60 protein-coding genes (1 of these 60 cut by a window edge) are annotated in these 52251 nt (G+C 73.5%); 27 read left to right on the top strand and 33 right to left on the bottom strand.

Annotation, left to right across the window (positions count from 1 at the left end):
* The 7 genes from ACZ514_RS16225 to ACZ514_RS16195 form a co-directional block, all read left to right on the top strand.
* Positions 1-32: the 3' portion of a DNA primase gene (locus ACZ514_RS16225; RefSeq protein ID WP_469124999.1), read on the top strand. The gene continues 493 nt to the left of window position 1, outside the view; 32 of the gene's 525 nt are visible here — the last part of the coding sequence; its start codon lies off the left edge, out of view; the stop codon is at positions 30-32.
* Positions 25-990: an SRPBCC family protein gene (locus ACZ514_RS16220; protein ID WP_469124998.1), complete on the top strand. Its 966-nt coding sequence runs from the start codon at positions 25-27 to the stop codon at positions 988-990. Before ACZ514_RS16225 ends, ACZ514_RS16220 begins: the two co-directional genes overlap by 8 nt.
* On the top strand, positions 987-1304 hold the full coding sequence (locus tag ACZ514_RS16215) for a gas vesicle protein (protein WP_468164910.1): 318 nt from the start codon (positions 987-989) through the stop codon (positions 1302-1304). The genes ACZ514_RS16220 and ACZ514_RS16215 overlap by 4 nt, the downstream gene beginning before the upstream one ends.
* A complete protein-coding gene (locus ACZ514_RS16210; RefSeq protein ID WP_469124997.1) occupies positions 1301-2137 on the top strand; it encodes a GvpL/GvpF family gas vesicle protein in 837 nt (278 codons plus the stop codon). Before ACZ514_RS16215 ends, ACZ514_RS16210 begins: the two co-directional genes overlap by 4 nt.
* Positions 2134-2316, top strand: coding sequence for a gas vesicle protein (locus ACZ514_RS16205; protein ID WP_468164914.1), 183 nt, complete (start codon positions 2134-2136; stop codon positions 2314-2316). The genes ACZ514_RS16210 and ACZ514_RS16205 overlap by 4 nt, the downstream gene beginning before the upstream one ends.
* Positions 2313-2585 carry a gas vesicle protein K gene (locus ACZ514_RS16200; RefSeq protein WP_468164916.1) on the top strand — a complete coding sequence of 91 codons (273 nt, stop codon included), beginning with the start codon at positions 2313-2315 and terminating at the stop codon, positions 2583-2585. The genes ACZ514_RS16205 and ACZ514_RS16200 overlap by 4 nt, the downstream gene beginning before the upstream one ends.
* A 272-nt stretch (positions 2586-2857) precedes the next feature.
* On the top strand, positions 2858-3244 hold the full coding sequence (locus tag ACZ514_RS16195) for a C40 family peptidase (protein WP_468165365.1): 387 nt from the start codon (positions 2858-2860) through the stop codon (positions 3242-3244).
* Positions 3245-3493: 249 nt separating this feature from the next.
* Here ACZ514_RS16195 and ACZ514_RS16190 read toward each other — a convergent pair whose 3' ends face one another.
* Both ACZ514_RS16190 and ACZ514_RS16185 read right to left on the bottom strand, forming a co-directional pair.
* Positions 3494-4150 carry a response regulator gene (locus ACZ514_RS16190; RefSeq protein WP_469124996.1) on the bottom strand — a complete coding sequence of 219 codons (657 nt, stop codon included), beginning with the start codon at positions 4148-4150 and terminating at the stop codon, positions 3494-3496.
* A gap of 49 nt (positions 4151-4199) precedes the next feature.
* Positions 4200-5408, bottom strand: a complete 1209-nt coding sequence (locus tag ACZ514_RS16185) for a sensor histidine kinase (RefSeq protein WP_469124995.1) — start codon at positions 5406-5408, stop codon at positions 4200-4202.
* 174 nt (positions 5409-5582) lie between these two features.
* On the opposite strand from ACZ514_RS16185, the gene ACZ514_RS16180 reads away from it, so the two are divergent.
* Both ACZ514_RS16180 and fabV read left to right on the top strand, forming a co-directional pair.
* Entirely contained in the window at positions 5583-6338 is a 756-nt protein-coding gene (locus tag ACZ514_RS16180) for a DUF4232 domain-containing protein (RefSeq protein ID WP_469124994.1), read from the top strand.
* Between the two features lie 254 nt (positions 6339-6592).
* Entirely contained in the window at positions 6593-7807 is a 1215-nt protein-coding gene (fabV, locus tag ACZ514_RS16175) for an enoyl-[acyl-carrier-protein] reductase FabV (RefSeq protein WP_469124993.1), read from the top strand.
* A gap of 7 nt (positions 7808-7814) precedes the next feature.
* Here fabV and ACZ514_RS16170 read toward each other — a convergent pair whose 3' ends face one another.
* Together ACZ514_RS16170 and ACZ514_RS16165 are read right to left on the bottom strand one after the other, a co-directional pair.
* On the bottom strand, positions 7815-7991 hold the full coding sequence (locus ACZ514_RS16170) for a hypothetical protein (protein WP_468164926.1): 177 nt from the start codon (positions 7989-7991) through the stop codon (positions 7815-7817).
* 82 nt (positions 7992-8073) lie between these two features.
* Positions 8074-9063, bottom strand: a complete 990-nt coding sequence (locus ACZ514_RS16165; protein ID WP_469124992.1) for a tetratricopeptide repeat protein — start codon at positions 9061-9063, stop codon at positions 8074-8076.
* A gap of 138 nt (positions 9064-9201) precedes the next feature.
* Here ACZ514_RS16165 and ACZ514_RS16160 point away from each other — a divergent pair, with 138 nt between their 5' ends.
* A complete protein-coding gene (locus tag ACZ514_RS16160; protein WP_468164930.1) occupies positions 9202-9768 on the top strand; it encodes an EF-hand domain-containing protein in 567 nt (188 codons plus the stop codon).
* A gap of 116 nt (positions 9769-9884) precedes the next feature.
* Here the strand turns inward: ACZ514_RS16160 and ACZ514_RS16155 are convergent, their stop codons facing one another.
* Both ACZ514_RS16155 and ACZ514_RS16150 read right to left on the bottom strand, forming a co-directional pair.
* Entirely contained in the window at positions 9885-10322 is a 438-nt protein-coding gene (locus ACZ514_RS16155) for a subtilase-type protease inhibitor (RefSeq protein ID WP_468164932.1), read from the bottom strand.
* 473 nt (positions 10323-10795) lie between these two features.
* The gene (locus tag ACZ514_RS16150) at positions 10796-12145 is read right to left on the bottom strand and encodes a YhgE/Pip family protein (RefSeq protein WP_468699288.1); all 1350 of its coding nucleotides are present in this window, start codon (positions 12143-12145) and stop codon (positions 10796-10798) included.
* Between the two features lie 141 nt (positions 12146-12286).
* On the opposite strand from ACZ514_RS16150, the gene ACZ514_RS16145 reads away from it, so the two are divergent.
* Positions 12287-12958, top strand: a complete 672-nt coding sequence (locus ACZ514_RS16145; protein ID WP_469124991.1) for a MerR family transcriptional regulator — start codon at positions 12287-12289, stop codon at positions 12956-12958.
* Positions 12959-12985: 27 nt separating this feature from the next.
* On the opposite strand, the gene ACZ514_RS16140 is transcribed toward ACZ514_RS16145, so the two are convergent.
* Together ACZ514_RS16140 and ACZ514_RS16135 are read right to left on the bottom strand one after the other, a co-directional pair.
* Positions 12986-13384, bottom strand: coding sequence for a nuclear transport factor 2 family protein (locus tag ACZ514_RS16140; RefSeq protein WP_468164938.1), 399 nt, complete (start codon positions 13382-13384; stop codon positions 12986-12988).
* Positions 13385-13481: 97 nt separating this feature from the next.
* On the bottom strand, positions 13482-13835 hold the full coding sequence (locus tag ACZ514_RS16135) for a hypothetical protein (protein WP_468164940.1): 354 nt from the start codon (positions 13833-13835) through the stop codon (positions 13482-13484).
* A gap of 351 nt (positions 13836-14186) precedes the next feature.
* On the opposite strand from ACZ514_RS16135, the gene rox reads away from it, so the two are divergent.
* The gene (gene rox / locus ACZ514_RS16130) at positions 14187-15614 is read left to right on the top strand and encodes a rifampin monooxygenase (protein ID WP_469124990.1); all 1428 of its coding nucleotides are present in this window, start codon (positions 14187-14189) and stop codon (positions 15612-15614) included.
* Between the two features lie 274 nt (positions 15615-15888).
* Here the strand turns inward: rox and ACZ514_RS16125 are convergent, their stop codons facing one another.
* Positions 15889-16371 carry a hypothetical protein gene (locus ACZ514_RS16125; RefSeq protein ID WP_469125021.1) on the bottom strand — a complete coding sequence of 161 codons (483 nt, stop codon included), beginning with the start codon at positions 16369-16371 and terminating at the stop codon, positions 15889-15891.
* Between the two features lie 155 nt (positions 16372-16526).
* Here ACZ514_RS16125 and ACZ514_RS16120 point away from each other — a divergent pair, with 155 nt between their 5' ends.
* On the top strand, positions 16527-17498 hold the full coding sequence (locus ACZ514_RS16120) for an LLM class flavin-dependent oxidoreductase (protein ID WP_468164944.1): 972 nt from the start codon (positions 16527-16529) through the stop codon (positions 17496-17498).
* Between the two features lie 67 nt (positions 17499-17565).
* On the opposite strand, the gene ACZ514_RS16115 is transcribed toward ACZ514_RS16120, so the two are convergent.
* The 11 genes from ACZ514_RS16115 to ACZ514_RS16065 all read right to left on the bottom strand — a co-directional run bounded on the left by ACZ514_RS16115 (position 17566) and on the right by ACZ514_RS16065 (position 29508).
* Positions 17566-18570, bottom strand: coding sequence for a BtrH N-terminal domain-containing protein (locus ACZ514_RS16115; RefSeq protein ID WP_468164946.1), 1005 nt, complete (start codon positions 18568-18570; stop codon positions 17566-17568).
* A gap of 64 nt (positions 18571-18634) precedes the next feature.
* Positions 18635-20245, bottom strand: a complete 1611-nt coding sequence (locus ACZ514_RS16110) for an alpha/beta hydrolase (protein WP_469124989.1) — start codon at positions 20243-20245, stop codon at positions 18635-18637.
* Positions 20246-20403: 158 nt separating this feature from the next.
* Positions 20404-21150, bottom strand: coding sequence for a DUF6766 family protein (locus ACZ514_RS16105; protein ID WP_469124988.1), 747 nt, complete (start codon positions 21148-21150; stop codon positions 20404-20406).
* A gap of 81 nt (positions 21151-21231) precedes the next feature.
* Positions 21232-21681, bottom strand: a complete 450-nt coding sequence (locus tag ACZ514_RS16100; protein ID WP_469124987.1) for a hypothetical protein — start codon at positions 21679-21681, stop codon at positions 21232-21234.
* A 207-nt stretch (positions 21682-21888) separates the two neighbouring features.
* Entirely contained in the window at positions 21889-22296 is a 408-nt protein-coding gene (locus ACZ514_RS16095; protein ID WP_468164956.1) for a YciI family protein, read from the bottom strand.
* A gap of 154 nt (positions 22297-22450) precedes the next feature.
* A complete protein-coding gene (locus ACZ514_RS16090) occupies positions 22451-23671 on the bottom strand; it encodes a cytochrome P450 family protein (RefSeq protein ID WP_468699342.1) in 1221 nt (406 codons plus the stop codon).
* Positions 23672-23770: 99 nt separating this feature from the next.
* Positions 23771-24298, bottom strand: coding sequence for a DoxX family protein (locus tag ACZ514_RS16085; RefSeq protein WP_469124986.1), 528 nt, complete (start codon positions 24296-24298; stop codon positions 23771-23773).
* Positions 24299-24609: 311 nt separating this feature from the next.
* Positions 24610-26058 (bottom strand): amino acid permease, encoded by a 1449-nt coding sequence (locus ACZ514_RS16080; RefSeq protein WP_469124985.1) that lies wholly within the window; start codon positions 26056-26058, stop codon positions 24610-24612.
* Positions 26059-26207: 149 nt separating this feature from the next.
* Positions 26208-27113 carry an RNA polymerase sigma factor SigJ gene (gene sigJ / locus ACZ514_RS16075; RefSeq protein ID WP_468164962.1) on the bottom strand — a complete coding sequence of 302 codons (906 nt, stop codon included), beginning with the start codon at positions 27111-27113 and terminating at the stop codon, positions 26208-26210.
* A 223-nt stretch (positions 27114-27336) separates the two neighbouring features.
* Positions 27337-28434, bottom strand: a complete 1098-nt coding sequence (locus ACZ514_RS16070) for a serine hydrolase domain-containing protein (RefSeq protein WP_468165371.1) — start codon at positions 28432-28434, stop codon at positions 27337-27339.
* Positions 28435-28611: 177 nt separating this feature from the next.
* Positions 28612-29508: an alpha/beta hydrolase gene (locus tag ACZ514_RS16065; protein ID WP_469124984.1), complete on the bottom strand. Its 897-nt coding sequence runs from the start codon at positions 29506-29508 to the stop codon at positions 28612-28614.
* A gap of 118 nt (positions 29509-29626) precedes the next feature.
* On the opposite strand from ACZ514_RS16065, the gene ACZ514_RS16060 reads away from it, so the two are divergent.
* From ACZ514_RS16060 to ACZ514_RS16050, 3 genes are all read left to right on the top strand, one after another.
* Positions 29627-30670 carry a helix-turn-helix domain-containing protein gene (locus ACZ514_RS16060; RefSeq protein WP_468699282.1) on the top strand — a complete coding sequence of 348 codons (1044 nt, stop codon included), beginning with the start codon at positions 29627-29629 and terminating at the stop codon, positions 30668-30670.
* A gap of 694 nt (positions 30671-31364) precedes the next feature.
* Positions 31365-32207 carry a class I SAM-dependent methyltransferase gene (locus tag ACZ514_RS16055; RefSeq protein ID WP_469124983.1) on the top strand — a complete coding sequence of 281 codons (843 nt, stop codon included), beginning with the start codon at positions 31365-31367 and terminating at the stop codon, positions 32205-32207.
* A 590-nt stretch (positions 32208-32797) separates the two neighbouring features.
* Complete coding sequence (locus ACZ514_RS16050; protein WP_468164970.1) at positions 32798-33040, top strand: protealysin inhibitor emfourin; 243 nt, start codon at positions 32798-32800, stop codon at positions 33038-33040.
* 12 nt (positions 33041-33052) lie between these two features.
* Here ACZ514_RS16050 and ACZ514_RS16045 read toward each other — a convergent pair whose 3' ends face one another.
* Positions 33053-33289, bottom strand: a complete 237-nt coding sequence (locus tag ACZ514_RS16045; RefSeq protein WP_468164972.1) for a hypothetical protein — start codon at positions 33287-33289, stop codon at positions 33053-33055.
* A gap of 153 nt (positions 33290-33442) precedes the next feature.
* Positions 33443-34264: a DUF1206 domain-containing protein gene (locus ACZ514_RS16040; RefSeq protein WP_469124982.1), complete on the bottom strand. Its 822-nt coding sequence runs from the start codon at positions 34262-34264 to the stop codon at positions 33443-33445.
* A 181-nt stretch (positions 34265-34445) separates the two neighbouring features.
* Here ACZ514_RS16040 and ACZ514_RS16035 point away from each other — a divergent pair, with 181 nt between their 5' ends.
* Positions 34446-35099, top strand: a complete 654-nt coding sequence (locus ACZ514_RS16035) for a DUF7691 family protein (protein ID WP_468164976.1) — start codon at positions 34446-34448, stop codon at positions 35097-35099.
* Positions 35100-35158: 59 nt separating this feature from the next.
* Here ACZ514_RS16035 and ACZ514_RS16030 read toward each other — a convergent pair whose 3' ends face one another.
* The 3 genes from ACZ514_RS16030 to ACZ514_RS16020 form a co-directional block, all read right to left on the bottom strand.
* Complete coding sequence (locus ACZ514_RS16030) at positions 35159-35707, bottom strand: GNAT family N-acetyltransferase (RefSeq protein ID WP_468164978.1); 549 nt, start codon at positions 35705-35707, stop codon at positions 35159-35161.
* Between the two features lie 129 nt (positions 35708-35836).
* Complete coding sequence (locus tag ACZ514_RS16025) at positions 35837-36247, bottom strand: VOC family protein (protein ID WP_469124981.1); 411 nt, start codon at positions 36245-36247, stop codon at positions 35837-35839.
* Between the two features lie 78 nt (positions 36248-36325).
* Positions 36326-37393 (bottom strand): mechanosensitive ion channel family protein, encoded by a 1068-nt coding sequence (locus ACZ514_RS16020; protein WP_469124980.1) that lies wholly within the window; start codon positions 37391-37393, stop codon positions 36326-36328.
* Between the two features lie 196 nt (positions 37394-37589).
* On the opposite strand from ACZ514_RS16020, the gene ACZ514_RS16015 reads away from it, so the two are divergent.
* From ACZ514_RS16015 to ACZ514_RS16005, 3 genes are all read left to right on the top strand, one after another.
* The gene (locus tag ACZ514_RS16015) at positions 37590-38039 is read left to right on the top strand and encodes an SRPBCC family protein (protein WP_388937970.1); all 450 of its coding nucleotides are present in this window, start codon (positions 37590-37592) and stop codon (positions 38037-38039) included.
* Between the two features lie 385 nt (positions 38040-38424).
* Complete coding sequence (locus tag ACZ514_RS16010; protein ID WP_468164984.1) at positions 38425-38661, top strand: chaplin; 237 nt, start codon at positions 38425-38427, stop codon at positions 38659-38661.
* Between the two features lie 244 nt (positions 38662-38905).
* On the top strand, positions 38906-39967 hold the full coding sequence (locus ACZ514_RS16005; RefSeq protein WP_469124979.1) for a DUF7847 domain-containing protein: 1062 nt from the start codon (positions 38906-38908) through the stop codon (positions 39965-39967).
* Positions 39968-40023: 56 nt separating this feature from the next.
* On the opposite strand, the gene ACZ514_RS16000 is transcribed toward ACZ514_RS16005, so the two are convergent.
* Both ACZ514_RS16000 and ACZ514_RS15995 read right to left on the bottom strand, forming a co-directional pair.
* Entirely contained in the window at positions 40024-40803 is a 780-nt protein-coding gene (locus ACZ514_RS16000) for a CAP domain-containing protein (protein WP_469124978.1), read from the bottom strand.
* A gap of 484 nt (positions 40804-41287) precedes the next feature.
* Positions 41288-41869 (bottom strand): hypothetical protein, encoded by a 582-nt coding sequence (locus ACZ514_RS15995; protein WP_469124977.1) that lies wholly within the window; start codon positions 41867-41869, stop codon positions 41288-41290.
* 252 nt (positions 41870-42121) lie between these two features.
* On the opposite strand from ACZ514_RS15995, the gene ACZ514_RS15990 reads away from it, so the two are divergent.
* Complete coding sequence (locus ACZ514_RS15990; RefSeq protein ID WP_468699274.1) at positions 42122-42307, top strand: hypothetical protein; 186 nt, start codon at positions 42122-42124, stop codon at positions 42305-42307.
* A gap of 51 nt (positions 42308-42358) precedes the next feature.
* Here the strand turns inward: ACZ514_RS15990 and ACZ514_RS15985 are convergent, their stop codons facing one another.
* The 3 genes from ACZ514_RS15985 to ACZ514_RS15975 all read right to left on the bottom strand — a co-directional run bounded on the left by ACZ514_RS15985 (position 42359) and on the right by ACZ514_RS15975 (position 43733).
* Entirely contained in the window at positions 42359-42541 is a 183-nt protein-coding gene (locus ACZ514_RS15985; RefSeq protein ID WP_468164994.1) for a hypothetical protein, read from the bottom strand.
* 97 nt (positions 42542-42638) lie between these two features.
* Positions 42639-42761 carry a hypothetical protein gene (locus tag ACZ514_RS15980; protein ID WP_467895751.1) on the bottom strand — a complete coding sequence of 41 codons (123 nt, stop codon included), beginning with the start codon at positions 42759-42761 and terminating at the stop codon, positions 42639-42641.
* A gap of 123 nt (positions 42762-42884) precedes the next feature.
* Positions 42885-43733 (bottom strand): helix-turn-helix domain-containing protein, encoded by an 849-nt coding sequence (locus ACZ514_RS15975; RefSeq protein WP_469124976.1) that lies wholly within the window; start codon positions 43731-43733, stop codon positions 42885-42887.
* A gap of 228 nt (positions 43734-43961) precedes the next feature.
* On the opposite strand from ACZ514_RS15975, the gene ACZ514_RS15970 reads away from it, so the two are divergent.
* Positions 43962-44816, top strand: coding sequence for a GNAT family N-acetyltransferase (locus ACZ514_RS15970; RefSeq protein ID WP_468164998.1), 855 nt, complete (start codon positions 43962-43964; stop codon positions 44814-44816).
* A gap of 38 nt (positions 44817-44854) precedes the next feature.
* Here ACZ514_RS15970 and ACZ514_RS15965 read toward each other — a convergent pair whose 3' ends face one another.
* On the bottom strand, positions 44855-45838 hold the full coding sequence (locus ACZ514_RS15965; RefSeq protein ID WP_469124975.1) for an aldo/keto reductase: 984 nt from the start codon (positions 45836-45838) through the stop codon (positions 44855-44857).
* Positions 45839-45963: 125 nt separating this feature from the next.
* Here ACZ514_RS15965 and ACZ514_RS15960 point away from each other — a divergent pair, with 125 nt between their 5' ends.
* Complete coding sequence (locus ACZ514_RS15960) at positions 45964-46551, top strand: TetR/AcrR family transcriptional regulator (RefSeq protein WP_469124974.1); 588 nt, start codon at positions 45964-45966, stop codon at positions 46549-46551.
* A 36-nt stretch (positions 46552-46587) separates the two neighbouring features.
* Here ACZ514_RS15960 and ACZ514_RS15955 read toward each other — a convergent pair whose 3' ends face one another.
* Positions 46588-47445 (bottom strand): helix-turn-helix domain-containing protein, encoded by an 858-nt coding sequence (locus ACZ514_RS15955; protein ID WP_468699267.1) that lies wholly within the window; start codon positions 47443-47445, stop codon positions 46588-46590.
* A 102-nt stretch (positions 47446-47547) separates the two neighbouring features.
* On the opposite strand from ACZ514_RS15955, the gene ACZ514_RS15950 reads away from it, so the two are divergent.
* Entirely contained in the window at positions 47548-48483 is a 936-nt protein-coding gene (locus tag ACZ514_RS15950) for an MBL fold metallo-hydrolase (protein WP_469124973.1), read from the top strand.
* 347 nt (positions 48484-48830) lie between these two features.
* On the opposite strand, the gene ACZ514_RS15945 is transcribed toward ACZ514_RS15950, so the two are convergent.
* Complete coding sequence (locus ACZ514_RS15945; protein ID WP_468165011.1) at positions 48831-49409, bottom strand: TetR/AcrR family transcriptional regulator; 579 nt, start codon at positions 49407-49409, stop codon at positions 48831-48833.
* A 90-nt stretch (positions 49410-49499) separates the two neighbouring features.
* On the opposite strand from ACZ514_RS15945, the gene ACZ514_RS15940 reads away from it, so the two are divergent.
* The 3 genes from ACZ514_RS15940 to argG all read left to right on the top strand — a co-directional run bounded on the left by ACZ514_RS15940 (position 49500) and on the right by argG (position 52140).
* Positions 49500-49946, top strand: coding sequence for an anthrone oxygenase family protein (locus ACZ514_RS15940; RefSeq protein WP_469124972.1), 447 nt, complete (start codon positions 49500-49502; stop codon positions 49944-49946).
* A gap of 93 nt (positions 49947-50039) precedes the next feature.
* Positions 50040-50678, top strand: coding sequence for an RNA 2',3'-cyclic phosphodiesterase (gene thpR / locus ACZ514_RS15935; protein ID WP_469124971.1), 639 nt, complete (start codon positions 50040-50042; stop codon positions 50676-50678).
* A 7-nt stretch (positions 50679-50685) separates the two neighbouring features.
* The gene (gene argG, locus ACZ514_RS15930; RefSeq protein ID WP_468165017.1) at positions 50686-52140 is read left to right on the top strand and encodes an argininosuccinate synthase; all 1455 of its coding nucleotides are present in this window, start codon (positions 50686-50688) and stop codon (positions 52138-52140) included.
* Positions 52141-52251: the final 111 nt, after the last annotated feature.

Genomic DNA, 52251 nt, shown 5'->3' with positions numbered 1-52251 from the left:
CCGGCGGCGGTGAGGGGGGCGACGATGGCTGAGCCGCGTTCCGGCCTCCTCGGCCGGCTCGGGGAGAGCCCCGCCGCCGACCGGGTCAGGCTGGAGCTGGAGGCCTACCTGATGGCCCGCGCCGAACGGCTCCTGGCCGGCGCCGGCGCGAGCCTCGGACGCTCGGTGGCGCGCCTGGAGGACGTGGCGTCGGGCAAGGGCCCGGGGCTCGGATCCCTCGTGCCGCGCCGCCGCCCCGGACACCGGGGCGGCGGCGGGCGCGGTGGCGGGCGCGGTGGCGGGCCCGCCGTGGTCCTGGAGTCGGTCGACGTCGGCGTGGACGTCGAGGAGGCCTACGACCGGTGGACCCGCTACCGCGGCTTCCGGGAATCCCCCGGGGACACGGCCGGGGACACCGCCGGCGACGGGACCACCGGGGCCTTCCGGTCCCGTACGGCCCGTGTCACCGAGCGGACCCCCGGCGAGCGCATCGCGTGGACCTCTGAAGGCACCCGGGGCACGACCCGGTGCGTGGTCACCTTCCACGCCCTCGCCGACGGGCTCACCCGGGTCCTGCTGGCCGTCGAGCACCACCCCCGGGGCCTGTTGGAGAGGGCGGCCGGCCTGTGCGGGGCCCCGGGCCGCCGGGCCCGCGGGGATCTGAAGGACTACGCGCGGTTCCTCGCCTTCGAGGGCGGGGAGCCGGACGGCCGGAACGGCCGGACCGAGGACGACGGGGCCTTCGCGCCCCACGAGGAGGAGGACGCCGTGGAACCGGGCGAGGACGCAGCGGACCGCGAGGACGGGGCGTACGCCGCTCCGGAGGAACCGTCCGACGGCGACTACGCCTTCGTGGACGGCGAGTTCGAGGACGACGACGAGTACGAGGAGTACGAGGAGGAGTACGAGCCGGATGACGAGGACGAGGCCTACGACGAGGAGGCCGAGCCCGCGGAAACCGGGCCCGCGCCGGCACGCGCGGGCCGCCGCGAGGAGGCCCGCCGGTCATGACGATGCCCTCCGGCCTGCCGGGTACGTACGACGGCGGGTCCAGCGCCAACCTCGCCGACATCCTCGAACGGGTCCTGGACAAGGGGGTGGTCATCGCCGGCGACATCCGGATCAACCTCCTCGACATCGAACTGCTCACCATCAAGCTGCGTCTCGTCGTGGCCTCGGTGGAGCGGGCCAAGGAGATGGGGATCGACTGGTGGGAGCAGGATCCCGCCCTGTCCTCCGCGGCACGCGGGCGCGAGCTCGGACGGGAGAACGAGGAGCTGCGCCGGCGCGTGGCGGAGCTGGAAGGGCGTCAGGAGCGGGCATGAGCGAGCCGGAACTCTTCTACGTGTACACCGTCGTCGGGTCGGGGCCGGGAGTTCGCGACTCCTTGGCCTCCTGCGGCCCGGACGGCTCCGGTCTCGGGGTGGTGGACGACGGCGTGCTGGCCGCGGTGGTCTCCGCGGTCGACCCCGCCGAGTTCGGCGAGGCCCCGCTGCGCCGGCGGCTGGAGGACCTGGACTGGCTGTCGGCGCTGGCCCGGCGGCACCACCGGGTGGTCGCCGGCGTCGGCCGCTCCCTCACCACGGTGCCGCTGAGGCTGGCCACCGTGTGCCGCGGGGAGGAGGGGGTGCGCAGGCTCCTGGCCGAGGGGCGGGAGCGGCTCGCGAGCGCCCTGGAACGGCTGGCGGACACGGAGGAGTGGGGTGTGAAGCTGTACGCGGCGGACTCCCCCGCGCTGACGACGGCCGGGCCGGCCCGCTCCTCCGCCGAGGGCGGTCCCGACGGGTCGGCGGATCCGTCCGACGGCGTACCGCGAACCGGACGGGGCTATCTCAAGCGGCGCCTCGTCGACCGCCGGCGCCGCGAGGAACGCGCGGGCCTGGCCGCCGGAACGGCCGAACAGGTGCACCGGCGGCTGGCCGGGCGGGCGAACGACGCGGTCCTGCACCCCCCTCAGCAGGCCGGGCTCTCCGGGGTGCGGGACGCCAACGTGCTGAACGCCGCGTACCTGGTCCCCCGAGAGGCCCGGCAGGCCTTCCTCGACGCCGTGCCCGGCCCAGCGGACCTCCCGTCCGGGATCCGCGGCGAGGTCACGGGGCCCTGGGTCCCCTACTCCTTCACCCTGACGGCCGCCGAACGGCGCGGGGAGGAGCGGTGACCGGCGAGCAGGTCGCGCTCGTGGACATCCTCGACCGGCTGCTGGCCGGCGGGGTGGTCCTGGCCGGCGACATCACCCTGGGCATCGCCGGCATCGATCTCGTCCGCGTCGACCTCAAAGCCCTCATCAGCTCGGTGAACGACGCCGTGCCCTCCCCCTGGAAGCAGGTGAGCCCGTGAGCACGCCCAGGCGAGTGGAACTCGACCCCGATACCGTCGAGCGCGAACTGGGCCGCCTCGTGCTGACCGTGATCGAGCTCCTGCGGCAGCTGATGGAGCGTCAGGCGTTGCGGCGCGTCGAGGCCGGTGACCTCACCGAGGACCAGGAGGAACGGCTCGGGCAGACCCTCATGCTCCTCGAGGACCGCATGGACCTCCTGCGGACCCGCTTCGGACTGGCTCCCGAGGACCTCAACATCGACCTCGGTCCTCTGGGCTCACTCCTGTGAGACGAACGGGGGAATAGTAGGACCATGTTTATGCATATCATCTCCGCGTCTTTTGCTTAACCGAGACATTCCACGTCGTGTCCGGCCCTTCGGGGGCGGACAGGTCGTGCAAAATGGGCGGTCGTCGGGAGCCAATACGCAGTCACCGAGAACAGTGCCGTCACGGCCCTGTCCTGTATCTGAATGCGGAGGTATCACGATTGCCGAAAACAAAAGATTGCTGGAAGAGCCATCGCTCCCCCGTTTTCCTCCTCGCGATCTCCGTGGCCGCGATGTTCGCGCCCGCCAGCCCGGCTCAAGCCGCTTCCCTCTACGGCATAAAGGCCGTCAAAATCGCAGCTTCCAAAGAAGGCTCCCCCTACGTGTACGGCGCCACCGGCCCGAGGGAATTCGACTGCTCGGGCCTCACCCTCTACGCGTTCCGGAAGGCCGGCCGACGCCTTCCCCGCACCGCCGAAGCCCAGTACGAGAACACGCTCCACATCCCGCGCACCCAGCGCGCCCCCGGCGACCTCGTTTTCTTCCCCTATGGGGGAACCATCGGCCACGTCGGCATCTACGCGGGCCACAACAAGATCTGGCACGCCCCCAAGCCCGGCACCCGCGTCCGGCTCGAACGGATCTGGACCGGCAAGGTCCGCTACGCCCGGGCCAATTGAACGCGGCACCCGGCCCGTACCGCCGCCTGAGCCCGAGACCGACTCGAAGAGCGCGTTTCCGGCCGAGAACGATACGGCGGGCAGGCATATCCGACGCGACGGAATGCCCTCCCCCACCCTTTTCCGCGATAGGTCACCGACACCGGACCGCTGTGCGGCTTTTCCCTTCCCGACGACTGCGTTCTCCGTACCCGGCGCCCCTTCGCCCCGGTGCCGCGAGAACGGGGAGAACGCGCACCGGAAACGGTGTCACGGCGTGACGAGACCCGCCTCGTAGGCGAAGACGACGGCCTGGGCGCGGCTGGTGAGGGCCAGTTTGTTCATGCACCGGTGGACGTGCGTCTTGATGGTCGCCGGGCTGAGTACGAGGTGCCCTGCGATGTCGGTGTTGGACAGGCCCCTGCCGACCAGGGACAGGATCTCGATCTCGCGCGGGGTCAGGGCGTCGAGTCCGGGGCGCGGGCGGCCGCCGCGTCCCGGACCGGCCCCGCAGGCCTTCACGAGTTCGGTGAGGGCGGCGGGGCTCAGCAGCACGTCTCCGGCGTGGACCGTGTGGATGGCCGCCAAGAGCCGTTGCGGCGGCGTGTTCTTGAGGAGGTACCCGCTGGCTCCGGCGCTGAGCGCCTCGTAGACGTACTCGTCCAGGTCGAAGGTGGTGAGCATGATCACCCGAGGGCTCGGCACGGAGGTCTGGCCGACGAGGGCGCGGGTCGCCGCGATGCCTCCCATGCCGGGCATGCGGACGTCCATGAGGACGACGTCCGGACGGAATTCGGCGGACAGCCTCACCGCCTCCTCACCGCTGTCGGCCTCGGCGACGACCTCGATGCCGGGGGCCGCCCGGAGCAGCGCGGCGAGCCCGGAGCGGACGAGGACCTGGTCATCCGTCACGAGGACCTTCGGCATGATGGACGCACTCCCCCGGACGACGGCTCTCCTCGCGGCCGACCGGCCGTCAGCCCTCCGGTACCGGCATGACGAGATCGACTTCGAATCCCCCTTGTGAGCGGGCCCCGGCCGTGACGGTGCCCCCGTAGAGTGTCGCCCGTTCCCTCATGCCCAGCAAGCCGTGACCCGGGCCGTCCCGTTCCTCGGGCCGGGGCCGGGCGGGCCCGTCGTCGGTGACGCGGACGCGGAGGGAGCCGCGGCCGCGCGAGAGGGACACGGTGGCCGTGGCGGTGGGCGCGTGCTTGAGCACGTTGGTCAGCGCTTCCTGGACGACGCGGTAGACGCACATGTCCAGGCCGGCGGGCAGCGGTTCGGCGAGTCCTCCGGTGATCCGGACGGGAACGCCCGCCGCCCGGACCCGCTCGGCGAGTTCCTCCAGACGTGCCAGCCCCGGGGCCGGCCCGTCCGCGTCGGGAAGGGCGCCGGTGCGGTCGTACGCCGTGTGCTGGACGCCGTGCCTCAGGACGGCGAGCATCCGGCGCATCTCCTCACCGGCGTCACGGGCACTGCCGGAGATGACTCCGACGGCCTGGTGCGCGGTCGCGGGGTCCGTGGTGAAGACGTAGTCGGCCAGTCCCGCCTGGATCGAGATGACGGAGACGTGGTGGGCGATGACGTCGTGGAGTTCGCGGGCGATCCGCATGCACTCGTCGGAGACGGCCCGGCGCGTCCGCTCCTCCTGCTCGCGGCGCAGCTGCTCCGTCAGCGCGGCCAGCCGGCGCCCCCGTTCGGCGAAGCGCCGTGACACGTCACCGGTCACCCAGGTGACGGCGGCCGTCGCCGTGACGAACGCGACGCTGAGCACGCCGATGCCCGGCTCGGCCAGCCTGGTCCCCCACAGCAGGACCAGCCACGTCGTGACGGTGCAGGGGACGGACACGGTACGCGGACGGTGCGCGGCGACGGTGTAGTTGGCCAGGGCCAGGCCGCACACCGCGACCGGGTGGTAGTAGGCGAGGGTGAAGTAGGCCAGTACGACGGCGGCGGTGGCGGCGAGAATCAGGAGGGGCGCGCGGCGGCGTACGGCGAGCGGCAGGTAGACGGCCGCGAGCAGGGCGTAGGCCAGGGCGTCGGGGGTGCGCCAGTAGTGGTTCGGGTCGGGCCAGTTGTGGAGCATCGAGGCCGATATCGCCAGCGATCCGAACGCGTAGACCGTGTCGGCCACCTGTGGGAGCACCGCGCGTACGGTCGCCCACCGCCCTCCCCGAAATGCCATGGCGAGAGCCTAGACGGCCTGGTACGGACACTCGTACAACCAGGGTGGTACATCGTCTACCCCCCTGGTGGCAGCGGATGATCACCCCCTGGTTGGCCGCGCCCCGGGCCGCTCGTCCGCCAAGCTTTCGGGAGGTCGTCCGCAGGCGCGTGAAGGCACTATCGGGGGTTCACCATGGGAGCTGCTCGCAGCAGATCGAAGCGTTGCGTCATCGGGGTCGCGGCGGTCGCCGCGCTCTTGTGGTCCACGGCCTGCCAGGCGGGCGGCGGCGCCGGCCGGGGGCAGGGAACCGCCGCTCCGTCCGGTTCGCCGGGCGCGTCCGGTTCCCCCGCTCCGGGCGGGACTTCCGGCTCGCCGAGTGCGCCAGCCACCCCCTCCGCCCCGGCCGGCACGCCCACCCGTCAGCAGGGCTCGCCGACGCCCGGCGGCTCCGGCGGACCGGGGACCGGGAGCGGACCGGGGACCGGGAGCGGTTCGGGGGACGGGAAGGGCACGGCCGCGGCCTGCACCGACGCGAACGTCTCGATCACCGGGGCGTTCGAGCGGCAGGACAGCGAGCAGAACCTGTTCCTGACGGCGGTCAACACCGGCGGCACGCCGTGCACGCTCTACTTCTACCCGATCGTGCGCTTCGGTTCCGCCGACGAGGTCCCGCCTCCGCCGATGGAGTCCCCGGCCCGCGCGCCCGCCACCGTCAAGCCGGGCGAGAAGGCGTACGCGGGCGTGCGGCTCTTCCGGGCCGGTGAGCAGACCGGCACCGTGACGTCGCTGACCGTCGCGTTCCACAGCCGTACTCCCCATGACGAGGTGGGCCGGCCGGCCGGTATCGCGCTCACCCACGGGTTCCTGAACGTCGACTCCAAGCCCATGGTCACGTTCTGGAACCTCGACGCCGCAGCGGTCAAGAACTTCACGTTCAAGGCCCGCTGACGGCCGGCGCCCGGCACGCGCCCCGCGGGACGGGGGTTCACGGGGCGCGTGCCGGGCGGCCTTCGCACTGGCCGGGGAACCTCCCGCGGTGACGCCGCGGGAGCGCGGCGCGTGGTGGGAACACTCCAAGATCGACTCGTGATCGTTGTCCACCGGCACGGCTCCGGACCTGCGGGACGCTGCCGCAGACTTTCGGGGTGCGGCGGCCGGTTGACCGCCGCACCCCCCTCCCGGCCGGCCCGAGGACTGCCTTCGTGAACGAGCGCGTTCTGACCCCCCGCAACCGCGGGTTCCTGTTCCTGGACTCCCACCCGGCGGGCTGCCGCCAGGTGGTGACCGACATGTGGCGGGCGTGCCCCGCTCCCGCCGCCGTGCCGCGCGGCCCCGGGCCCGTGGCGCTCGTCATCGGTGCCTCCGCCGGGTACGGCCTCGCCGCCACTCTCGCCGGGCTCAAGCGGGCCGGCATCCGCGGGATCGCGGTCTCCTTCGAGAAGGCGTCCACCGAGCGGCGTACCGCCACGGCCGGCTGGTACCGCACCGCCGCCACCGCCGGCCTCGCCCGCACCGCCGGGCGCGACCTGGTCTTCCTCAACGGTGACGCGTTCTCGGACGCGGTGAAGGACCGGGTCGCCGACCTCATCGAGCAGCGCTTCGGCGGCAGCCTCGACTACCTGGTGTACTCGGTGGCGGCGCCCCGCCGCACCGACCCCGACACCGGTGCCGCCTACGCCTCGGTCCTCAAGCCGATCGGCGGGCCGCACCGCACCAAGACCCTGGTCTTCGACGACCGGGGCGCTCCCGAGGTCCGCGAGATCGAGACCGGTCCGGCCGGGGGCGACGACGTCGAGCAGACCGTGGCCGTGATGGGCGGTGCGGACTGGGAACGCTGGGTCGACCGCCTCGCGGGCCGGGGTCTGCTGGCCGGAGGTTTCACCACCGCCGCGCTGTCGTACATCGGTTCGCCGCTGACGGCGGCGGTCTACCGGCAGGGCACCATCGGCGCGGCCAAGGCCCACCTCGAGGCCACGGCCCGCGCCCTGGACGAGCGCCTCGGCAAGGCGGTGGGCGGCCGGGCCGTGACCTCCGTCAACGGGGCCGCCGTCACGCAGTCGTCGACCGCGATCCCCGGCATCGCCCTGTACACCGGCCTGCTGCGCGGTGTCCTCGGCGAGGGCCTGGTGCCGCCGGTCCGTCAGCTCTCCGCCCTGTGGGACCAGCTGACCGGGGCGGCCCCGAGCGTTCCGGACGAGGAGGGCCGGATCCGGCTGGACGCCTGGGAGCTCGCCGACGACGTCCAGGCGGCCGTCGCGGAGCGGTGGGAGGCCGCGACGACCGCCACCATCGCGGGTCTCGCCGACCTCGACTGGTTCCGTGCCGAGGTCCGGCGCCTGTACGGGTTCTCCGTCCCGGGCGTCGACTACGCCGCGCCGGTGGCCACGGACGTCCCGTGGCCCGCTCCCGCGTCCTGACCCCGGGTCAGTCACCCCCTCCGCCGCCGCCTCCGCAGGACGATCCGCACGAGGATCCGCCACCGCAGGAGTCACCGCCGCCGTCGCCCCACCGGGCCCTGCGCCGCCGCGGGCGCTTGCGCCCCCACAGCACCTGGAAGGACACCACGAAGATCACCACTGCCATGGTCAGGACGACTTCCATGCGTTCCCTCGTTCCTCCGCGTTCCGCTGGTGCGGGCACGATGCCCTGACCAGGGGCGCGCCCAATCCGGAATTGAGCGAACTCAGAGGTTCGGCCGGCAGGTGCGGCGGGCCTCGGCGACGAGCCCCCGAGGCAGGTCCGGCCCCGCGCACGCGTACTCGACCAGCAGGTTCCGGTACGCCGGGTTCGGGAGCTCCGGCGCCAGAGCGATCAGGTCCCCCAGATCGTCGGACGAGCCGGCAAGGCGTGCGGCGTAGGCGGCACGAGCCGCGCGCAGGGTGACGTGGTGAGGTTCGTGTTCCAGGCCCTGCTCGACGAGGCTCACGGCCGCGGCGAAGTCGCCCTGCTCCGCACGCAGGTCCGCGAGGTCCAGGAAGAGGGACCAGTTGGCGGCGTCCATGAGCAGAGCGGCTTCGAAGGCGGCGGCGGCCCGGTCCAGGTCGCCCATCGCCCGGCAGGTGGCCGCTCGTGCGACCGCCGTCCACATGACCCGGCCGACGGCATCGGCGCGGTCGCAGAGGGCGAGGGCCAGGTCGTACCGGCCGCAGGCCCGGGGCAGCCGGGCCATGGCGGCCAGCGACTCCGGCACGGGGTCCCGTCCGGACACCACGTCGAGGGCGCGGAACCAGGGCGCGAACCGCGCCCGCATCCCGTCGGAGTCCAGGTCGTGGCCGTGGTCCAACGTCCGCAGACACGCCTCGGCCAGGGCCGGGGCACCCACCGCGCCGAGGAAGCGCGCGTCGCCGAACCAGGGCGCGGCGCCCCATGCCACGTCGGGCCGCACCCCCGTGACCGAACCGAGGGCCATCGCCGCGTCGTCCATGTCCCCTTCGAGGAACGAGAAGTACGCCTGCGCCGGCACGGACCTCGAGGAGCCGTTCCCTTCGAGGGACTCCTTCAGATCCGGGCCCCGCTCCCGCCACAACGCGGCGAGGGCCGCATAGGGCTCCGGAGCCGCCGGTGCCGAGGCCATCACCCCCGCCAAAAGCTCCACCGCGGCCACCGGGCTTCCGCCACAGTGCGCCATCACACCGGCGAGACCGACTCCCGCCGCCACTGACTGATTCGACATCGCCGGAGAATACCCCTGGCCGGAGCCCCGCCTGCGGCCAGGGCGTGTTCTTACGCGTACCCGGTCGTTGGCCTGGGGGCGGGACACACGCAGGTGCCCCGCCCTTTCGCACGGATGGGTTCCGGAGGAGCGGTGATGGTGAGTCAGGATTTTCTGACGGCGAAGATCGAGCAGGGTTTCGACCAGCTCGACGCGAACGGTGACGGGGTGCTCACCGAGGACGATCACAGGGAGATGGGCCGCCGGGTGGCCGCCTCCCTCGGCAACGGGGAGGGGTCTGCGGCCGAGGAACGGATCGTCGCCGCCTACCTGGACATCTGGCGGGAGGTGCACCTGCCGTTCGTCCCGGTCGGCGGCGAGGGGATCACCAAGGACCAGTTCGTCACGTCGACCCGGACGCTGGCGGAGAATCCGGAGGCGGCGGCGGCCGCGCTGGGCGGGATCGCCCGGACCTACCTGGACATCGCCGACATCGATCGCGACGGCCGGATCAGCCCCGAGGAGTTCTTCGCGTTCCAGCGTGGACACTTCCCCGGCTTCACCCGGGAGCAAGCGGCCGAGGCGTTCGCCCACCTCGATGCCGACGGTGACGGGGCGCTGTCCGCCACCGAGTTCACCGGTGCGGTCATCGAGTACTGGACCAGTCCCCGCACCGACGCCGTCGGGAACTGGTGGATGGGGCGTCCGCGGCCGCCCCGGTCCTGAGCCGTCCGGCCCCGCAGGGGCCCGGGGCCGACCGTGGCCGGGCCCCTGCGGGTACCACGCGGCCGGTCACCCGGATGCCGCCCGGGCGGCCGTGACGGGACGGCCGGAGCGGGGCATCAGAACGCGAAGACGGCATTGCCGTTGAGGGTGGCGTTCATCGTGCAGGTGTTGGAGAAGGTGTGCTTCCAGGTGACGCGGCTGCCCTGCCAGACGCCCTCCGCGGTGACGGTGACCGGTGCGTAGTGCATCGGGCAGGCACGGTTGGCGTCGGGGGCGGCGAGCAGGCGGTCGAAGGTGCCGCCGGTGGAGTTGAGGGCGCTGCACGCGGCCTTGGGGTCGGGGTGGGTGCCCTGCGCCGACGGCATACAGCTGAGGGTGGCGGCGCGCAGGACGGTTCCGGCGTTGGCGTCGTCGCCCTGGGTGACGGAGAAGACCAGCGCGGACGGCGCGTACAGGCTGGTGGGCTTGGCCTCCGCCATACCGGTGGCACCCGCCAGGCAGAGGAGGGCGGCGGACGAGACGGCTGCGAAGCGGTAGCGCACGACAGGACTCACTTTCGATCCGAAGGTCTAGCTCGACAATCACTTTCGTTGTCGGGCTCTGTTGCGGTCGAGTCTGTCGGTTGTGAAGGTGACATGCATATCGACGGCCGATTTACGGACAGCCAGTTCGAATACCGGATAGCGAATGGGCGTTCGGGCAGCTCAGGCCGTGTGTGCCGCTGCGTGTCCGGTCGGAAACGGCGGGTGAGGAGCGGGGGTTCCCGCGGAACGCGGGCCGCTGACCTGCTGCCGAGCGGCCCGCGTTCACCTGAAGGCCACTCACCTTGTCCGGATCGGTGCGGTTTTCCGTCCCTCCCGCCGTGCCGGGGCGGGAGGGACGGCCCGCGTCCGGCGGGCGGGCTTCCCGCCCACGGGCCGGACCCCCGGGGCCGGCCGGATACGGAAAGGCGGGTTCCGCGCCGTGCCCCGTCAGGGGTACCGCGCGGAACCCGCCTTTCCGGGGTTCCGGCTGTGGCCTGCCCGTCTCAGGCCGTGGCGGACGGCGAGGGCTCGGCGGCCGGGGTCGGCTCCGGGGTCTCCTCGGCGGTGGCCGCGGCACTGTCGGGCCGCGGGATGCGGTGCAGGCCGCGGCGGTCGTAGAGCCGGGTCACGGCGAAGCCGAAGACCAGTGCCGCGACGAGGGCGATGCCCATCGCGGTCCACGCGCGGGTCAGGCCCGCGTCGGCCTGGGCCCCGTAGTACAGCAGGGAGCGCAGACCCTCGGTGATCTGGCGCAGCGGCTCGAACTCGGCGAGGGCGCGGAAGAATCCGGGCAGCGCCTGGACGGGGACCGTGGCGCCCGAGGAGGGGACGGCCATCGCGATGAAGACGATGGTGGCCAGCAGCATGCCGGGGGTGCCGAACGCGGCGAACAGGGCGAGGCTGCCGACGCCGACGACGGCGATGGTGGCGACCGAGTAGAGCCACAGCAGGCCGAGGTGGGAGGCGTCCATGTCGAGGATGGCGACGGTGGCGACCTCGACCAGGGTGCCCATGACCAGCGACATGCCGAGCATGAGCGCCATGGCGACGGCCAGGGTGCGGACGCGGCTGGTGTGCTGGACGGGTTCGCGCTTGCGGACCGGGCCGTAGTCGGTGTGCAGGTAGCCGAGGGCCGTGTCGACCTGGGAGTTGACGAGGTTGGCTCCGAGCATGCCGCAGACGACCAGGACCAGGGCGTAGTAGAAGGCGCTCAGGCCCATGGCGCTGCGCGAGCCCAGCGGGTGGCCGTCGGCGACGGTCACCGTCACCGGGTCGGTGAGCTTGAGCTGCGCGGCCGTCGGCAGCTGGGTCTTCTGGGCCGCGGCCTGCTTGAGGAGTTCCTGGCCGAGTTGCGCGGAGGCCGCGCGGGCGGCCTTCTGGGCGGCCTGGGAGGACATGGAGGAACCTATGCTGCCGGCGGCCTGGTTGGTCAGCACCGTCAGCGTCGGAGGCGCGGCCTTGCCCTGGGCCGGGGGCTGGGGGGAGGCGAGCGCGGTCATCGTGGCGGAGAAGTCCCGCGGGATGACGAGGGCGCCGAACACCTTGCCGCTGCCCAGCCGCTTGTCGGCCTCCTCACGGCTGACGAGCTGCCAGTCGATGCTCTCGTCACCCTTGGCGGCCTTCTCGACGCCCTCGACGACCTGCTGGCCGAGGTTGACGCGGCGGCCGCCCGCGTCGGCTCCGGCGTCGGCGTTGACCAGGGCCACGGGCAGGTCGCGCAGGTTCCCTCTCGGGTCGACGTTGCCGCCCACGTAGAGCAGGGCGAACAACATGGAGACCACTGCGGCGATGAGTCCCGTACCGATCCACAGCTGGGGTCGGCGGAGCACGGAGGGTGGCGTGGGGTGAGGCATCGATTCTCCGGTGCGGCTGCGATTCCTGAGCTGGATACTTATGGTATCCAGCTACTGGATACTGGCAGTATCTTGTTGTGGTGTCCAATCGCCGATGGCGTGTACCGGCCGGCCGGGACCGCGGACCAGGAGGGAAGCCGTATGAAGATCTCGGAGCTCAGCCGGCTCACCGGCGTGCCGGTCGCCAGCATCAAGTACTTCCGGCGGCAGGGTCTGCTCCCCGCGGGGCGGGCGACCGCCGCGACCCTGGCGGAGTACGGGGAGGAGCACGCGGAGCGGCTGCGGCTGATCAAGGCCCTGACCACGCTCGGCGGCCTGTCCATCGCCGCCACCCGTGAGGTGCTCGCCGCCGTCGACCAGGCCCACAGCACCGAGGGCGCGCTCGGCGCGATCAGCTACGCGCTCCCGGTGCCGGTCGCCTCCCAGCGCCCGGAGGGCGGCGCGGAGGAGAGCGAGGCCGAGGAGGCCGCCGGAGCGGAGGTGTCCGAGCTGCTCACGGCCCTGGACTGGCGGGCGCCCGCCACCTCGCCCCACGTGCAGGGGCTCACGGCCGCGCTCAAGGAGCTGCGCCGGCTCGACGCCCAGTACGCCCCGGGCGAGCTGGCCGCGTACGCCCGGCTCGCCGAGTCGGTGGCCCGGCTGGACCTGGAGCGCGCCTCGTGCCTCGACGATCCGGTGGCCCTGGCGGAGCGGGCCGTCATCGTCTTCGCGATCTGCGCCCCGGTCTTCGAGCTGCTGCGGCGCCTCGCCCAGGAGGACCAGGTCCGGCGCCGCGTCCCGGAGGACGGCGCCGGCTCCACGGGGTCCCCCTGAGCCCCGCCGTCCAGGCCCCGCCGGGCCTCACCCGGTGACGGTGTCGCCGTGGCGGTGGGCCACCCTCCACTCGCCGCCCTCCCGCCGGTACACCTGGGTGGCCCGCAGGGTGTAGGTCCGCGGTGCTCCGTCCACGGAGGCGGAGACGTGTTCCAGGGCCGCCGTGTAGGCCATGTCGCCCACCACGTCGTACGCCTGGAGTTCGAACTCGTACGAGGCGCAGTCGGAGAAGCTCTCCCCGAGGCGGGTGAACAGCGCGTCGAGTTCCCGCTGCCCGAAGGCGTTGCGCCACGCCCCCAGCACACTGACCGGCTCATCGCGCGACCACAAGGCCCGCCGGGGCGCGGGATCACCGTCGTGCAGCGCGCGTTCCGCCTCGTACAAGGCGGTCCTGACCCAGTCCAGGAACTCGTCTCGGTCGCTCATGACCACATCATGCCCCGCCCCGACGGTGGCCGCCCGGGCTGCGCGGCGGTACCGCCGGGGTCCCTGCGGGGCGGCGGCCGGCGGCGGGCCGCCGGGCTCAGATGGTGACGCAGATGCCGTCCTCGATGGTGCGGCCGTCCCGCTCCAGGCCGCCGCAGACGAGCTTGGCGTCCGCCTGCTCGTAACCCACCGTCCAGCGGTGGGAGGCGGCGTTGACCCTCGGGCCGTGGAAGTTGCCCCAGTAGGAGCGGAGCGTGCCCGGCAGACCGTCCTTGGTCTGGACGGTGATGTCCTGTACGAAGCGGTTGTGGTGGGCGGTCATCACGCAGATGTACCTCCCGCACTGGCTGTCGACGCCGCTGGGGCGGGCGTCGGCGGGGGCACCGGCGGTGAGCGCCAGGGTGAAGCCGGTTGCCAGGGTGGCGGCGAGGTACCGCAGGCGGTTGTTCATGGAAAGGGCCGTCTCTCTGTCGCTACTCGGGGAACGCCGACGGGCGGCGGTGACAGCCGTGCCCGAAGGGAACACGTACCTGATCACGATCCGTTTGTAACGACCCGCGGTCCGCCCGGGACAGGGCTCCGGGGGTAACTCACCCGCCTGGACCAGTGCGTTCACCTGGTGAAACGCCACTGCACCGGCGGAGCGGGACGGCCGGAAACAAACAAGGGCAAGGAGCACGCGCTCCTCGCCACTCTCAACATATAGCGCACTGGGGGGCTTGCGGCAAGGCCCCCGGCCCCCCGCAGAATGGGCGGCCGAATCCAGAACCTGTGAAAAAGTCTCGTCGAATGGGTGTTTTTCATGATTGACGTCATCGTGACGGGCTGCGGTCCGACCGGCCTGATGCTGGCCCGCGAACTGCGGCTGCACGGCGTCCGCGTGCTCGTCCTGGAGAAGGAGACCCAGCAGTCCAGGCAGTCCCGTGCGCGCGGCCTGCACGCGCGCAGCATCGAGGTGATGGACCAGCGCGGTCTGCTCGAGCCGTTCCTCGCGCGCGGCGAACGGTTCACGGTCGGCGGCTTCTTCGCCGGGGTCGGCACCTCGTGGCCGGACGGACTCGACACCACGCATTCCTACGTGCTTTCCATCCCGCAGGCGGTCACGGAACGCCTGCTGACCGAGTCCGCCACCGGGCTCGGCGTCGAGATCCGGCGCGGCCGCGAACTCGTCGGGCTGAGCCAGGACGAGGAGGGGGTGACCGTCGTGCTGGCGGACGGCACGCGACTGCGCTCGCGGTACCTCGTCGGCTGCGACGGCGGCCGCAGCACGGTGCGCAAGCTGCTCGGGATCGGCTTCCCCGGTGAACCGAGCCGGGTCGAGACCCTGCTGGCCGACGTGGAGCTGACCGCGTCCCCGGAGACCCTGGCGACGGTGATCGCGGAGGTCCGCAGGACCGAGACGCGGTTCGGTGCCATACCCGAGGGGGACGGGGTGTACCGGTTCATCGTCCCCGCCGAGGGAATCGCCGAGGACCGTACCGTCCCGCCGACCCTCGATGAACTGCGGCGGCAGCTGAAGGCGTACGCCGGGACCGACTTCGGCGTGCACTCGCCGCGCTGGATCTCCCGCTTCGGTGACGCGACGCGGCTGGCCGAGCGGTACCGGTCCGGCCGGGTGCTGCTGGCCGGTGACGCGGCGCACATCCACCCGCCGACCGGCGGGCAGGGGCTCAACCTGGGCCTCCAGGACGCGTTCAACCTCGGCTGGAAGCTCGCCGCCGAGGTGGCCGGCTGGGCGCCGGAGGGACTTCTGGACACCTACCACGCGGAACGCCACCCGGTGGCGGCCGACGTCCTGGACAACACGCGCGCCCAGATGCAGCTGATGTCGAACGAGCCGGGCCCCCGTTCGGTGCGCCGGCTGCTGGCGGAACTGACGCGGTTCGAGGACGTGAACCGGTACCTGGTCGAGAAGATCACGGCGATCGGCGTCCGCTACGACTTCGGCGACGGGCACGAACTGCTCGGCAAGCGGCTGCGGGACGTGCGGCTGGGACGGGGCCGTCTCTACGAGCTGATGCACGGCGGCCGCGGGCTGCTGCTCGACCAGACCGGCCGGCTCTCGGCGGAGGGCTGGACGGACCGGGTCGACCACGTCGTCGACGTCAGCGGCGAACTGGACGTGCCCGCCGTACTGCTGCGTCCGGACGGCCACGTCGCGTGGGCCGGCGAGGACCAGCAGGACCTGCTCGGCGCGCTGCCGAAGTGGTTCGGGTCCGCCGCCGGCTGAACCGTCGGCCCTCCCGGGGCGGCGGTCGCGTGACCGGGGACCGGGGAACGGGCAGCGGGCCCCGGCAGGGTCCCTGACGGCGGCTCACGGACGACGTCGCGGGCGGCCGGGTCGGCGATCACCGTGTCCGGGCCGTCCCCGCAGTCGATCCGGTCGTAGCCGCCGTCCCGGCTGAGGGTCCCGGTCGTCGCCGACGCCCCGGCGAAGGCGTTCCCCGTCCGCGGGACGGGCCGGCCGTCGGGGTCGGACGGCCGAATGCCCCGTGCGGCAGCGGTCACACCGTGTGCTGGTGGAGGACGTCCAGGTAGAAGCGGGTGCGGTCCGCCACGTCCGCTTCCGCCGTCGGCAGGCCGAACACCGCACAGGTGCCGGCGGGGTGGGTGATGACGCCGGACTGTTCGTCGAAGGTCAGGACGGGGTCGGCCTCGTACCGGCAGCCGGCGGCGTCGAGGGCGGCGGTGAAGTCCTCGCGCAGGACGGTCGCCGTGTACGCCCCGGCGTCCGGCAGCACGCACTCCGGCAGTCTGACCGCCGCGCCCGGCCGGAAGCGCAACGAGATCCCGCTGACGTGCCCGCGGGTGACGAAGAGTTCCAGCCCGCCCCAGGCGTACGGGTACCCGTCGAAGCCGGGGCCCTTCATCAGGATGACGGGGTGCGGCCGCCCGGGGCCGAGGAGTTCCTCGGCTCCGGCCAGCGGCATCCCGCAGTGGAGCGGGCCGGCCCGGCCGGTCGAGGCGAAACCGACGAGCGCGTTCATCAGGGTCACGACGGTGACGGTGGCACTCCCGGCGGCAGTCCGCACGCGGATTATTGCTTCGCAGAGCGGCACCCCCGCGGCGAGGCCGCTGACGCGTGGCGCGAAAGGGATCACGGCGGCGCTCGCCGGGGCGGGCGGTCCCTATGCTGGCGGGCATGATCGACATACCCCTTTCGGCGCTCGAGGTCGCGATGGTCCAGACCGGCACCCGGGCGGTGGACACCCTGCGGGACACCGCGGCCTTCGCGCGGGAGCTGGAACGGCTCGGTTACCACCGGATCTGGTACGCCGAGCACCACCACTCCCCCGCGATCGGCGCCTTTCCGCCGGTCGTCCTGACCGCCCACGCCGCGGCCTCCACCTCCGCCGTCCGTCTCGGCTCCGGAGGCGTACTGGCCCCCAACCACGCGCCCCTCACGGTCGCGGAGCAGTTCGGGACGCTGGCCGCGCTGCACGAGGACCGCATCGACCTGGGCATCGGCCGGGGCCCCGGTACCTTCGACGAAGGGATCGCCCGGGCCCTGCGCCGGGGGGCCGGGCCGGCGACGGACGCGGAGTACCGCGAGGACGTGGCCTCGATCCTGTCCCTGCTGGTCGACGAGGTCGCCCTCGGGCCGCTGCCCGAGCCGTGGCTGCTGGCCTCCAGCACCGCGGGGGCGGCTCTGGCCGGGGAACTCGGCCTCCCGGTGGCCGTCGCCCACCACATCCGGCCGGAGAACACCCGCGCGGTCCTGGACCGTTACCGGACGGCGTTCACGCCTTCGCGCTGGTGCGCCCGGCCCCGGGTGCTGCTGTGCGTGGAGACGGTGTGCGCCGAGACGGAGGAAGAGGCCCTGTGGCGGGGCGGGCCGATGAACGTCGTCAAGGCCGGGCTGCTCAAGGGGGTCAGCGACATGCCCTTCCCCACCCCGGAGGAGGCCGCCGCCCACCCCTTCACCGAGGAGGAGCGGCAGGCCCTCGCGGGCTTCCGCGCCCAGCAGGCCGTCGGCAGCCCCGACACCGTCGTACGGCGCCTCGCGCAGCTGGCCGACGAGGCCGGCGCCGACGAGCTGATGCTGACCACGCCCGTTTACGACGTCCGCGACCGCGTCCGCTCGTACGAGCTGATCAGGAAGCACGCGGGATAACCGGGTGGAGCGGGCGGCGGGTCCCGGGCCGGACGGGCGGGTGCGGGGGCCCGGCCGGCCGCCCTCGTTACTTCTCCAGCGCCCGGACCGCCCGGCGCTCCAGGTCCACGCAGCGGTCCACGCGCTCCGCGCAGGCGTCGAAGAGTTCCCGCCGCTCCTGCGGACCGGCCCCCGGGTCGGCGTCGCGGGCCAGCATGGCCAGTTGCGACCAGTGGCCGGCGGACTCCCGGAAGAGCCCGGCCGCCTCCGGGCGTCCGACGAGGTCGAGGAAGTCGGCGTACAGCGGGCGGGTGGCCCCCGGAGCGGTCCACTCCTCCTCCAGGCACGCGTACAGCCGCCCGGTGCCGGCGCGCAGGGCCTCGGGCGAGCTGCCGAACCGCCGCTCCCAGCCCGCCGCCGTGGTGCCGTCGCGCAGCTGGGCGGCGAACTTCTCCATGCCGGTGAAGCCGAAGTTCACGTCGAACTCGTTGCCCAGCACGGGCCCCGTGAGGTGCGTGACGGTGGAGGCGATCGCGCCGTCCACGTCCGGCTCCCCCTCGGCCGGGCCCGTGGGCACGATCAGCTGGTGGCGGCCCTTGCGGTGGGCGGTCCAGGCGGCGCCGAACTCCTCGCGGTCGATCCGGTAGGGGGTTTCGGCGCCGTCCTCGACCAGCAGGTCGTCGCCGTCGTAACCCGCGATGACGACGGTGTACGGGTCGGTTCCCGTCATCTCGGCGTCCGGGTCGGCCGCGTGCCAGGGCAGGGAGGAGCGGTCGACCACGCAGAAGGCGGGCTGCCCCGCGTCCAGCGCCGCGCGGACCCGGCCCCAGCGGGGGTTCATCGCGCGGGTGGCCTCGTACGGGACCCCGAGGCGGCCGAGCGCGACCTGCACCCAGGGCTCGGGGTGGGCCTGGGCCACGATCGTGAGGATCGGCAGGCGTCCCTCGTACTCGAAGACGAAGTACATGAAGCCGATGCCCCCGGCGAGGCCGGCCACGAGCTCCTCGTCGTGGACGCTGCCCAGGGCGTGCCGGATCAGCGAGGCCTCGCGGTGGCGGCCGGTGCCGAAGTCTTCGTATACGAGCACAGTCATGGGGTGAGCCTAACCGCGCGGGGCCGCGGCCGGTGACCGGCCGCGGCCCGGTGCGGGAGGGGTGTCAGCGCGGTGCGGGGATCACGTCGCGCGTCTCGTCGGCCTCGATGCCCGCGGTGCGGCGGCCGGGTGCTCCGGGGGGCGCCTCGTCCGCGCAGACGGTGCCCGGGGCGGGCAGCGCGAGGGTGGCGAGGTACCGCGTGGCGAGGGCGCTGACGCACGCGCTGCGGTTGTAGGCGGTGTGGCCTTCGGCGTCGAAGGTCAGCAGGCGCCCGTTCTCGAGCGTCCGGGTGAGGGTCACGGCGTCCTGGTACGGGGTGTCCGGGTCGCCCGTCGTGCCGAGGACGAGGATCGGCGCCGAACCGGCCGCGCGGTAGGAGCCCTCGAAGCGGCTGGGGCGCTCCGCCCGCCACTGGGCGCAGGTGGTCGCGTGGTTGTGGTCGTAGGTCGGCGGGCCGAAGCCGATCGGCGGTCCGAGCAGCGGGGCGGCGGCCGCTTCGGCGCTGACCAGCGCGGCCACCGCGAGGGGGCCGGCGGGGTAGGCGCGGTCGGCGCACTCGACGGCCAGGTTGACGTTGAGGAAGTCGAAGGATCCGGGTGAGGGCGGGTTCAGCAGGAAGGAGGGCTGGCGTTCCTGGGCCGCGCGCAGGGCCTGTCCCAGGTGGGGCCAGATCTCCTTGCCGGCGTTGATGTTGAACATCAGGCGGTAGGCGAGGGTGTAGCCGGTGGCGGGTCGTCCGCTCGCGGTGACGACGGGGTCGGCGTCCAGTGCCCGCTTGAGCTCCTCGAAGGCCTCGCGGGGGCGGCCGTCGCCGAATCCGCACGCGGCGGCGTTCCGCGCGCACCAGTCCAGGAACCGGCCGGCCGCCGCGTCCAGGGCGGCGAACTGCGCGGCGTCGTAGGCGTAGGGGACGTCGGCGTAACTGCGGGGGTCGTAGGCACCGTCCAGGACCATGGCCCGGACGCGCCGGGGGAACCGCGCGGCGTAGACGGTGCCGACGTAGCTGCCGAAGGAGCGGCCGTAGAAGGTGAGCGTCCGCTCGCCGAGGGCCTGGCGGAGCAGGTCGATGTCCTCGGCGTTGGAGCCGGTGCCGACGTACGGCACGAGGTCCGCGGCCCGCTCCCGGCAGGCGGTGGCGAAGTCGAGGCCCTGCCGGATCGCGCCGCGCACGGCTCCCGGGCCGGGTACGCCGCGCGCGGCGTCCACGGCGGCGGCGTACTCCTTGTCGTTCCAGCACTCCACCTGCCCGCTGCGGCCCACACCGCGCATGTCGTAGCCGACGACGTCGAAGGCGTCGCGGAGGGAGGCGGGGAGGTTCTCGTGGCTGTTGCGGGCGAAGTCCACACCGGAGTTGCCGGGCCCGCCGGGGTGCAGCAGCAGGACACCGGTGCGGTGGGCCGGGTCGGCCGCCGGCTTGCGGGTGACCGCGAGGGGGATCGTGCGCCCGGCCGGGTCGCGGTAGTCCAGCGGTACGCGGGCCGTCGCGCACTCGAAGCCGTCCTCCGGGCGGTCGGCGCAGGGGCCCCAGGTGAGGGTGGGGACGGGCGGGCCGGCGGGCGGTGCCGCCGTGGCGGCCCCGGGCGCGGCCCCGAACAGGGCGGTGACCGCGATCAGCGCGAGGGATATCCCCCACACCACTCGCTGGTGCGGTGCATCGGCCGGACGGTTCCGCATGCGGCGGACTCTCCTCTGTGGCGGGTCGGCGGAGGGCCGCGCGCGGCCGGGGTTCGTGGACGCCCTCGCCCGGCCGGGCGGCGTGGTCAGGTTCGCACCACGGCGCCCGGCGGGACAGACATCGGGAGGTCATCTTTCCGGCCGGGACGGGCGGTGCGTCAGCCTTCGACACCCGTGGCGTGGTGCGGGGCACCGACCGGCTTGGACTCCGGGGAGCCGCGCTGGCGCAGGTAGACGGAGAGGATCGCCATCGCGGCGACCGCGAGCAGTTCGGACTGCCAGTTCTGCAGGGACCGGTTCCAGAAGTCCGCGGAGGCGAGGTACGCGCCCCAGCTCAGCGGCTCCTGGAGCTGGCGCACCTGCTGTTCGCCGTGGGCCGCGGCTCCGCTGGTGGCCTGGGCGAGCCAGGACAGCAGGAAGAGCATCGCCATCACCAGTCCGAGGGAACGCGAGTAGAGCGACTGCCTCCAGCCCCCGGTGCCCGCCCAGCGCGGGGAGTCCGTCCTGGCGTGGGCGCCCATGCGCTGCTCGCGGTCGCTCTCGGTCCCGGCCTTGTGCAGTTCCTTGGACTCCGGGGAGCCGCGCTGCAGGAGCCAGACGGTGCCGAAGATGTAGAGGAAGAACTGGAGGAACTCCGACTGCCAGTTCTCGGTGACGTCCACGGCGAAGTCCGAGGACATCAGGTAGTCCCCGAATCCGAGGGGCTCCAGCCCGTCGACCGCGAGCGCCTCGTTGAACTCGGCGTGTCCGGCGACGGCCTGGCCGGCCAGTACGAGCAGGAACCCCGCTCCGAAGGCGAGGGTCAGGCTGTTGTCGTGCCAGAAGCCCCGGCGTCCGCCCTTGCTCCCGCTTCCGCCGTCGCCGCCGCCGCCGTGGTCCTCGCCGTGGTCCGCGGGCGCGTTCACCGGTGCATCACCCCCAGGGCGATGAAGTAGCCGAGGCCGCCCAGGATGACCGCGAGACAGGTGATGAAGAGGCCTTTCATCTCACTCCCCCTTGAGCGTGCACTGGTACGGACGGTCGGGGCGCGGTGTGCAGCCCGCCGCCACCACCTTCCAGCCGCCGCGGAACTGCGACAGGAACAGGGTGTCGGCGCTCAGCCGCAACAGCGCCTGCCTGCCGTACACCTCGGTGGCGCGTACGGGGCCGCCGCGCGGCACGTCCGCTCCGGGCAGCGCCTGGGCGCAGGGTCGTTTCTCCTCCTGCTCGAGCTGTTCGCGGGTGCCGGGGGCGAGCAGTGCGCACGCCGCCGCGTGGTCGGAGGCGGCCAGAGCGTGTTCGAAGGCGGCCGCCGCGTCCCGGGCCGCGTGCTGCCGCGGTGCGGGCGCCTCGCACCCGGCCAGCAGGGTGGCCCCCGCGGAGCAGGCGAGGGCGGCCGCCAGGGTTCGCGGAAGGCGGTGCCGGGGCCGGGCCCGCGCGGGTGTGGTGCTGTCCAAGCCGCTCCTCCTGACGCCGTACGGCGGGCACGCAGCGGGTGCACCGCGTCCGTCAGGGTTTCCCCGCGGGCGGGTCGCGTCCCGGTCCGGGGCGGGAATGCACCCGTGCGTGGTAGCCCGGGCGGCGGTCGGCGGCGCCCGGGCCCCGCCGGTTGACCAGCCGGCCCTTCGGATCGCGCGGCGGGTCGGCCTCGTCCACCGCGGAGGTCACTCCGTGAGGGTGGGCGGCGTGGTCAGGAACGGGCGCAGTTCGAGCCACTCGTGGATCGGCTCGCCGCCCGCCCCGGGGGCCGCCGACAGTTCGCCGGCCAGCTCGACGGCGCGCTCGTAGCTGTCGACGTCGATCACCATCCATCCGGCGATGAGGTCCTTGGTCTCGGCGAACGGGCCGCTGGTGACCGGCGGGCGTCCCTCCCCGTCGTAGCGGACGAAGGTCCCCTCGGGGGCGAGCGCCTGGCCGTCGACGAACTCGCCGCTCTTCTCGAGCCGGGCCGCGAAGTCGTTCATGTACTGGATGTGGGCCGAGACCTCCTCCGGCGTCCACTGGTCCATGGGGACGTCGTTGACCGCCGCCGGGGCGCCTCGGTAGTGCTTGAGCAGCAGGTACTTGGCCATGGTGACGCTCCTCGGTGCTGGTGCGGCCCGGTGCGGCCGCTTGCGTACGGGGGACGGAGCCGTCCGCGGCTTCTCGGCACCGCCCGGAACCGCTTCCGGCGGGCCTCCCGCACGTACGCGGGCCCGCGCGGGCGCGCCGTCCGGTGCCGCGGCTTCACGAGGTGAGGGCCGGCCGGCCGCCGGGGGTGAAGGTCACCGGCAGGCTCAGGGGGCCGCGCAGGCCGCCGGGACGCCAGGGGATGCCGTCCGGCGGTACGGCCGGCGCGAGCCCGGGGAGCCTGCGCAGGGCCGTGCCGATGGCGATCTCGCCTTCCAGCCGGGCCAGTGGTGCGCCCAGGCAGTAGTGGATGCCGTGCCCGAAGGCCAGGTGGGGGTTGTCCCGGCGGGTGACGTCCAGGCGGTCGGGGTCGTGGAAGCGTGCCGGGTCGCGGTCCGCGATGGCCGAGGCGATCAGTACGGTCGAGCCGCGCGGGATCCTCCGCCCGGCGATCTCGACGTCCTCGCGGGCGAACCGGGCGATGCCGGGGCTGACCGGGCCGTCGTAGCGGAGGAACTCCTCGACCGCCCCCGGCAGCAGCCCCGGATCGGAGTGCAGCCGGGCCAGCTGGCCGGGGTGGGTGAGCAGCATGGCGAGGCCGCCGCCGATCAGGTTGACGGTGGTGATGTAGCCGGCGGCCAGCAGCAGGAAGACCATGGCGATCAGCTCGTCCTCGGTGAGCCGGCCTTCCTCGTCCCGGGCGGTGACGAGGCCGCTGAGCAGGTCGTCACCCGGGTGGGCCCGCTTGTCCCGGAGGAGCCCGGTGACGTAGCCGTGCATGTGCTGCCACGCCTCGTTGACCACGGCGGGGTCCGGCGGCTCCGCGCCCCGTGTGATCAGTCGGTCCGTCCAGCGCTGGAAGTCCTGGCGGTCGTCCGCAGGCACCCCGAGCAGTTCACCGATCACCGTGACCGGGAGCGGCAGCGCGAGGTCCGCGACGAGGTCGGCGTGGCCGGCGGGGGCGACGGCGTCCAGCAGGCGGTCGGTGACGGCCTGGATCCGGGGCCGCATCCCGGCCACCCGGTGGGCCGTGAACGCCTTGGACACCAGGCGGCGCAGGCGGGTGTGGTCGGGCGGGTCGCTGCGGAGCATGTTGCCGAGCATCGCCTCGCGTTCCGTGCCGGGCAGCTGCCGCAGCAGCCGGGCGTCCGTGGCGTCGCGTACGTCACTGCTGAGGCGGGGGTCCGACAGGGCCGCCAGCGCGTCCTCGTAGCGGGTGACGAGCCAGGCCTCCAGGCCGCCCGCGATGACCGCGCGGTGTACGGGCGCCTCCTCGCGCAGGTGCCGGTAGAGCGGGTGGGGGTCCGCGACGAACGCCGGGTCGGCGTAGGGCAGCACGACCGGCCGCTCGCCCGGGGTGTCGCGGGGGCCGTCGCCGAATTCGTCACCGGGGTCGTCACCGGAATCCGTTGTCACCCGGTCATGATGCCCGCCGGGTCAGTTCCGCAGCAGCAGCGCCACGGCGGCGAGTACGGTCGCCAGGGCGAGCGCGGCGAGGCCGTGGCCCGGCCGGTGGCGGCGGAGGAACGGCACCGCCCGGTCCAGCGCGAAGCGCCCGGGGCCGGTCAGGGCCAGGGTGACGGCCGCGGCGACGATCAGGGACTCGAACTCGACGCCCTTCTGGCCGAAGACGGAGCCGGTCCACTTGACCGTGATGGCGTTGAGCATCACGCCGAAGACGGAGGCGGCGGCCAGCGGGGTGAGCAGCCCGAGGACCAGGCCGAGGCCGCCGAGGGTCTCGGTCAGACCGGCGACCGCCGCCATGGTCTCGCCCGCCGGGTAGCCGGCCCTGCTGAAGAACGCACCGGTGCCCCGGAGGCCGGGGCCGTCGAACCACCCGAACAGCTTCTGGGTGCCGTGGACGGTCATGATCATGCCGAGTACCGCGCGCAGCACGGGCAGGCCGACGTCGTAGGGCGTGGTGGTGGCGGGGGAACGGGTCACGGGGGCGAGGATCGCGGCCATCGTGGTGCTTTCTGTCGGCGGTGGCGGGAGTCCCGGGCCGGGGCACGTCCGTCATGCAAGCACGTGGGGGCCGTCCGGCGGGGCCGGGGCGCGCGGGGCCGCCCCGCCCGTGTGGTCCCCGTACCGGCGTCCGGCCCAGTCGTGCGGGGCCGTCAGGCACGGGCCGGCCGGGCCCCGGCGGAAGCCGAGGAAGCGGAGGAGCGTCGTCCTGTACTTCCGCGCGACGGACCGGACGTCGACGGCAGGGCGGGACGGCGGGCGGGCGGGAGCGCGTCCGTGAACGCGCTCCCGGCCGGGCCCCGCGGGGCTCCCTACCCCCGTGGCTTCCCTCCGGAGGCCGGGTCCGGGGTGCGTCCGGCCATCTTGGAGTGGCGGTAGGAGTAGCCGAAGTAGACGACCAGCCCGATGAGGAACCAGAGCGCGAAGCGGATCCACGTCTCCACGCGCAGGTAGGTGATGAGCCAGATCGAGGCGATGACGCCGATCGCGGGGGTGAAGGGCATGAGCGGCGTGCGGAACGTGCGGGGCAGGTCGGGGCGCCGGTAGTGGAGCACGATGACCGAGGTGCACACGACGGCGAAGGCGAGCAGGATCCCGATGTTGGTGAGTTCCGCCGCCTCTCCGATCGGCACGAATCCCGCGATGGCCGCCGATGCCACGCCGACGATCCAGGTGACGCGGGTCGGGACGTGCCGGGTCGGGTGCGTCTTGGCGAACCAGTGGGGCAGCAGTCCGTCACGGCTCATGGAGAACCACACGCGGGTCACGCCGAGCATGAAGGTGAACATCACCGTGAGGATGCCGATGATCGCCCCGACCGCGATGATGTCGGCCACCACGGGCAGCCCGGCCGCCTTGAAGGCGCTGGAGAACCCGCTCTCCGGGTCGACCTCCGTGTACTTCTGCATGCCCGTCAGGACCAGGCAGGCGAGCACGTACAGCACCATGGCGATGGCGAGGGAGTAGATGATCGCCCGGGGCATGTGCCGCTGCGCGTCCTTGGACTCCTCCGCCGCCGTACTCATGGCGTCGTAGCCGAAGACCGCGAAGAAGACCGTGGCCGCGCCGGTGAAGGCGCCGCCGACGCCGAAGGGGAAGAAGGGCGTGTAGTTCTCGGATCTGACGTGGAAGAAGCCGACCACGACGACCAGCAGGACGACCAGCACCTTGAGGACGACCACGACGGTCTCGAAGCGTGCCGCGTTCTTGATGCCCAGGGTGAGCAGGTAGGCCGTGAACAGGCACAGGACGGCCGCGATCAGGTCGAAGCGGTGTCCTTCGCCGGTGCCCGGGGCGCCGAGCATCCAGGTGGGAAGGGAGGCGCCCGTTTCCTCCAGCAGGAAGTTGAAGTAGCCGGAGATGCCGATGGCGACGACCGCGACGATGGCCGTGTACTCCAGCAGCAGGTCCCAGCCGATGAACCAGCCGGCCAGCTCGCCGAGGACGGCGTACCCGTAGGTGTACGCGGAACCGGCCTTCGGGATCAGGCCGGCGAACTCCGCGTAGGAGAAGGCCGCCGCGGCGCTGGCCACGCCGGCGATGAGGAAGGAGACCAGCACCGCCGGTCCCGCGACGCCGTTGGCCACCGTCCCGGCGAGGGTGAAGATGCCGGCGCCGATGATGCCGCCGACGCCGATCGCGGTGAGCTGCCACAGGCCGAGGGTACGGGCGAGCTGCTCACTGGGCGCGCCTTCGGGCTCTTCGATGTGTTCGATCGGTTTGCGGCGGAGTACGCCCTGCCCTGACCACCACGTGGCCATGCTCCGTTCCTTTCGGCCGGGAGTGACGAGCGCACATCATCTCGGAAGCACCCGTCTCGCGGAACTAGGCGCTCCGGCGGGTGGGGATTCCGGTCCGCCCCGGCGGGGCGCCCGGCGTGTCGAGCACCGCCCGGGCCCTGCGGGGCCGTTCAGTTCCACGTCCGCAGCTTCTCCGGGTTGCGCACCGCCCAGATGTGGGTGATCCGGTCGTCCGTGAACCCGAACGCGGCCACCGTGACGGTGGTGCCGGCGTGCTGGGCCACCAGGCCGGGGCGGCCGTTGACCGACCGTTCCAGGAGGGTCGTGCCGGGCGCGGCCCGGCCGCCGAACCCGGTGATGAGGCGGGCGATCGCCTCCGCGCCCAGGACGGGGCGGAGTACCGCGCCGACCAGGCCCCCGCCGTCGGCGATCATCGTGGCGTCGGGGTCGAGGAGGCCGACGAGGGCCGCGACGTCCTTGGCCTCCCAGGCCTGTTTGAAGTCCCTGATGACGCCGGTCCGCCGGGCGGCCGTGTCCGTGCGGGGGCGCGCCGTACCGATGCGGCGGCGGGCCGATGAGGCCAGTTGCCGGCAGGCCGCCGGGGAACGGCCGACGATCGCGGCGACCTCCGCGAAGGGGTAGCGGAAGACGTCGTGGAGGATGAACACGACCCTCTCGGCCGGGGTCATCGATTCGAGCACGACGAGGAAGGCCATGTCGACGGACTCGTCCAGGGTGATCCGGTCGGCCGGATCGCCGGCGGCCCCGGCGGGCCGGGCGTTCCTCCACTCCGTACGGTCGGGCAGCGGCTCGGGAACCCACTGGCCCACGTAACGCTCGCGGCGGGCCCGGGCCGAGCCGAGTACGTCGAGGCAGACGCGGCTCGCCACCTTCGTCAGCCACGCACCCGGTGACTCCACGGCCTCCCGCTGCTGCCGCGGCAGGGCGAACCAGCGGGCGTACGTCTCCTGTACGGCGTCCTCGGCCTCGGCCAGGGAGCCGAGGAACCGGTAGGCCAGGTTGATCAGGCCGGCGCGTTCGCCCATGAGCACGCTCAGGCCCGGGTCGGTGGTCATGGCGGCGGCCCCCTCGTGCGCGTCTGTTCCGTCGCCATCCTCGACGACGTGCGGGTGCGGGAGGGGAAGCGGTGAGCCACCTCACACGGGGGCGGCTCGGGTGCCCGACGACGCGGCGGGGTGTCGCCGCGGGGCCGGGTCCTGGCCATCCGGCCCCTGGTCGTGGTGAAGACCGCGGTGTGGTGGAGGCGTACGGGCTCCACCACACCGGGCACCGCGCCGGCTAGGAGGCGGACGGGTGGGTCGGCGCGGGGTTCGCCCCGTCGCACATCGCCTCGTCGTAGAGCGTGGAAAGGGCGTCGTCGATGGGGTGCGGCAGCGGCTTCCCCGAGGCGTCCCGGGCGTTCCAGCGCTGGAGGTTGAAGCCGACGGACATCTGGCGCTTGCCGTCGTCCCGGGTCAGGGACATGGTTCCGGCGCCCCAGGCGGAGCCGTCGTGGCCCCAGAAGGTGCCGCAGCCCTCGACCGTGACCCGGTGGAGGCCCAGGCCGTACTGGACCGTCGTGCCGTCCAGGGCGCGGACCGGGATGGTGCGCTGCATCTGGGCCAGCGAGGCACGGCTGACGATCCTGCCGTCGAGGAGCTTGGCGTAGAAGCGGTTGAGGTCGTCCATCGTCGACACCAGGGCCGCGCCCGTCCCGACCCAGGACGGGTCGTAGACGCTGTAGTCGCGCGGCGGGTCGAGGAGGCCGTGGGCCGCCTCGTACATCCGCGCGTGCGGGCCGTCGAGGTACGGGCCCGTGGGGAACCCGGTGTGCCGCAGGCCCGCGCGCCGGATGACGTGGCGGGTGATGTACTCCTCGGCCGGGGTGCCGGTGACCCGTTCCAGGAGCTGGCCCAGCAGGAGGTAGTTGGTGTTGGAGTACACCCCGGTCGGACCGCCGGGTTCGCCGGTGGGGGGCGCCGACAGCCCCAGTTCGATCAGTTCGGCCGGGCGGAACCGCCGGAACTGGTTGTCGTCGAGGCTCTGGGGCGAATTGACCGCCAGGGAGGGGAAGGCGTAGCGGACGTAGTCGGGGAGGCCGCTGGTGTGGTTGAGCAGCATCCGCACCGTGATCTTCCTGCCGCGCTCTCCCGGCACGAGGTCGGGGAGGTAGTCGCCGACCGGCGCGTCGAGCCGGATCCTGCCCCGCTCGACCTGCTGCATGACCGCCGCGGCGGTGAAGGTCTTGGTGACGCTGCCGACGCGGTGGCGCATGTCCGGGCTGACGGGGCGTCCGGTCGTGACGTCGGCCACTCCGGAGGCGCCGCGCCAGGTCCGGCCGTCGACGCGTACCTCCCCGTACACGCCCGGGATTCCCGCCCGGTGGACGGCGTCCATCGCCGTCTTCAGCTCGGCGGGCGTCGTACCGTGGGGAGCGGGTGCCGCCACCGCGGGGGCCGCGGCGGCGGTCGTGAGCAGGGCCACGCCGGCGCACAGGGCGAGGCGGGTGCGGTTCTTCGGTCGGATCGTCAAGGTCCGGTCCTTTCGGGGTCGTCGGGTGGTGGGGCGGGTGCTTCAGCCGGCGAGGGCGCGGCCGAGGGCGGCGCCGAGTTCGGCGTTCTGGCGCTGGGAGACCTCGGCGGACAGCAGGGCCTGCGAGCCGTGGAAGGTGCCGGGCCACTGGTGGATCTCGACCGGTACGCCCGCCCGGAGCAGGCGCAGCCCGTACTCGAGGCCCTCGTCGCGGTTCGGGTCGAACTCCGCGGTGGAGACGTAGGCCGGGGGCAGGCCGGACAGGTCGGTGGCCCGGGCCGGCGCGGCGTACGGGGTGGCGGGCCGCGGGCCCAGGTAGTGCCGCCAGCCCGCGGTGGCCTTGTCCCGGTAGAACCAGGGCGTGTCGGTGAAGTTCCGCGCCGACCAGCTGTCCTGACGGTCGTCGAGCCCCGGCTGGTTGAGCAGCTGGAACCGGATCTCCGGTCCCCCCTCGTCGCGGGCCCGCAGCGTGGCCGCGGCGGCGAGGTTCGCGCCGGCGCTGTGGCCGCCGACGGCGATGCGGGCCGGGTCGATGCCGAGGTCGGCCGCGTGTGCGGCCGTCCAGGTCAGTACGGCGTACGCGTCGTCCAGGGCGGCGGGGAAGGGGTGTTCGGGGGCGAGGCGGTAGTCCACCGAGATCACCACCGCGCCGGAGCCCGCGGCGATGCGGCTGGCCCACGGGTGCTCGGTGTCCAGGTTGCCCATGAAGAATCCGCCGCCGTGCATCCAGACGATGGCGCCCCGGGCTCCGTGCGGGGAGTAGATCCGTACGGGGACGTCCGGGTCGGCGGGGACGGTGCGGTCCTCCACCCGCATGTGCGCGGCGTCCGGTGCCGGTACCGCGGTGGCCAGTTCGGCGAAGGCCTCGCGGGCGGCGACCGGGTCGCTCAGGTCGGTCCGGGGGAAGAACGGGATGAAGGCTTCGAGTTCGGGATCCATGGCGAACATCCTCACGGGCCCGGCGGGGCCGGGTCGTCCGCCGCCCGTCGGGCATCCCGGCCCGATCGCGCGCCGATCGGCGGCCGCGTCCGCCGGTCCGGCCTTCTATGCTGCCGTCATGGAGGCACTGGCCGTACGGCTCTCGGGACTCGACGCGTACGTCGACGGGGCGCTCCGCATCGTCGCGTTCTACGACACGCTGATGCGCCGGCGGGTGGACCTGCCGGCGCTCGCCCGGGCCTCCGCGGGCCTGGCGGAGTGCGTCACCGGGATCCGGCTCCACGGCACGGGGCGGACCATCCGTGTGGCGTCCGACGGGCGTGAGGTCCCGCGGGAGGCGGGGTCCGTGTCCGCGTCCGGCGGGGTGGCCGTCGTCCTCGACGAGGAGGAGATCGGTTCCGTGTGGCTGGAGCGGCCGGGGCCGGCCGGACCGCTCGACGAGGTCCTGCTGGAGCGGCTCGCCATCGCCGTGGCGGCCGCCGTCGAACGGTACGGGCCGGCCCGTACCACCATGGCGGACCCGGCCCTCGTCGAGCTGGTGATCAGCGCCGGCACGGACGAGGCGGCCAGGGCCCGGGCGCTGCGGCTCCTGGGGTTCGCCGCCGGTCCGCCGGTCCGTGTCGCCGCCGTCCGGTCGCAGCGGCTGCCGCTGGACCGGGTGGGCGGTCTCGTCTGCCCGGGTCGGCCGGTGAAGGGGGCGGTGCTCGCCGGGGTGGGTGTCCTCCTGGCCGCCGCCCTGGATCCGGAGCGGTTCCCGGAGGGCGTGTGCGCGGGCGTCGGGGCCGCCGAGAGACCCGACCTGGCGTGGCGGGAGGCCCGTACCGCCCTGCGGTTCACCACGCCGCGCGAACCCGTCGTCCGCTACGCCGGTCTGGGCGCGCTGGCGCTCCTGGCGGAGGTGCCGCAGGAGACGCTGCGCGGCAATCCGGATGTCGTGGCGCTCGCCGGCGTGGCCGGGGGTCCGGAGGACCTGGAGACGCTGGAGGCGTACTGCGCCACGGGGTCCCTGCGCCGGGCGGCCGACCTGCTCCACCTGCACCACAGCAGCGTGGCCCGCAGGATCGAGCAGATCGGCAGGGCCCTGGGTCTCGACCTGAGCGCCCCGGCGGGACTGATGCGGGCCAGGCTGGCCCTCGCCGCGTGGCGGCTGGCCGACGGCTGAGGGACCGCGGGCGCGTCGCCACACGGGCGCCCCGGCCCGGCCCGGCCCCGCGGGGCGGCGTGCTTCCGGAGTCCGGCACCCCGTGGGGTCACGGGCAGCCGGATCCGATGCCGGGGTGGTGAGGGTCCGCGGCTCGCTCCGGCGGTGAGCGTGCCGATGTCACAGGGACGGCGTCCGGGACGGATCGGCCGCGGTGTACCCCGTCTGACGCGGAGACCAGCCGCGGCCCGACGGCCAGGTGTCCTTGCGGTGGACGACGCCCTCGGTGCTGTCCTCGGGCTGGGGCTGACCGGCGTTCGCCGGTACGTACCGGGCGATCACGCGGGCCGGGGCGTTGCGGCGGGTCCGGTTGCCGCCGAGGACGGTGAACCAGAGGTTTCCGTCGGGTCCGGCGGCGACGCCGGGCCGGGCCGCCGCCGAGGACGGGAACTCGGCGGTGCCGGCGGTGCGCGGGCCGGCGGGGCTGCGGCAGCAGGGCTGTCCCCGGTTCCGGCGCCCTCCGCTCGGGGCGACGCGCGCGTCGTACCGGGCCCGGATCGTTTCTTCGGGCGCGGTGGCACCCGCGTCCCACCGGACCTCCGCCCCGATTCCGCCCGTTCGGAGCCATGACCGTCTCGCCGGGCCGGTGACCCGCGCGGTTCCTATGCTCGAAGGGGACGGCCATCGGACCGTACGGACGAGGGAGGCGGGTGGCATGACGGAGACGGCGGACGCGCGCGAGGCCGACCGTGCGCTCAAGGCGAAGCACCGGGCGATGTGGGCGCTGGGCGACTATCCCGCGGTCGCGACACGGCTGGTGGCGGCTCTCGGGCCCGTACTGGTGGAGGCCTGCGGGGTGAAGGAGGGGGACCGGGTGCTGGACGTCGCCGCGGGGTCGGGGAACGCCTCGATCCCGGCCGCGCTGGCCGGCGCCGAGGTGGTGGCCTCCGACCTCACGCCCGAGCTGCTGGCCGTGGGGCGGCAGGAGGCCGCGGCGCGCGGAGTCCGGCTGAGCTGGCAGGAGGCCGACGCGGAGGCGCTGCCGTTCGAGGACGGGGCCTTCGACACGGTGATGTCCTGCGTCGGGGTCATGTTCGCCCCGCACCACCAGGCGGCCGCCGACGAGCTGGTGCGCGTCTGCCGGCCGGGCGGCACGGTCGGCCTCATCAGCTGGACCCCGGAAGGGTTCATCGGGCAGATGTTCGCCACCATGAAGCCGTACGCGCCGCCGCCCCCGCCGGGAGCGCAGCCGCCGCCGCTGTGGGGGCGGGAGGAGCACGTACGGACGCTCCTGGGCGACCGCGTCACCGACGTCGACGCACACCGCCGGACGCTCCGCGTGGAGGCGTTCGGGGAGCCGGAGGAGTTCCGCGAGTTCTTCAAGGCCGCCTACGGGCCGACGATCACGGTCTACCGGAACATCGCCGACGATCCCGAGCGGACCGCCGCCCTCGACGCGGCCCTGGCCGGCCTGGCGGCCGGGGCCCTGCGGGACGGGGCCATGGAGTGGGAGTACCTGCTGCTCACCGCGCGTCGGAGCGCCGCGGGAGGGGGATGACGACGGCTCCGGGGGCGCGGGACCGCGTACCCGCCGGCAGGGCGCGCGGACGGCGCCGGCCGGGACGCGGAGGGGCCGCGACCGGGCCCGGCGCCGGCGTGCGGCTGGGCGCGGTGCCTCCGGGGCCCGCCGCCGACCGGTCCACTCCGGCGGGCCGGTAGGGCCCTCCCCCGGCTCCCGCCCGGGTTGCGCTGCGGCCTCGGCGGGGACGGCCGGCACCGGCACCGCCGCCGTGCGCTGCGCGGCCCGCACGCCCCGCGCGGCCGGTCCGGCCGACGTCGCGGCCGGGCCGGTCTGCCCGCCCCCGGCTCCGGGCGCCCCGTTCGCCATGCTCCGGCGCGAGGCCCGGCAGCGGCTGCGGACGGACCTCCTCGCCCCCGGCCGGCTCGGCCCCGGCCCGTTCACGGTAGGGGGCGCCGTCCGGTGCCACCGGACTCACCGACCGCGCCCCACCGGCCGCTCGGCGGTGCTTTCCGGCCGTTCCCGGCCGCCGGGCGGGAACGGACCGGTATCGGGGGCACGCGCGCAAGCGGCGGCGTCCGCCGCCGCGCGCGGACGCGCGCCCGTCCACAGCACCCGGAGGAACGGTCATGCTGATCACGGTCACCCGTACCGGCGGCTTCACCGGAGCCGAGAAGCTCCGCTCACTCGACACCGCCGGCCGGCGGGACGCGGCCCGGCTCGAGGAACTCGCCCGCCGGGCCGTCTCCTCGGTGGCTGACGGCTACCACTACCGCATCACCGTCGACGGCGAGGTCCTCGACGTCGAGGACCCGAACCTGTCCGACGACCAGCGGGCGCTGATCCGCACCGTGCTCGGCGAAGGCGCCTGACGCCCGGGCACCTCAGTGCAGGGTCCAGGTGAACTTGCCGCCGCCGACCCACCGGACCTCGTCCAGGTCGTCGAGGTCATGGATGGTGATCCCCGCCTCGGCGGCGACCAGCAGCACGTCCGTCATCGACTCCGCCCGGCCGACGAACTCTCCGTCGAGCTCGACGATCCGGAAGGGCGGGGTACCGGGTTGCACACCCAAGACGGTGATGCGCGCCGGGGAGAGGTGAGGTGTCAAGCCTTCGGTCATGGGGAGACGGTTGCACGCCGTGACCGGTGACGGGCGCGGCGACACGTCGCGGGGGGCCGATCGGCTGCGTACGGGCGACCGCGCGCCGGGCCGGCCCTCGACGGCGCGGGGGCGGGCCCGGCGTGGGTCCGGCGTCTCGGCGGGGCGCGCCGGTCAGACCCGCCGCCAGGCGGCCATCGCCCACGAGAACAGGCCGAACAGCACCAGGCCCGCCGCCACCACGACCAGCAGCCACGGGCCCGCCGGGGTGTCGGCGAAGGCGCGCAGGGTGTCGTCGATGCCCTTGGCCTTGCCGGGGTCGTACGCCACCGCCGCGTAGAGCGCGCACCCGCCCACCCCCGCGAACAGGGCGCCCCGGGCGAGACCGCCCCCCACGCCGAGCACGTCGACCACACCGCTCAGCCAGGCCGGCCGCGCGGGGAGCGCCAGGTCGTCACGGAACTTGCGCCGCACCGCCGACACCGCGATCACGACTCCGCCCACGGCCACGGCCAGTCCCACCAGACCGACCACCCAACGGCCGCCGGGCCATTCGAGGACGCTCGCGGTGGCGTCGCGGGACTGCTCGTCGCTGGACTTCTGGCCCTGCCCGGCCGCGAAGGCGAACACGGACGCCGCGGCCACGGCGTAGAAGACCGCCCGGGCGGCCGCCGCCAGCCTTTTCCCGGCCTTGTGCCCGTCGGCCCCGGCAGCGCCGAAGACCGCTTCCGACAGGCGCCACAGGGTCATCCCGACCAGGCCGATGCCGACGGCCCAGATCATCACCCGGCCCAGGGGCCCGCCCGCCAGGCCGGCGAGCGCTCCTTGCCGGTCCGCCTCCCGCCCCGTGTCCTGGCCGAACGCGATGCGCAGGGCGATCGCGCCGACCAGGACGTACAGCACCCCGCGCGTGGCCAGGCCCGCCCGGGCGGCGACGATGACGCCGGTCCGGGAGGCCCCGGTCCGGATCCCGCCCCCACCAGAAGTCGATTGCATGATCAGCCCTCCGGTCCGGGAGCGCGGTCGCGCTCCCCTCCCGGGCGTCTGCCCCGTACGGCGCCGTTGTCCCAGACACGTTCGTTCGAGGCGGTCACACCGCGTGGACCGGTCACCCCGCCTCCGGCGGTGCGGCGAACCGGCGGCGGGCGTGTCAGTGCCGTCCGGCAGCATGATCCCCATGAGCAAGGTAGTGAACTACAGCATGGCGAACCGCGGCGAGGTCCTGCGCTTCGTCCCCGCCCGGGACCTGAACGCCGACGAATCCCGACGCCTGGAGAACATGCGGGCCAGGGCACGGGCGCGTCAGGCCGGCCTCGACCGCCACGGCGTGGACTGGGGTCTGTCGGTCCCGGACGCCCTGGAGGAACTGATAGCCGGCCGGGCCGGTTCCTCCGCCGACTACGCCGGGAGCGCCTACTACGCGGCCCTCCAGATCATCATCGACCACAACGCCGGCGACAGCGCCACCCTGGCCGGTTACCGGAGCCCGGTCACGTACTTCTCGGCTCTGGACGCCGCGCTGAGCGCGGAAGGCGTCCCCGCGGACCTGCTGCCGTACCAGTACGTCTTCAGCGGCCCGCCCTCGGAGATTCCGTTCCACATCCCCCATCCCCTGGACGGCTCACCGGAGATCGGATGCTGGCCACTGGCGAAGGCCGGGCCAGCGGTGGAGGCCTACCGCGCGGTGCTGGACCGGGTCGACGCCGATCTCCGCTACGACCTGGAAGAGCTCGTCAAGGCCCTCGACGGCTGGGCCTCGGCGTGGAACGAGGGGCAGGGCGCCTGGTGGTGGGCCGAGGACGGCTCGATCTTCTTCTCGATCACCGGCTGACCGGCCGCGCCGGAACCGGGGGTGGCGGGCCGGATGACCGTGGCGGCGTGACGGGGGGTCTACGCGGGGCGGTCGAGGCCCCAGGTCTGCAGGACGAACGGCCGCCCCTTCTCCTCACCCTTGATCAGCGGTACGTCGAGCAGGCCGAAGCCGGCCTTGCGCGCCACGGCGACGCTGGCGGCGTTCTCCGCCTCCAGTTCGAGGATGACCTGCTCCGCGTCCAGCCGCTCGAACGCGTACGCGGCCATCACCCGCACGGCCCGCGCCGCCAGTCCCCGGCCCCGGTGCGCGGGGCCGACCGCGTAGCCGATCTCCATGCCCTCGGGCGCGCGCCGCAGCATGATCTCGCCGAGCGGCGCGCCGCCGTCGACGGTGATGGCCAGCAGGACGGTCGTGCCCTCCAGCCGCAGCTGCCGGGCCCGGGCCAGCCGCGTCCGCGCGGCCGCCTCGTCGAAGGGCGAAACGATCGGCGTCCAGTACGCGATGTCCGGGTGGTCGAACAGCTCCGGCATCGCGTCGAGGTCCGTTTCCGTCCAGTCGCGCAGGACGAGCCCCTCGCCCGAGAGCTCGATCCGCTCGGGCAAGGACGACGGTGTGGCACTGCTCATGGTGGGGGCCTCCCTGGCCTGTTCAGGACGAGGCAAGATAACCGAGACGGGCCCGGGAGCAGGCATCTTTTTCCGGGGGCGACGGCTTCGGCCGGGACGGCCCGCGCGGTCCCTCCGGCTCCGCGCCGCTCACTCCTCCGGCGTCCCTTCCCGGGCGGCGAGGACGAACGGGTGGCCCGCCGGGTCGGCGTAGCGCCGCAGCGTGGTCCGGCTGCCCGGCCGGGTCTCGCCGCCCTCGGCGGCCAGCGGACGGGCCCCCAGGGTCACCGCCTCGCGTTCGGCTTCGTCGAGGGAGCCCTCCGCCACGAGGATGCGCAGCTCTGCCCCCTGGGACTCTCCCGGGGGCGGCCAGCTCGGCGGGGCGTGGTCCGGGTCGCGGCGGACACCGAGGACGACGCCCGTGCGGCCGGTGACGAGGATGAGGTCTCCGTCTCCCTCGGCGGGGCCGGCCGTGGCACCGGTCAGTTCGGCGTAGAAGCGGGCCAGGACCTCGGGTTCGGCGCTGTCCAGGACGAGGACGGGCGTCTTGGGTACGGTCATGAGCCGCGTGTGCCCCCCGGCCGTTCCGGCATGCGCGCCGGGTCCCGACTCGCTTGCGGGGACGCGTGGTTGGGGGATTCATCCTCGGGGTGCCGCGCCGGACCCGGGCGCGCCCGGCGACGGCGCGAGGAGGACGCGGGGCAGGGCCTCCGGATGCTTCTCCGACAGCCAGGCGATCAGCTGTTCCCGTACGGCACAGCGCACCGTCCACAGGTCGTCGGCGTCCTTGGCCGTGACGATCACGCGCACGACCATGGTCGAGGGAGTGGTCTCGGTGACGGCCACGTCCCAGCCGCGCCCGTCCCATTCAGGGCACCGCTCGAGTATCTCGTGCGCCTTGTCCCGTATGAGGTCCACGGGGGCGGCGTGGTCGCAGTGGAGGAAGACGGTGCCGGTCATCTGGACGCCGCCGCGCGACCAGTTCTCGAAGGGGCGGGTGGTGAAGTACGAGACGGGCATGGTGATCCGGCGCTCGTCCCAGGTGCGCACGGCGAGGAAGGTCAGTGTGATGTCCTCCACCACGCCCCATTCACCCGCGACCACGACCGTGTCCCCGATGCGCACCATGTCGCCGAAGGCGATCTGGAAACCGGCGAAGAGGTTGCCCAGTGTGGACTGGGCGGCGACGCCGGCGACGATGCCGATGATGCCGGCGGACGCGAGCACGGAGGTGCCCAGCGCACGGAAGCTCGGGAAGGTCAGCAGCATCGCCGCGGCCGCGACGACCACGACGACGGCGGTCACGACCCGCATGATCAGGGTCACCTGCGTGCGCACCCGGCGGACCCGGGCCGGGTCGCGGGTGCCGGTGGCGTAGCGGGCGTAGGCGGATTCGACGACGGCCGAGGCCACGACCACGACGAGCCAGGCCCCGGCACCGATCAGGGCGAGGGAGAGGATCCGGCCCACGACGGCCTCGTGTTCCTGGAGCGGACGCCACGCGGTCTGCTGGAGGGCTCCTCGGAGCAGCGCGGCCAGCAGCACGATCTGCAGGGCCGGGCGGCAGCGGCGCAGCGAGTGCCACAGGGGTGTTTCCGGGTGGCGCGCGTCGGCCCGGCGCAGCAGCAGGTCGACGGCCCAGCCGGCCGCGCCCGTCAGCAGGATCGCGGCAGCCAGGACGGCAAGCGGGCGGAGAGCGGCGTTCATTCATCTCCTCGGCGGATGTGGATGGCGACGGCACGGACCTCCACGCCCCTGCCCCGACGGCGTGAGCCGACACCCCCGGTGGCGACGGGTCCGGCGCATGGGCCTCCCGACGGCGGGTACCCGGGGCCGTGGACGTCCTGACGGAGCGACCGGCACCGAGGGGTGCGGGGCTGCCGGGGACAGGGAAGGGGTGGACATGTCGCATGTCGAGGAGTACGTCGAGGTCAACGTTCCGGTGCGTACGGCCTACAACCAGTGGACGCAGTTCGAGGACTTCCCCGCTTTCATGGAGGGCGTCGAACGCGTCGAGCAGCGGAGCGACACGCTCACCCACTGGGTGACGAACGTGAACGGGGTGCAGCGCGAGTTCGACGCGCGCATCACCGAGCAGCTCCCGGACCAGCGCGTCGCGTGGATGACGGTGGACGGGGAGACCCGGCAGGCCGGGCTGGTCGTCTTCCAGCCGATCGACGCGAGCACCACCAAGGTGGTCCTGCACATGAACTGGGTGCCCGAGGGACTGGCCGAGAACGCGGCCGACAAGCTCGGCTTCGTCAAGCGTCAAGTGGCCGGGGACCTGAAGCGGTTCAAGCTGTTCATCGAGTCGCGCGGGGTCGAGACGGGCGCCTGGCGCGGCGAGGTCTGACCACGGCCGGGGCGATCCGTCCGCGCCCCGGTCACCGGCGCCGCCGGCCGCCCCGTCCGGTGCCCGCACGTACGCGAAGGCCCCGGTCTCCGTGAGGAGGCCGGGGCCTTGATCGAGCGCTGGGCAGGCCTTGCACCTGCATCCCCCCACGGGAAGTGGGGTGTCTTTCCTTGGACCACCAACGCCGGTCCCTCCACCGTGTTCCACGGCGGCGAGCTCGAGATCAACTATACGGCACGCCGCCGGCCGGTTCGAACCGCCGCGCCGGCCGCGCCCGGCCGCCCTGGAGGACGGAACACGCCGTTGGTCAGGTGAATGCCGGGCTCAAGGCCCCCGCAGGCGGTGTGATCCTGCTTCGACGTTCCGTCATCTACCTTGGAGTGACATGCGCATTCGAACTGCGATCGCCGCCACCGTCCTGGCCGCGGCCGGCATTCTGGGCGCCGGCGGTTCCGCCGTAGCCGACGCCAACGCCAGCGGCCTCGCCGTCGGCTCCCCGGGCGTGCTGTCCGGCAACGTCGTCCAGGTGCCGATCCACATCCCGGTCAACGCGTGCGGCAACAGCATCAACCTCGTCGGCCTGGTCAACCCGGCGGCCGGCAACGTCTGCGTCAACAGCTGACCCCGGCGCGGCCCCCGGCCGCGTCCCGACGGTCCCGTCCGGCGGCACGTCCGCCCGGACGGGACCGTCGTCCCGTCCGGCGGACACCCCACTCCCGTGCGGATGTACGCCGGGATACCTTGTTCCTCCAGGTCAAGAGGGGGGAACAGTGATGTCGTACAACTCCGGGTGGGGTCCACACCCCGGACAGTCCGCGCCGCCGTGGGCGGGGGGCTGGGTCCCGCCGGCTCCGCAACCGGGGGTCGTGCCCCTGCGTCCGCTCGACGTGGGCGAGCTGATCGGCGGCGCCTTCACGGCCATCCGCCGGTACTGGAAGCCGCTGGTCGGCGTCATGCTCGCGGTACAGGGCACCGGGTTCCTGCTGGCGGTCGCGGCGGTGGTGGTCGCCGTCCTGGCCCTGCCCGACAGCTTCTCGGCGGTCTTCGACCCCGCACCGGGGCGACGGCCCGACGGCGCGGAGGTGACGGACGTGGTCCTGGCCCTCCTGCCGGGGGGCCTGCTGCTGCTGTTCGTGATGCTGGCCGGCACGGCGGTGATCGGCGCGCTGTGCCCGGCGGTGGTGCAGGAGGCCGTGCTCGGCCGCAGCGCCACCTTCCGCTCCATGTGGCGCCGCAGCTGGTCCCGGATGCCTTCGGTGCTCGGCAGCGTGCTGCTGGTCGGGCTGATCGCGGGCGGACCGGTCCTGCTGATCTACGCGATCGGTTTCCCGCTCGCCCTCATGACCTGGGACGGTTCCGGCGCGCCGGCCGCTCTCCTGCTGATCATCGCGGCCGTGCTGGCGTGGATGCCCGTGGCGGTCTGGCTCGCGACCCGGTTCAGCCTCGCACCCGCCGCGGCGGTGTTCGAGGAGCTCGGTCCCGTCGACGCTCTGCGGCGGTCGGCCCGGCTGGTCTCCGGCAGCTGGTGGCGCGTGTTCGGCATCACCCTTCTCGCGTACGCCGTGGGGATGATCGGCGGTTACGCCATCCAGATGCCGTTCGGCCTGGTGGGCGTCCTCGCGCTCTTGCCCGCCCTGCTGGACGCCGGCTCGGGCGGCGAGGACGTCGCACCACTGTTCTTCGGAATCGCCGTGTACTCCGTCTGCCTGCTGGCCGGCGTCGTGATCAGCGCGCTGTTCCAGCTGGTCTACCCCCAGCTCGTGGTCTCCCTGGTGTACGTCGACCAGCGGATGCGCAAGGAGAACCTCGCGGCGGCCCTGGTCATGGCCGTCCAGCCCGCGCCGGCGCCTGGCCCGCACCCGGGTGCGGGTCCTGCTCCCGGTCCGGGTGCGGGCCCTGGTCCCGGTCCTGGTCCGGCGTCACCCTGACGGGCGGCCCTGGCCCCGGGCGCCGTGGCGCCCGGGGCACTCGGGGCACTCGGGGGTCAGCGCGCCGCGCCGAAGTCCTGCGTCCAGTACTGGCCCGGCTGGGCGAGGCCGATGCCGATCTCCTTGTAGGAGCAGTCGAGGATGTTCCGCCGGTGCCCGGGGCTGTTCATCCAGCCCTCCATGACCTGCTCGGGGCTGCTGTACCCGTAGGCGACGTTCTCGCCGTACGTGCGCCACTCGTAGCCCGCGCGGGTGATGCGCAGGCCGGCGTCTGAACCGTCGGAGCCGGTGTGGGACATGTTGCGGTGGGCGGCCATGTCGGCGCTGTGGTCCTGCGCGGCCTTCGTCAGCTTCTCGTTGAGGGTGACCGCCGGGCAGCCGGCGGCGGCGCGCGCCTGGTTGACGAGTTCCAGGACCTTGGTCCGCGCGTCGGACGGCGCGCCGGGGGCCTGCGGGGCGGCGGGCTCGGCCGAGGCCTCCGCCGGCTCGGGCCGCGGCTGGGACCGCTGGGGCCGCGGCGGCTGCGGGCGCGCGGGCGGCGCGGCCTCGACGACCGGCTCGACGACCGGCTCGGCGGGCTGTTCGGCGACGGGACGCGCCGGTTCCGCCGCGTCGGCGTCGGGGAGTGCGGGTGCGTCGGCCCCGGCCGGAGTCCAAACCGGGAGCGGGGCCCCGGTGCCGCCGAAGGGGACGTCCTGCGCCGCGGCGGGCCGGGCGCGGCCGGTGTCCCCGGTGTCCAGGCACGCCATGGCGGCGGTGGGCACGCCCACGACGGCCAGCGCCCCGACCGCGACGGCTATCTTCCTGTAGTGCGTCTTCTTACGGTGCTTCTTCATGCGGGACCTCACTCGGTGATCGCGAAGCTCCCGGCGCCGGACCGCGGGAGCGCCGGAGGATGCGCCATTCTTAGAAGCCCCGCAGAGGCATGGCAAGCCGGCACCGATGGGCCGGCCGGGTGCTCCCGGTTCCGGCTTGAAAGGGCGGGAAGATCGTGCATGGGCCCCGTCGCGGCCCGTCGCCCGCAGCTGACGCGCCGCTAGAACCACCTCCCGTCGGGAGCGTTGGGCGAGGTGAAATGAAGGCCCCTTATTCCGTTTCTGGCGGAGTGCGGCATGTCAACGCGAAACAGGGACAAATGGCGAAATGACCGGCGCCGACGATCTTCATGGGGCCCTGCGGACCGGCGGAAGCGCTGTGTCGCATGTCACGCATGCGGAAAGCCCCGTACGTCCGTCCGGCTGACGGTCGTACGGGGCTCACGAGCGGACCGGGCGGGGGGCGGCACGGCGCCCCCCGCGGCCGGCCTCGTCCCGTCCTGCGTCAGAGGGAGCTCTTCGACGCGCTGGCGACGACGCACTCCTTGTACTCGCTGCCGTTGCCCTTCCCCGTGTACGGGGTCGTGGCCTCGGTCTGCTGGGAAGCCCCCGCCTTGACCTTCAGGCCGCTCACCCGGGCCTGGGCCGGGATCGCGGTGGAGGTCGAGTCGCCGCGGAACTTCATGGTGATGTTGTACGTGTAGTCCAGCGAGCCGCTGTTGGTGACGGTGAGCTTGGCGACCAGGTTCTTGCCGGTGCTGTCCAGCTTGCACCCGTCGATCCGGATGTCGCGCTCGGCCTTGTCCCTGGAACCGCCCGTGACCGAGCCGCTGGTGGAGCTGGAGCTGGTACCGCTGCTGGTGCCGGTGGTGCTGCTGCTGTCACCGCTGGTGCCGGTGGTGCCACCGCTGATGCCGGTGCTGCCGCTGTCGCCGCTGCCACCGGTGGTGCTGCCACCGCTGGAGCTGCTGGAGCTGCTGTGGCTGCTGCCGCCGCCACAGCTGGCACCGTGCGAACCACGGGCTCCGGTCAAGGCGAAGACGGCGATACCGAATACTGCGACCGCGCGGACATGGCGAAGCTTCACGTTCAAACCCCGTTGAAATATCAGTGAGCAGGAGGGCCCGTCTTGACGGGCGCACGTCACCCTACCGCCGACGGGAGGGTGCTCCGGACACCGTTCGGGCCCGCACCGGACCCGCACACCTCCGTGGCCGCGTCCACACCGCGGGCACACACCACCCTCACGCACCGGTCCGTGCGCGATGGGGCGCGGCGCGGGGCGATGCGTGTCAGGGTGAACGGAGGAACCGCACCCCGGCAGCGAGGAGTCACCGTCATGGGCGGTACGAAGGACGCGCGGCAGGGACCCGGCGGACGGCGCGAGGACCGCGAGGACCTCGAAGACCCGCAGCCGCCCAGCCAGGACCCCGTCCACCCCGAGCCCGTCACCGCGTCCCGCAGCAAGCGGGCCGAGGAGAAGGGGCGCCGCCGGGAGGAAGAGCGCCGGCGCGGCGGCTCCTGAGCCGCGGCCGGCCCAGGCCCCTCCCCGCCCGGCTCCCGTACGGCGTGACGGTCAGCGCCGCCGCCGCACCTCCGGCGGATCGTCCTCGGGCCACAGACCGATCATGTCCAACAGGGTCTCGAGGTCCTCCGCACCCAGGGCGCGCGAGGCGACCGCGCGCCGGGCGGCTGCCCGGTCCATGCTGTCGGCCCGGGCCAGGAGAGCCGGCTCGTCACATCCGAAGGGATCCTTCATACGACCGATGCCACCACGCCCCCGGCACTTCCGCAGCCGCCACTGCTCCCATCAGCCCCCGTTCCGGTACGCCGCGTCCCGGCCTCGGGGTGAAACGTCAGCGGGCGTTCCCGTCGCCGCCCTCCCTGCGCCGGCGGCCGCGCCGGCCCAGGGCGCCGGCCAGTCCGATCAGGCCGCCGGTGAGCGCGCCGGCCACGAGGATGCGCAGCAGGTCTTCCATCGAGTACTCCCCCTCTGGTCAGTCCCGGGCGGGGATGTCGGTACGCCCGGGTGTCTGATCGCTACGAACGGGGACACGAGCGGCGCGCGGGCCGCCCGGCTTGGACGAATCCGACCTCGCCGCTCACAGGGGGAGCGCCCCCTCCGACACGCGGGCGGCGGCCATCCGTCCGGGAGTGGTCCCGGCCAGGGCGCGGAACTCCCGGTTCAGATGGGCCTGGTCGTAGAAACCGCAGGCGGTGGTCACCTCGGTGAGCCGCGCGCCGCCCCGGGTGATCAGCCCGACCGCCCGGTGGAAGCGGAGCACGCGGGCGGACGCCTTGGGCGTCAGACCCACCTGTTCGGTGAACCGGCGGGCCAGGTAGCTCTGGCTCCAGCCGACTTCGGCCGCGATCCGGCCGACGGGGACCGCCCCGCCGGTACGCGACAGCAGGCGCCAGGCGTGGCCCACTTCCCGGGAGGGAACGGGACCGTGCTCGAACCCCGCCGCCAGCGCGGCGTCCAGCAGGTCGAAGCGGGTCCCCCAGTCGCCGGCGGCCGCCAGTCGTTCCACCAGCGCGTCGGCCCGGGGTCCGAGGACGTCCCCGAGTCCGACCGCCCTGTTGGTCAGCTCGCTCATCGGGAGCGCGAAGAGACGGTAGGCGCCGAGCGGGGTCAGCTCGACCCGTATCGCCTCCTGGCCGCCGGGATGCTCACACACCCTGGGTCCGTCCTCCAGGCCCACGACCAGCGAACCGGGCGTCGCAGCCCGCCCGTTCGGGGCCGTTTCGTCCATCCGCCGGACCTGGGCGAACGGCTCCCCCAGGCTGATCACCACGACGGCCCGCCCGTTGGGCACGATCCGTACCCGGTAGGGCGAGGCGGCCGTCTCCCAGTAGCCGGCGTAGCTGTGCACGTACGGGCGCAAGGGGGCGGGCCACGGCCGGGTCACCCGCCACCGGCCGGCGCCCACGCGGGTCATCCCGACGCGCATGTCTCTCTCCCGTCACGTGCACCGGCGTCCCCGGGGGCCGGAGTGCGGGCGGCGGGCCGGGCCGGCAGGTACGGGGCCGCGTCGCGCGATCCGTCCGAGGGGGTCGTCGAGCGAGGATGCCACGGCCGGCCGGGGATCCGCCACGGCCGGTCCCGCCCGGCGCCCCGGGGCCGGGCGGATCAGGAGGCTCCGCCCCCGCCCGGTCCGCGGGACACCTAGGGTGGTCGGATGAGCGAGATGGAGATCGTCGCCGAACACGGCGCGTGGCGGGGCGGGTTCGAGGAGCGGGTGCTGGCCGGGTACCGGGCCGCGGGGTGCTCGGAGCCGCTGGCCCGGGCCCTGCTGGAGCGGGCCGTGAAGGGGATCGACGACTGGACGGTGGCCACGGACGGCACGGGGTGGATCGCGGTCGGGGTGACGGAGGACAACGGGGCGGTGGTGGGCCGGATCCACGACCTCACGGTGCCGCACGGCCGGGAGTGGGCCGAGCGGTGGTGCGCCGAGCACGGAGCCGAGCGGATCGAGGTCCGGCTCACCGGCGGAGCCGGACCCTTCGCCGGATATCCCGTACGGGGGCAGAACCGGATGCGCACCGTCCCTGAACGGCCGGAGCTGCCGCCGGGGCTGACGGTCCGCCGGCTCACGGAGGACGAGTACCCCGCCTGGTACGCCGGCGAGGAGGCCGCCTACATCGCGGACATCGTCCGGGCCGGTTCCCTGACCCCGGAGCAGGCCAAGGAGAAGTCCGACCGGGACTTCGCCCGGCACCTCCCGCTCGGCTACCTGACCCCCGGCCACGCCTTCTACGCCATGGAGACCGGCGGCGAGGTGATCGGGACGGGCTGGGTGAACCACGGGTTCCTGCCGGGGGTCACCTTCGGCTTCTCCCTGGAGGTGTACGAGGAGCACCGCGGCAAGGGCTACGGCCGGGCCGCGATGGCCGTCGGCGAGTGGGCGACCCGGCACGGCGGCGACGAGGCGCTGATGTTCAACGTCTTCGGCGGCAACGAGGTCGCGATGGGCCTGTACGACAGCACGGGCTTCGCGGTCCTGGACGAATACCGCTCCATCGCCCTGCGGTGATGTGACCCGCGGCCGGCGCGGGCGGCCGGCCCGCGGGCTCAGCCGTTCAGCGACGCCATGAGCTCGGGCGCGTACCGGTCGCCCGAGACCGCGCCGTGCGGTGCCACGGCGTCGATGGAGGCCAGGTCGGCGTCGGTCAGGGTGACCCCGGTCGCGGCGACGTTCTCCTCCAGGTAGCGGCGGCGCTTGGTGCCGGGGATGGGAACGGCGCCCATGCGCAGGGTCCAGGCCAGCGCGAGCTGCGAGGGGGTGATCCCCTTCTCGGCGGCGAGGGCCCGGACGCGGTCGACGACGGCCAGGTTGCGGTCGAAGTTCTCGCCCTGGAAACGGGGGTCCGTACGCCTGAAGTCGTCGGCGGCGAAGTCGTCCGGGCTGGTCACGGCGCCGGAGAGGAAGCCCCGGCCGAGCGGCGAGTAGGCGACGAGGCCGATGCCGAGCTCGCGCAGGGTGTCGCGTACGCCGTCGTGCTCGATTCCGCGCTCGAAGAGGCTGTACTCGGTCTGTACGGCGGCCAGCGGGTGCACGGCGTGGGCGCGCGCGATGGTGGTCGCGGCGGCCTCGCAGATCCCGATGTGGCGGACCTTGCCGGCGGTGACCAGCTCGGCCATGGCGCCGATGCTCTCCTCGACGGGCACGGCCGGGTCGACGCGGTGCAGGTAGTACAGGTCGATGTGGTCGGTGCCGAGGTGGCGCAGGGAGCGGTCGGCGGAGCGGCGGACGTACTCGGGTGTGCCGTTGTGGCCCCGGTAGGCACCCTCGTCGGTGAACTCGATGCCGGTCTTCGTGGCGATCACGGCGGCGTCACGGCGGCCGCGGAGGGCCTTGCCGAGGAGCCGCTCGTTGAGGAAGGGGCCGTAGCCCTCGGCGGTGTCGAGCAGGGTGACGCCCAGCGCGAGGGCGCGGTCGATGGTGGCGAGGGACTCGGTCTCGTCAGTGGCTCCGTAGTGGGCGCTCATGCCCATGAGGCCGAGGCCTTCGGCGCCGACCTCCAGGCCCTGGCCGCCCAGTGCGCGGATCTCCATCGTGTCCTCCGGGGGGTGTGGTGGTGGGGGTGTCCGTCCAGTAAGTAACTAACTGGATAGTTTGAGTCTGACCGAGGGGGCGGCTGATGTCAATAACCAGATAGTTACTTGCTAGGCTGCCCGCCATGGCACGGGATTCCAGCGCAACCAAGGCCCGCCTGCTCGACGCCGCCTTCGCCGAGTTCGCCGCGTACGGCATCGCCGGGGCGCGGATCGACCGCATCGCGGCCACCGCCCAGGCGAACAAGCGGCTCATCTACGTCTACTACGGCAACAAGGAGCAGTTGTTCGACGCCGTGCTCCAGCGGGCCTTGGAGACGGGCTCGGAGTCCGTCCCCTTCGACGCGGAGGACCTGCCCGGGTACGCGGGGGCGGTCCTCGACCACTTCCTGGCGCACCCCGACCTGATGCGCCTGGTGCAGTGGAAGCAGCTGGAGCGGCCGGACACCACGGAGCTCGTCGCGGAGTCCTACCGGAGCAAGATCGCGGCCGTGGAGCGGGCCCAGGCGGCGGGGAGGATCGACCCGGACCTCGACCCGGAGGACGTCCTGACGCTGGTCATGGGGCTGACGCAGGCGTGGACGGGGGCGGTGGGCGGCCCGGCGGCCGGCGGCCCGGCCGGGCCGTGGCCCGCCGCGCGGCTGGCCCGCCACCGCGAGTCGGTCGTGGAATCCGTCCGCCGCCTGATCAGGCCGCCGCACCCGCGGGGGTGACGGTGCCGGGGCCGCGCCGCCACCGGATGCGCGGCGTCAGGGCCGGGAGCGGGCGGTGGCCTGGGCCAGGAGCTTGAGCGCCGTGTGGTGCTCGGAGCCGGCCGGGGCCGTGGCCACCAGCAGCGTCTGGTCGTCCGTCACGCGCAGGGCCTGCTGGGTGACGGTCAGGTTCCCCACCAGGGGATGCCACATCCGCTGCTCGGCGGCGGTGCAGGGGCGGGCCCGGTGGTCGGCCCACATGGTGGCGAACTCGTCGCTCTTCATGCTGAGTTCGCCGACGAGCGCACCGAGAAGCGCGTCGTCCGGGTGACGGCCCGCCGCGTACCTCAGGTTGGCGACGGCGGCCCTCGCCTTGGACTCCCACGTGACGTACAGCTCGCGCAGGTACGGGTCGAGGAAGATCAGCGACGCCATGTTCGGCCGGTCCGAGGGCCGGTCGGGCGCGGCGGGGTCGAGGTGGCCGGCGAACAGGGCGTGCCCCAGCGGGTTCCAGGCCAGGACGTCGGCCCGGCGGCCGGTGAGGACGGCCGGGACGTCGGGCATGGAGTCCAGCAGCGTGCGTGTCGCCTCGTCGACCCGCTCCGCCGGCGGGCGGCGGGCGGCGGGCCGCCTCACCGCCAGGCCGGCGAGGTCGTGGACGTGCCGCCGCTCGGACTCGTCCAGGTTCAGCGCGCGGGCCAGCGCGTCCAGCACCTCCGGCGAGGCGTTGTGCGAATGGCCCTGTTCGAGCCGCGCGTAGTAGGAGGCGCTCACCCCGGCGAGGAGGGCGAGTTCCTCGCGGCGCAGGCCGGGGACGCGGCGCCGTTCGCCGTACGTGTCGAGGCCGATGTCCGCGGGCGTCAGCCGGGACCGGCGGGCCTGCAGGAACGCGCCGAGACTGCTCTGTCCTTCCATGCGCCCCAGTATCGCCGGGGCCGCGGGAGCTTGCCCCTCCCTGCCGGGGATAGGCAGCGGAGGGTGTGGCTGCCGCGCCGGAACCCGCGCAGGGTGAGAGCCATGAACACCACAGACACCATCGAGTTGGGCAATGTCGGCGTGACCCGGGTCCGCGAGTTCTACGGGCCGCTCGGTCTCACCCCGCACGAATTCATCCCCGGCAGCAGCACGGACGTCTGGGCGGCGCACGCCGACTGGCTGCGGCCCGACTTCGCGGACGGCGAGCCGCCCGTGTCCCGGGTGGCACTGCAGACGTGGGTGCTGCGCAGCGAGGGCCGCGTCATCCTGGTCGACACCGGCGGCGGCAACCACAAGGCGCGCCCCGGCACGCCCTGGGACCGGCAGGAGACGTCCTTCCTCGACGAGCTTGCCGGGGCCGGGGTCAGGCCCGAGGACGTCGACCTCGTGATCAACACCCACCTGCACGGGGACCACGTCGGGTGGAACACCCGCCTGGACGGGGACCGCTGGGTTCCCACCTTCCCGAACGCCCGCTATCTGATCAACCGGAACGACTTCGAGTTCTGGAACCCGGCGAACGGCCACCCCTCCGTCCTCGGCGACGGCAACGCCGGCGTCTTCGAGGACAGCGTCGCCCCGGTCCACGAGGCCGGCCAGGTGGTGCTGTGGGAGGACGGCCACCGGATCGACGCGAACCTGCGGCTGGACCTCGCCGCCGGGCACACCCCCGGCTCCAGCGTGCTCACCCTCGCCTCCGGCGGCGACCGGGCGGTGTTCGTGGGCGATCTGCTGCACAGCCCGGTGCAGATCATGGAGCCGGACGCCAACAGCTGCTTCTGCGAGGACGCCAGACAGGCCCGGGCCACCCGGCGCCGACTGCTGGGCTGGGCCGCCGACCACAACGCGCTGCTGGTCCCGGCACACTTCGGCTCCCACGGCGCCCTGGAGGTCGTACGCGACGCGGGCGCCTTCGCGGTGAAGGGCTGGGCGCCGTTCGCCGCCTGCGCACCGGGTGCCGAGGGCGGCGAGGGCTGACCCCCGGGCGGCGCGCCCCCGGGACCGCCCGCCCCCGGGACCGCCCGCCCCCGGGACCGCCCGGCCTGGGGGCCGCCGCCGGACCGATGCGAGCAGGGCCCGTCGTAGACAGGGGGCAACCCATACCAAACTGATCCGGCCCCCATGCACGCACCGGATCGTCCAGCTGACCCAGGAGCGCGGACGCGTCGAAGTCCCGGCCCCGGCCGAAGAGTTCGGAGTCACCCAGGAGACGGTCAGGCGAAGGGAGGGCGGCCTGCTGCTGGACGCGGGCACCACCGTCTGCCAGCCGGCCGCCCTCCTCCCGCAGGCCGGGCTGATCACTCCCGACCTGGCCGAGGCGGCGGTCAGAGCACGGCGAGCCGGTCCACCAGCAGTTCCGTCCTGCGTTCGGCGTCCTCCAGCGGCAGCCGTCCCGCCCGGGTCAGCGTGGCCAGCCCGTGCAGGGCCGCCCAGAACACCTCGGTGAACAGTCCCGGGTGGACGCCGTCCCCCGCGACCTCCCCGAGGCTTTCCAGCAGGGCGGCGAAGGCGTCCTTCAGCGGTTCCGGGGTTTCCTCCGCCGCGAACGCCAGACCGCCGTCGAGCCGGAACATGGCGTCGTACACCGCCGGGTGGCGGGCGGCGAAGTCGAGGTAGGCGCGGGCGAGGGCGGCGACCCGGGCGCGCGGTCGGTCCGCGGTGGAGGCCGCGGCACGCAGCGACGCGGCCATCTCGGCGGCGCCCTGGAGGGCGACGGCGCCGATGATCTCGCGTTTGCCGCGGAAGTGACTGTAGAGAACGGGCTGGCTGTACTCGATGCGCTCGGCGAGCCGGCGGGTGGTGACCGCGTCCCAGCCCTGCTGTTCGGCGAGTTCCCGGGCCGTCGCCACGATGAGGCGTTCACGGTCCGCCCGTTCGCGTTCCTTGCGTTCCTGTACCGACATGAGGCGATCCTAGCAGCGCTAGACAACCAAGCGGCAGCAGGACTAGCATTGCCTCATCATCTAGCGGCGCTAGATCCCGGAGGGGTCACCATGCTCAACGCACTCGAGGTCTTCACCACCGTGCTCGTCGGCGTGATGGTGGGGGTGGAGTTCTCCGTCGCCTTCGTCATCAACCCGATCCTCAACGGCCTGCCCGAGGACAGCGGCCAGCTCGGCCGCGCCCACGGGGGCCGGATGCTCGGCGCCGTGATGCCGGTCTGGTACATCACCTCGCTCGTCCTCGTCGCGGCCTGGGCCGTCGCCGGACGGCACCACCAGGGCACCGGCCTCGTCGTCACCGCCGGCGCACTGCTGATCGTCAGCGTGATCATGTCGGTCCTGCTGCTCGTACCGATCAACAACCGGGGCAAGACGTGGACCCCCGACAACCGGCCCGCCGACTGGAAGCAGCAGATGAACCGCTGGGACCGTTTCCACTACGTCCGCGTCGCCGTCATCATCGCCGCCTTCGCCCTGCTGGTCGCCTCCCTCGCCTGAGCCCGGCGGGCCGCCACGCGCGGTCGCCCCTGCCAGGCCGATCTGACGGGGTGGAAGGTGACCGGAGCGGCCGGAGGCGGTACGAAGGCGTACGTGAAGGAACAGACCCAGGCCCCCACCGTCCGCGTGTTCATCGCCCTCGCCCCGCCCGACGGGGCGAAGGAGGAACTGGAGCGGGCCCTCGGCCCCGCCTACGAGGCGTACCCGCGCATGCGGTGGAACCGCGTGGAGGACTGGCACATCACCCTGGCCTTCCTGGGCGAGCTCCCGGCCGGCGCCGTTCCGCCGCTGCGGCCGGCGCTCGCGGACCTGGCGGCCGCGCGGCGGCCCGTACGGCTGTCCCTGCGCGGCGGCGGGCACTTCGACGAGCGGGTGCTGTGGAGCGGGGTGGGCGGGGAGCTGGAGGAGCTGCACGCGCTGGCCGACGAGGTGCGCGCGGTGGTCAAGGAATGCGGGATCGCCTTCACGGACCGGCCCCTGCGCCCCCATCTGACGCTGGCCCGGGCCCGCCGGGGCGATTCCTCCGCCGCGGTGGAGGCCGCCGCCGGGTTCGCGCCCTTCAGCGGGCGGGAGTGGGAGGCGGGGCGCCTGCACCTGGTGGGCAGCAACGTCGGCCGGGGCCCGGGACCGATCCGCTACCGCGACATCGAGTCCTGGCGTTTCGGGGCGCGGCCGGAGCGCGAGGCGCACGGATCGGACCAGAATTGCATGACCATGCGGGAGCATGCATAATCTTCCTATGTCTAAGGTCCTCACCTCCCTTCCCGCCGGCGAGCGCGTCGGCATCGCCTTCTCGGGCGGGCTCGACACCTCCGTCGCGGTCGCCTGGATGCGCGACAAGGGTGCCGTCCCGTGCACCTACACCGCCGACATCGGCCAGTACGACGAGCCCGACATCGCCTCGGTGCCCGGCCGCGCGAAGACCTACGGCGCCGAGATCGCGCGCCTGGTCGACTGCCGGGCGGCACTGGTGGAGGAGGGCCTGGCCGCGCTGACCTGCGGTGCGTTCCACATCCGCTCGGGCGGGCGGGCCTACTTCAACACCACCCCGCTCGGCCGTGCCGTCACCGGCACCCTGCTGGTCAGGGCGATGCTCGAGGACGACGTCCAGATCTGGGGCGACGGCTCGACCTTCAAGGGCAACGACATCGAGCGGTTCTACCGCTACGGCCTGCTCGCCAACCCGCACCTGCGGATCTACAAGCCGTGGCTCGACGCGGACTTCGTGACCGAACTGGGCGGCCGCAAGGAAATGTCGGAGTGGCTGCTGGCCCACGACCTGCCCTACCGCGACAGCACGGAGAAGGCGTACTCCACCGACGCCAACATCTGGGGCGCCACCCACGAGGCCAAGACCCTCGAGCACCTGGACACCGGCGTGGAGACGGTCGACCCCATCATGGGGGTGCGGTTCTGGGACCCGTCCGTCGAGATCGCCACCGAGGACGTGACGATCGGCTTCAACCAGGGCCGCCCGGTCAGCATCAACGGCAAGGAGTTCCCCTCCCCCGTCGACCTGGTCATGGAGGCCAACGCCATCGGCGGCCGCCACGGCATGGGCATGTCGGACCAGATCGAGAACCGGATCATCGAGGCCAAGAGCCGCGGCATCTACGAGGCGCCGGGCATGGCCCTGCTGCACGCCGCCTACGAGCGCCTCGTCAACGCCATCCACAACGAGGACACCCTCGCCCAGTACCACAACGAGGGCCGGCGCCTCGGACGGCTGATGTACGAGGGCCGCTGGCTGGACCCGCAGGCGCTGATGGTCCGCGAGTCCCTCCAGCGCTGGGTCGGCGCGGCCGTCACCGGCGAGGTGACCCTGCGGCTGCGGCGCGGCGAGGACTACTCGATCCTCGACACGCGGGGCCCGGCCTTCAGCTACCACCCCGACAAGCTGTCCATGGAGCGCACCGAGGACTCGGCCTTCGGCCCGGTCGACCGGATCGGCCAGCTCACCATGCGCAACCTGGACATCGCCGACTCCCGCGCCAAGCTCGAGCAGTACGCCGTCCTCGGGCTGATCGGGACCGGCAGCCCCGCCGTCGGCGCCGCCCAGGCGGCCGCGACCGGTCTGATCGGCAGCATGCCGGAGATGCCGGAGGGCGGCGCCGAGGCCATCGCCTCGCGCGGCGAGGTCTCCGACGACGAGCAGATGCTGGACCGGGCCGCGATGGAGTTCGGCACGGACTGACCCCGCCGCGGCGCGGCGGAGGGGCCGGGGAGGCGGGGGGAGGGAGGGGAGGAGGGGGTCCCTCCCGTCCGCCCCTCGGAAGGCGGTGCTCCCTTCCTTTTGGCGTGCGGG

The sequence above is a fragment of the Streptomyces sp. NPDC034086 genome (assembly GCF_055575515.1).
This window is presented reverse-complemented; position numbering and strand designations above follow the sequence as displayed.

What these genes read in the sequence shown, in the direction of transcription:
- ACZ514_RS15940 (WP_469124972.1), top strand. Translation starts at nt 49,500, where the DNA reads ATGCTCAACGCACTCGAGGTCTTCACCACCGTGCTCGTCGGCGTGATG.
- ACZ514_RS15975 (WP_469124976.1), bottom strand. Translation starts at nt 43,733, where the DNA reads ATGCGCGTCGGGATGACCCGCGTGGGCGCCGGCCGGTGGCGGGTGACC.
- ACZ514_RS16025 (WP_469124981.1), bottom strand. Translation starts at nt 36,247, where the DNA reads ATGACCGTACCCAAGACGCCCGTCCTCGTCCTGGACAGCGCCGAACCC.
- ACZ514_RS15965 (WP_469124975.1), bottom strand. Translation starts at nt 45,838, where the DNA reads ATGGAGATCCGCGCACTGGGCGGCCAGGGCCTGGAGGTCGGCGCCGAA.
- ACZ514_RS16215 (WP_468164910.1), top strand. Translation starts at nt 987, where the DNA reads ATGACGATGCCCTCCGGCCTGCCGGGTACGTACGACGGCGGGTCCAGC.
- ACZ514_RS16070 (WP_468165371.1), bottom strand. Translation starts at nt 28,434, where the DNA reads ATGGACGCCGTCCACCGGGCGGGAATCCCGGGCGTGTACGGGGAGGTA.
- ACZ514_RS16185 (WP_469124995.1), bottom strand. Translation starts at nt 5,408, where the DNA reads ATGGCATTTCGGGGAGGGCGGTGGGCGACCGTACGCGCGGTGCTCCCA.
- ACZ514_RS16180 (WP_469124994.1), top strand. Translation starts at nt 5,583, where the DNA reads ATGGGAGCTGCTCGCAGCAGATCGAAGCGTTGCGTCATCGGGGTCGCG.
- ACZ514_RS15980 (WP_467895751.1), bottom strand. Translation starts at nt 42,761, where the DNA reads ATGGAAGACCTGCTGCGCATCCTCGTGGCCGGCGCGCTCACCGGCGGC.
- ACZ514_RS16065 (WP_469124984.1), bottom strand. Translation starts at nt 29,508, where the DNA reads ATGGATCCCGAACTCGAAGCCTTCATCCCGTTCTTCCCCCGGACCGAC.
- ACZ514_RS16145 (WP_469124991.1), top strand. Translation starts at nt 12,287, where the DNA reads ATGAAGATCTCGGAGCTCAGCCGGCTCACCGGCGTGCCGGTCGCCAGC.
- ACZ514_RS16115 (WP_468164946.1), bottom strand. Translation starts at nt 18,570, where the DNA reads ATGACTGTGCTCGTATACGAAGACTTCGGCACCGGCCGCCACCGCGAG.
- ACZ514_RS15950 (WP_469124973.1), top strand. Translation starts at nt 47,548, where the DNA reads ATGAACACCACAGACACCATCGAGTTGGGCAATGTCGGCGTGACCCGG.
- rox (WP_469124990.1), top strand. Translation starts at nt 14,187, where the DNA reads ATGATTGACGTCATCGTGACGGGCTGCGGTCCGACCGGCCTGATGCTG.
- ACZ514_RS16060 (WP_468699282.1), top strand. Translation starts at nt 29,627, where the DNA reads ATGGAGGCACTGGCCGTACGGCTCTCGGGACTCGACGCGTACGTCGAC.
- ACZ514_RS16085 (WP_469124986.1), bottom strand. Translation starts at nt 24,298, where the DNA reads ATGGCCGCGATCCTCGCCCCCGTGACCCGTTCCCCCGCCACCACCACG.
- ACZ514_RS16040 (WP_469124982.1), bottom strand. Translation starts at nt 34,264, where the DNA reads ATGCAATCGACTTCTGGTGGGGGCGGGATCCGGACCGGGGCCTCCCGG.
- ACZ514_RS15985 (WP_468164994.1), bottom strand. Translation starts at nt 42,541, where the DNA reads ATGAAGGATCCCTTCGGATGTGACGAGCCGGCTCTCCTGGCCCGGGCC.
- ACZ514_RS16095 (WP_468164956.1), bottom strand. Translation starts at nt 22,296, where the DNA reads ATGGCCAAGTACCTGCTGCTCAAGCACTACCGAGGCGCCCCGGCGGCG.
- ACZ514_RS16135 (WP_468164940.1), bottom strand. Translation starts at nt 13,835, where the DNA reads ATGAACAACCGCCTGCGGTACCTCGCCGCCACCCTGGCAACCGGCTTC.
- ACZ514_RS16055 (WP_469124983.1), top strand. Translation starts at nt 31,365, where the DNA reads ATGACGGAGACGGCGGACGCGCGCGAGGCCGACCGTGCGCTCAAGGCG.
- ACZ514_RS15990 (WP_468699274.1), top strand. Translation starts at nt 42,122, where the DNA reads ATGGGCGGTACGAAGGACGCGCGGCAGGGACCCGGCGGACGGCGCGAG.
- ACZ514_RS16210 (WP_469124997.1), top strand. Translation starts at nt 1,301, where the DNA reads ATGAGCGAGCCGGAACTCTTCTACGTGTACACCGTCGTCGGGTCGGGG.
- ACZ514_RS15945 (WP_468165011.1), bottom strand. Translation starts at nt 49,409, where the DNA reads ATGTCGGTACAGGAACGCAAGGAACGCGAACGGGCGGACCGTGAACGC.
- ACZ514_RS16125 (WP_469125021.1), bottom strand. Translation starts at nt 16,371, where the DNA reads ATGAACGCGCTCGTCGGTTTCGCCTCGACCGGCCGGGCCGGCCCGCTC.
- ACZ514_RS16020 (WP_469124980.1), bottom strand. Translation starts at nt 37,393, where the DNA reads ATGAACGCCGCTCTCCGCCCGCTTGCCGTCCTGGCTGCCGCGATCCTG.
- ACZ514_RS16050 (WP_468164970.1), top strand. Translation starts at nt 32,798, where the DNA reads ATGCTGATCACGGTCACCCGTACCGGCGGCTTCACCGGAGCCGAGAAG.
- ACZ514_RS16015 (WP_388937970.1), top strand. Translation starts at nt 37,590, where the DNA reads ATGTCGCATGTCGAGGAGTACGTCGAGGTCAACGTTCCGGTGCGTACG.
- ACZ514_RS16030 (WP_468164978.1), bottom strand. Translation starts at nt 35,707, where the DNA reads ATGAGCAGTGCCACACCGTCGTCCTTGCCCGAGCGGATCGAGCTCTCG.
- ACZ514_RS16080 (WP_469124985.1), bottom strand. Translation starts at nt 26,058, where the DNA reads ATGGCCACGTGGTGGTCAGGGCAGGGCGTACTCCGCCGCAAACCGATC.
- ACZ514_RS15955 (WP_468699267.1), bottom strand. Translation starts at nt 47,445, where the DNA reads ATGGAAGGACAGAGCAGTCTCGGCGCGTTCCTGCAGGCCCGCCGGTCC.
- ACZ514_RS16035 (WP_468164976.1), top strand. Translation starts at nt 34,446, where the DNA reads ATGAGCAAGGTAGTGAACTACAGCATGGCGAACCGCGGCGAGGTCCTG.
- ACZ514_RS16010 (WP_468164984.1), top strand. Translation starts at nt 38,425, where the DNA reads ATGCGCATTCGAACTGCGATCGCCGCCACCGTCCTGGCCGCGGCCGGC.
- argG (WP_468165017.1), top strand. Translation starts at nt 50,686, where the DNA reads ATGTCTAAGGTCCTCACCTCCCTTCCCGCCGGCGAGCGCGTCGGCATC.
- ACZ514_RS16195 (WP_468165365.1), top strand. Translation starts at nt 2,858, where the DNA reads ATGTTCGCGCCCGCCAGCCCGGCTCAAGCCGCTTCCCTCTACGGCATA.
- ACZ514_RS16170 (WP_468164926.1), bottom strand. Translation starts at nt 7,991, where the DNA reads ATGGAAGTCGTCCTGACCATGGCAGTGGTGATCTTCGTGGTGTCCTTC.
- ACZ514_RS16150 (WP_468699288.1), bottom strand. Translation starts at nt 12,145, where the DNA reads ATGCCTCACCCCACGCCACCCTCCGTGCTCCGCCGACCCCAGCTGTGG.
- ACZ514_RS16000 (WP_469124978.1), bottom strand. Translation starts at nt 40,803, where the DNA reads ATGAAGAAGCACCGTAAGAAGACGCACTACAGGAAGATAGCCGTCGCG.
- ACZ514_RS16110 (WP_469124989.1), bottom strand. Translation starts at nt 20,245, where the DNA reads ATGCGGAACCGTCCGGCCGATGCACCGCACCAGCGAGTGGTGTGGGGG.
- ACZ514_RS16190 (WP_469124996.1), bottom strand. Translation starts at nt 4,150, where the DNA reads ATGCCGAAGGTCCTCGTGACGGATGACCAGGTCCTCGTCCGCTCCGGG.
- ACZ514_RS15970 (WP_468164998.1), top strand. Translation starts at nt 43,962, where the DNA reads ATGAGCGAGATGGAGATCGTCGCCGAACACGGCGCGTGGCGGGGCGGG.
- ACZ514_RS16140 (WP_468164938.1), bottom strand. Translation starts at nt 13,384, where the DNA reads ATGAGCGACCGAGACGAGTTCCTGGACTGGGTCAGGACCGCCTTGTAC.
- ACZ514_RS16045 (WP_468164972.1), bottom strand. Translation starts at nt 33,289, where the DNA reads ATGACCGAAGGCTTGACACCTCACCTCTCCCCGGCGCGCATCACCGTC.
- ACZ514_RS15960 (WP_469124974.1), top strand. Translation starts at nt 45,964, where the DNA reads ATGGCACGGGATTCCAGCGCAACCAAGGCCCGCCTGCTCGACGCCGCC.
- ACZ514_RS16165 (WP_469124992.1), bottom strand. Translation starts at nt 9,063, where the DNA reads ATGTCGAATCAGTCAGTGGCGGCGGGAGTCGGTCTCGCCGGTGTGATG.
- ACZ514_RS16220 (WP_469124998.1), top strand. Translation starts at nt 25, where the DNA reads ATGGCTGAGCCGCGTTCCGGCCTCCTCGGCCGGCTCGGGGAGAGCCCC.
- ACZ514_RS16120 (WP_468164944.1), top strand. Translation starts at nt 16,527, where the DNA reads ATGATCGACATACCCCTTTCGGCGCTCGAGGTCGCGATGGTCCAGACC.
- sigJ (WP_468164962.1), bottom strand. Translation starts at nt 27,113, where the DNA reads ATGACCACCGACCCGGGCCTGAGCGTGCTCATGGGCGAACGCGCCGGC.